We start from the raw sequence: 57,671 nt of genomic DNA on the forward strand, positions 1-57,671 counted from the left end.
TATGACAAGGTGCAGAATTATACCGACCTGCCGGAAATCACACTGGCTCAAATCAAGCATTTCTTCGAGCATTACAAGGATCTGGAGCCCGGCAAATGGGTGAAGATCGGCGATTGGGGCGATGTCAATGTGGCCAAGAAGCTGATTGTCGAATCGATCGAGCGCGCCAAGAAAGAAGCGTAATTTGCCTACGAGGCCATTATCGCTTCCAGCGTTCCAATCAAATCCTCCGGGTCGCCATCGATCCGGAGGATTTTTTGTCTTGATGTATCTCCTGATATCAGGCTGACGGCGGATTTGGCCACGCCGAGGCGCTTGGCCAGAAGGGCGATCAATGCCTTGTTGGCACGGCCCTTTTCCGGCACGTCGCTGACCCGCACTTTTAAGTGGGCTTCGCCATTCGCATTGACGTCTACGCCATCAATGCCGTCACGCCCGCCATTCGGCGTCAGCCGGACGGCAAGGCGAATGTGATCATCGAAACGCCGATAGCAATGGCTCACAGCAGCATGGGGGCAATCGTGTTCCACATCAGTGAGCGGATGAAGAAGATGATCAGCAGCAGGATGATCGGCGAAATGTCGATGCCGCCAAGATTGGGCATGATACGGCGGATGGGACGTAGCGCCGGTTCGGTGACGTTGAACAGAAACAGGCCGATCTGGTTGACGAAGCGGTTGCTGGAATTGATCACGTTAAAGGCATAGAGCCACGAGAAGATCGCGCTGGCGATCAGGATCCAGGTATAAAGATTGAGGGCGAGATCAATCGTCTGCAACAGGGCAAGCATGTCTGTCTCCATTTGTCAGTTGACAGACATGTAGACATTGAGGCCGAAACGGGCAAGTGTCGCCTTGCCAGCTATCGCCATTCATGTTTAACGCAAGTTATGCCGACAATGCCGGACCCATCCGGCCAGGAAAATAGCTGATGTCCATTTCCCAGTCCGAAGATCGTTTCGCCGCCTTTCGCCATTCCGCCTATACGAAATTCTTCTTCGCACGCTTCCTGGCCGCCTTTGCCATGCAGATTGTCAGCGTGGCGGTGGGTTGGCAGATGTATGAGGTCACCGGCAATGCGCTCTATCTCGGGCTGATCGGGCTGGTGCAGTTTCTTCCAGCGCTGTTGCTGGTGCTTGTGACGGGGACGGTCGCGGACCATTTCAATCGACGGATGATCGTCGCAATTTGTTTGGGTGTGAGCGCGGCCTGTGTCGCCCTGTTGTTGGTTATGACGATCAACAGCGCTTTTGCGCCCCTTCCCGTTTTGATCATTATGACGATTTTCGGCATTGAGCGGGCTTTTATGGGCCCCGCAGTGCAATCCCTGGCGGCCAATATGGTGCCTGAAAAGGACCTCGCCAATTCCTTTGCCTGGAATGCATCTTCTTGGCAGATAGCGTCCATCCTGGGGCCGGTCGCAGGCGGTTTGCTTTATGGGTTTGGGGCGAATGTTGCTTATGGCGTGTCACTTGCGTTCATGGCAGCAGGTCTGGTGTTTATTATATTGGTGCCAAAGTCTGCGAAAAAAACGTCCAATGAGCCAAAGACCCTGACGTATCTGCTGGCTGGATTTAAGTTCATCCGCCATGAGAAAGTGGTTTTGGGGGCAATTTCACTGGATCTTTTCGCAGTCCTGTTGGGCGGTGCTCTCGCCCTGATGCCGATCTATGCATCTGACATCCTGACCATGGGACCTCTCGGGCTTGGAATTTTGCGCTCTGCTCCCGGTATCGGTGGAATCTTGATGGCAACTTTCCTCGCGACCTTTCCTATTCGCCACAAGGCTGGGCTGCTGATGTTCGTCGGAGTGGCGATTTTCGGCATTGCAACGATTGTTTTCGGTGTTTCCAAAGTCTGGTGGATTTCAGCCATCGCCCTTGCCGTGCTTGGCGCAGGCGACATGATCTCGGTTTATGTGCGCGAAACGCTGCTGGCGCTCTGGACGCCGGATCAGGTGCGTGGCCGGGTCAATGCCGTCAATTCGGTGTTCATCGGCGCCTCCAACGAGCTGGGAGAGTTCCGGGCCGGGACCATGGCGCATCTGATTGGGCCGGTCGGAGCGGTGGTTGTCGGCGGCGTTGGAACGCTTGCCGTCTCGATCATCTGGGCGCTGACCTTCCCGAAGCTGCGCACCATCGACACGCTGGAAGCCCCGGACAAAACCTGATTACGATCAGGCTGGTTCTTTATCAGTCTTTTGACGCTGATTGGCGGACTGAGCTTCCTCGGCAAAGACCAGATCAAGAAAATCCGACAGCCAGGCTTTGAGCGGGGCATCAAACAGCATGCGTCCTTCCAGATGGTCGCGGCCAGCCTGGGCATTGGGCATGGAAAAGCGTGAGGCGCCATGCACCACCCAGCGCTGCATCATCGCGCGCGTTAGTTCTGCATGAAATTGGATGCCGAAGGCTTTTTCGCCGTAGCGGATTGCCTGGTTGGGATAGATGTCGCCGGTGGCCAGCAACGTTGCGCCATGCGGCAGGTCGAAACCTTCGCGGTGAAAATGATAGACCATTTTCGGCCATTTCATCAGCAAGCGGCCATGGGTGGTCGGCTGGATCGGATACCAGCCGATCTCGACCAGTTCCCGGTCATGACCCCTGACCTTGGCGCCCAGATGCCGGGCCAGCATTTGCGCACCAAGACAAATGCCGAGATAGGGCCGGTTCTCCTTCAGCGGCACGGATAGCCAGTCGATCTCGTCATGCACGAAACGATCAGGATCATTGGCACTCATCGGCCCGCCGAACACCACCGCGCCGCTGTGACCGCTCAGCGTGTCGGGTAGCGGATCACCGAGCACCGGGCGGCGGATGTCGAGGGGGAAGCCTTTTTCCACCAGCAATTGGCCGACACGACCGGCGCTGGATCGCTCCTGATGCAGGACGACCAAGACCGGGCGGTGTGATGGCCGTATTCGTGCCGGATCATCAAGCATCGGCATCTCCGGCGACTGCTTCATCTCCGGCCTGGCCATCCGTATTTTGCCCGGCCCGCTCCGCCGCCTTTTGCCGGGCGAGAATTCGATCCCGGTCCGAGACGCCAAGCAGGTCGGCGACCCGCCAAAGGATATGATCTTCCATCTCGTTGCGCATGCCATCGGCATACACGATGTCCCAGAGCACGCTGACCAGTTCCAGCCGCTGGTTTTCATTGAGACGGCGCTTCAATTCCGAGGTGAAGCGGTAATAGTCCACCGCTTCACTTTCCGCCTGCTGGCCAGCCTCCAGCAAGGCGTCGATCTTGCTGCGGTCCAGATCGTAATGGTCCTTGATGCTCTTTTTCAGGCTCTTCCGTTCGGCGGCGCTAATGGTTCCGTCGGCTTCCATCACCTGGAAACACAGGGCAACGATCAGCACCCTTGTGTCGTTGCCGTCGAATTCATTGTCCTGTTCGCCAGCGATAAAGCTTTGGAAAAAAGTATTGAGGCGCTCCAGCATGAATGGTCCTTAAAACAGGTTGAGCCGGGTTTTCTCGTCCGAACTACGGCTGGCATCGCGCACGCCCGGATCATCCGGTGGGCCGCCGAAGAATGGCTCCGGCTCGTGGCTTTTCGGCGTAGGCTTTGGCGATGCGGTCGGTTGGCTGGATGAGGGAGCGAAGGCCTCAGGTTGTTCCGGCAGCGTGTCGATCTTGCGTGCCGGAATGGAGGATGCGTGTTTCTCGCCCTGTCCAAGCGGCGGCAATTCGGCCAAGGCGGCGGCACCGCTGATCACTGTGCCGTCTTCGACCGGCCCGGAGAGCTGGGCATAGGGGATCTTCCATTCGAAGGCATCCAGCCTGCCGCTGACGGGCGAATAGGGCAGCCATTTTTCCGAGACCTGGCCATCGGCCACCCAGGAGGGATCGCGCGGTGCCTTCAGCGCTTGCGCCATCCAGTAGCGGATGCGGGCCTGGTCGCCGGTTTCGGCATCCTCGATATCGGCCAGCAGCAGGAAAACCCGTTCACTGGCCTGCATACGGGCTGCCGCTTCAGCCTTGGCGCGTGCCTTGCTGAAGTCCCGCGCCTCAAGTGCCATTTCCGCAACCACCAGCAGCGAATAGACATTGTTGGGCTTGACCTGTTCCAGCCGCTCGGCCCGCTTCAAGCGGTCAACCGCGCCGTCACCACCCCGTGCCCGCACATACAGGCTTGCGATGTCTGGATGGGGAGCAAGCTTCCAGGCGGTTTCCAGCACCGAGCCCGCCTTGCGCAGATTATCCTCCCGCAGCAGGGCGCGGGCGGCGGTTACGGAGGCAGGCACGAGATCCTTGGCGAGTTTCAGCGCATTCATGGCATTGTCGCGGGCCGCTGCCGGATCGCCGTCCAGCTGGTCCATGGCTTTTGCGGTCAGCAGCACGGCTTTCAGCCGGTCGGCTTCCGCCCGGGCAAGCACGCCTGCGACGCGCTGCTGGTCGAGAAGATGAATGGCCTCGTTCCAGGCGCTGGTCTGGCAGCGATATTCCAAAGCAGCCTTGGCGGCCCAGGGCAGATAAGGCGCATCCTCGGCAGCCTTTTCGGCATATTGCCGCGCAGCCTCGTGGGCACCGAGCCGCGTTGCCTCCACATAGAGACCGCGCAGGCCAAGCTCACGAGTTTCGGGATCCGCGACCATCTGCTCGTAGATCCGCCGTGCATCGTCATGCTTGCCCTCGATCAGGGCGGCTTGGGCCTCCAGCACCATGATCAGCGGTTCCTGATCGGCCCGCACCAGGCCACGGGCGCGGGCGCTCATCCGCCGGGCCAGTGCGGCATTGCCAGCGCCTGCGGCGATCAGGCCGGTCGAGATTGCCTGATAGCCTCTGTCACGCTTGCGGGCGCGGAAATAGCGGCGCATCGAATGCGGTGAGGTCCAGAGCGTACGCACCAGCCACCAGCCAATCATCACCACCGCAACGATGGCAACGATCATGGTGGCCGCTGCCGTCAGGCTCATTTCGATCAGCTGGCCCTGCCAGACAATCTGCAACTCACCCGGACGATCGGCAAGCCAGGAAAAACCGAAGCCAAGCGCCAGGACGATCAGGATATAGACGATGATACGGATCATGATGCTTATCCTTGCCGTCCGGCGACGGCACGGGCCAGCGCGTCGGAAACCTGGTTTTCAACGGTAATACGGGCGTCAAGCGCCTTCTTGAACTCGGCAGAGACGTTGCGTCCTGCCTCCGGCAGGCTGTCCCATTCGGCTGCCGCACCCTTCAGGTCGCCATTACGGATCTTGTCTTCAATACGGGCGACGATGGCCGAGGCGCTGTCACCTTCGACATTGCCAACTGGCCGGACCTTGACGACAGACATGGCGCTGGCCCAGAGACGTTCGCCGATATTGGCGCTTTCCGCAGGCGCATTGATGGTCGAGAGGATTTTGTCAGCAACCGGCCCGAATTGCCGTTGCAGCTCGATACGGGAGGTGACGCCCGTGGTCGCATAGGGCTCCAGAGCGGCAATGGCGGTGTCTTCCGGTGCGATGCTGCCAAGCGTGCGCAACTCGGCCAGGAACGGCCCGCCCCGGTCTGCGGCGGTCTTCAAAGCCGAGGCGGCAATGGCGCGGGCGACTTCGATGTCGTCACGGGGCTTGTTGATCTTGGTTTCGATGGCGCTCACCTTGTCGGAGACTTCCGTCTGGTTTTCGGTGAGCTTTTCCACCCGCCCGGCAAGATCCGATTTCAGCTGGTCGATTGCCTGGTTGGCGCTGGCAAGCTTTGCCTGCAAGTCGCTGACGGCTGCGGGATCCACGGCGGTTTGCTGCTGGCCTGCTTCCAGCTGTGCCAGCCGATTTTCGAGACCGGAAAGATCTGCCGGGACCGCACCATTGGCGCTGCCTGCCTTGAGACTCTCGACCTCGGCGGCAAGGGTTGCGACCTGTTTACTGACCGCACTCTCGTCCTTTGCTGAACCGGTCGAGGGGATCACGCCAGCATAGTCCAGGGCGCCCGCGCCGACCAACGCAATCAATCCGCCAACAATGCCTGCGGCCACGAAACCTGACATAGTGGGAGAGGAGGCGCGTGGGGGTGGCGCGAATGCCTCGCCCTCAGCGGATGCTTCCATCAGCGGTGGTTCCGGCTCGTCCGGCGGGGGTGGCGAAAAGGCCGAGGTCTCACCGCCAAAATGGGCGTCCTCAGGTTTGCCCGGCCAGACCTTTGCTCCGTCGGCGTTGATATCCTCCCGCCTCAGGTCCTCGGCCTGCGAGATCGGCGCGCTTTCCGGCTCTGCCACGGGATCGACAGGATTTTCCTTGGGTTGGTCTACCTTGTCCAGCGATTGCTCGTGATCGGGCGATTGCGTGTGATCCGAGCTGACGGCCTGTTCCTCCGGTTTGTCACCCGCCACCAGCGGTTTGCCGATTTCAGGCGCTTGAACAGGCGTTGCCGTCAGGTCGATGGTCACCGGCTCTTCGGTCGTTTTGGAACGGCGTGGGGGTTTTCCGGAAACCATGGCAACCTCGTTTTCAATGGGTGTGGAATGAAATTAGTCAGGGATCGTCTGGAAGGAAAGGGGCTTGCCCGCATTTGCCGCATGCCTTGTGGTTTTACAGGAGAGAAAGCAGATCGTCCTCACGAGGCTGAGGGGCAATGGATACCCTGTTCCTGAACGGTTTTGCCACGTTTTCGGCAATGTCGGCGCTTAGGCAGAAAATGTGTGCGGATGCGAAAAGAGCGGCGGCTTTACCGGACAGAGGCAGGGCAAAAAAACGTCTGGCGGTCTCGGCGGAATACAGCAGCACAGCGTCCACCGCCTTTTGCTCGAGCCGGGCAAAGATGTCGTCCTCATGATAAGTCAGTCCCTGCATAGTGTAGGCGTCCACAATGCGAAAGGGAATGGAGGACTGGCGCAACCCGTGTTCCAGGCTCTGCTTGCGGGGCTGCCCGGCCAGATAAAGCAGGGGATTTGCCCAGTCCATCGGGGCGGCGGCAATCTGTTCAGCCAAGGCGGCGCCATCGCCTCGGGCGCTCAGAACCTTGCGAAAACCAAGCGCTCGTGCGGTACTGGCGCTCGCCTCGCCCACGGCAAACAGCGGGGTTTTGAAATGGGGCCGAAGCGCCTCGCCATGAGGTGCAAGGCTTTTGATCGCCTCGCTGCTGGTGACTGCCAGGGCTGCATGCGGTTGGGAAAGGGCAGACAGTGTATCATCGACGTGGTGTATGGCGTGGGCCAGCGGCAGAACCACGGGTTCGTGACCCAGGGTGCGGAGACGGTCTGCCGTTTTCCGGCTTGCGGTCTCGGTCCGGGTCAGCAGAACGCGCATGGTGTCAGGTCCATCCCTCGAAAAAGCCGGGTCCGGCCTTGTCTCTTACCTTTTCGCCCGCCGACCAGCCGAGCGCAAGCCCATCGGCACAGCGGCCCTCGGCCTCGACTGAATGCGAGACCTGACCATCCGGCGTCAGGATCGTGCCGGTCAGACGGATCATTTCGCCATCCGATATCGCATAGCCGGCAATAGGCGTGCGGCAGGAGCCGTCGAGCGCGGCCAGAAAGGCACGCTCACAGGAAACCGCGTCAAAAGTCGGGCGATGATTGATCGGAGCCAGAAGATCCTGGATGCGCCGGTCATCGACCCGTGCCTCAATGCAGATCGCCCCTTGGGCCGGTGCAGGCGGAAAGCTTTCGAGGTCGAGATATTGGGTAATCACGGTTTCTTTGTCGAGCCGCTTCAGACCGGCCACGGCCAGCAGCGTGGCATCCACCTCGCCTGCGGCCAGCTTGCGAAGCCGGGTTTCTACGGCGCCGCGATAGGTAATGACCTTGAGGTCGGGCCGAAGCCTGCGAATCAGTGCCTGACGCCGCAGCGAGGCCGAGCCGATCACCGCGCCCTCGGCAAGCTCCAGCAGCTTCGGTGCCGTGCGGCCAATAAAGGCATCACGCATATCTTCGCGTGGCAGATAGGCGGAAATCTCCAATCCATCGGGAAGGGCGGTTGGCATGTCCTTGGAGGAATGCACGGCAAAATCCAGCCCGCCGGACAGCAATTGCTGTTCCAGCTCCAGGGTGAACAGGCCTTTGCCGCCGATTTCCGCCAAAGACCGGTCGGTAATGCGGTCGCCGGTGGTCGAGAGGACAACGATCTCGAACATATCAGGCGAAAGGCCGTGGGCCTCGGCTAGACGCTCGCGGGTTTCATGGGCCTGGGCCAGTGCTAAAGGGCTGCCGCGTGTGCCGATGCGGAAAGGTTTCGTTTGCATCCGAAGTCATCCATTGTTACCGGAGGTTCTCGTAACCATGTTTGCTCTTCCTCGCAATCAATCAAATCGACGCAACTCAGCCTCCATGACAGGTCCTTTGAAGATTCTCGGCATCGAAACCAGCTGCGATGAAACCGCAGCCGCTATCGTTCTGCGCCATGACGATGGGCGCGGCGAAATCGTGTCCGATGTGGTGTTGAGCCAGCTGGACGAGCACAGCGTCTATGGTGGCGTCGTGCCGGAAATCGCTGCCCGCGCCCATGTCGAGGCGCTGGATACGCTGGTGGAAGAGGCCCTGGCCAAGGCCGATATGCGGTTGAGCGATATCGATGCTGTCGCCGCCACCGCCGGACCTGGCCTGATCGGCGGGTTGATCGTCGGGCTGATGACCGGCAAGGCGATTGCCCGGGCGGCGGGAAAGCCGCTTTTCGCCATCAATCATCTGGAAGGCCATGCGCTGACGGCGCGGCTGACGGACAATGTCGCCTTTCCCTATCTGATGCTGCTGGTTTCCGGCGGTCATACCCAGCTGGTTCTGGTGCGCGGTGTCGGCGATTACCAGCGCTGGGGCACCACCATCGACGATGCGCTGGGTGAGGCGTTTGACAAGACTGCCAAGCTGCTTGGCCTGCCCTATCCGGGCGGTCCGGCGGTGGAGCGTGCTGCTCTTCATGGCAACGAAAAACGCTTCAATTTTCCACGACCGCTTGTGGGTGAGGCGCGGCTGGATTTTTCCTTTTCCGGACTGAAGACCTCGGTGCGGCAGGCAGCGCAGGCGGCAGCGCCGGTTAGCGAAGCCGATATCGCCGATATCTGCGCTTCTTTCCAGCGCGCCATCGCCCGCACCATGGACGACCGGATCGGCCGGGGGCTGGAGCGGTTCAATACGGAATATCCGGGTCTTGAGGCCAAGCCAGCTCTGGTGGTGGCTGGCGGTGTCGCCGCCAATCAGGCCTTGCGTAGTGCCTTGCAGGCGCTGTGCGATCGGCATGGGTTTCGCTTCATCGCCCCGCCGCATCATCTTTGCACAGACAATGCGGCGATGATCGCCTGGGCCGGACTGGAGCGGCTGGCCCATGGCTTCCCGGCTGATGATCTGTCGGTCTCGCCACGCGCCCGCTGGCCGCTGGACGCCAATGCGGCAACCTTGCTCGGCTCCGGCAAGCGAGGCGCAAAAGCATGAGTGGACAGCATCACATTGCGGTCATCGGTGCCGGAGCCTTCGGCACGGCGCTGGCGGCTGTCATGGCGTTGGAAGGTCGCTCTAAGGTGACCTTGTTGGGCCGTGATCCCTCCTTGATGGCCGATCTCAGGATCGATGGCATGCATGATGCGGCTCTGCCGGGTGTCGCCTTGCCTTTCGGGCTGGAATTCGCCTTCGAGCCGGATGTGCTGGCCGATGCCGATATCGTGTTGTTTGCCATGCCCTCGCAGGCGCAGGCCGATGCCGCATCGACCTATGGTCCCTATCTTTCCGCCGAGGCCGTTGTGGTGACCTGCGCCAAGGGCATCGACCGGGCAAGTTCTCGACTGCTGACCGAGCTTTTGGAAGAAAAATTGCCGCATCATCCCGTCGCGGTTCTGTCGGGACCAGGCTTTGCCATGGACATCGCCCGTGGCCTGCCGACGGCGATGGCGCTGGCGGCAGCCAATCTTGACATGGCCGAGGAACTTGCCCGCACGCTGTCCACCCGGACATTCCGGCTTTATGCCGCCGACGACCGGATTGGCGTGCAGCTGGGCGGGGCGTTGAAGAATGTGCTGGCGATAGCCTGCGGCATCGTCGAGGGCCGGGGACTGGGTGAATCAGCCCGTGCGGCGTTGATTTCGCGCGGTCTTGCCGAAATGTCACGGCTGGTCGTCGCCATCGGTGGCAAGGCGGATACGGTGCGCGGCCTGTCGGGCCTTGGCGATCTGGTGTTGACGGCCACCAGCCATCAATCCCGCAACCTGCGCTATGGTATCGCGCTTGCCAAGGGTGAGCAAAGCCAGCTTGGCAGCGGTGGTCTGGTCGAGGGTGCCTTTGCGGCTGCCGTCGCGGCCCGCCTTGCCGAACACCACGGCATCGCCATGCCGATTACCCACGCCATTGCGGCCATCATCGATGGTGTGCTGGATATCGACCGGGCGGTGGATGCGCTGATGACCCGCCCCATTACCACGGAATAATTTTTGAGGAGACGAGCCATGCTGTTTGCCGTGATTTGCGCCGATAAACCCAACCATCTTGATCTTCGAATGGCCACCCGCCCGCCGCATGTCGAGTGGCTGAACGGCTTGAATGCCGAGGGCGTGTTGAAAATCGGCGGGCCGTTCCTGGATGGCGATGGCAAGCCCTGCGGTTCGATGTTGCTGATCAAGGCGGACGATCTCGCCGCCGCCAAGGAAATCGTGGCGCAGGACCCTTATGCCAAGGCTGGCCTGTTCGAAAGCGTTGACATCAAGCCCTATAACTGGGTCTTCAACAATCCCGAGGCATGAGACGCATGGCTTTCTGGCTTTATAAATCCGAGCCCTTCAAATGGTCCTGGGCCATGCAGAAGGATGCGGGCGAGGCGGGTACCGAATGGACCGGGGTGCGCAACTATCTGGCCCGCAACAATATGCGGGCGATGCAGATCGGCGACAAGGGGCTGTTCTACCACTCCAATGAGGGGTTGGAAGTGGTCGGTATTACCGAGGTTTGCGCGCTCTCTCATCCTGATTCGACCGCTGAAGGCGATGCCCGTTGGGACTGCGTCGATATCCGCGCCGTGCGGGATATGCCAAAACCGGTGACCCTGAAGGACGTCAAGGCCAATCCGAAGCTGGCGCAGATGGCGCTGGTGACCTCGATGCGGCTTTCGGTACAGCCGGTGACCGAGGAGGAATATTTCGAGATCTGCCGGATGGGCGGGCTTGAAAACCCGCCGGTTTGAGCGTTTCCGCTGTGAAGATCGATCCCCGGCGCTTCATTCTCGACAATACCGATCTCATCGCTCCGCCGCATGTGCCGGAAATCCGGCTGCATCTGGCCAGCGAAGTGCATGATCTCTGGCTGAAAACCGAGGACGATCTGGCGGAAATTGGCCTGCCACCGCCGTTCTGGGCCTTTGCCTGGGCCGGTGGCCAGGGCTTGGCGCGTCATATCCTCGACAATCCGCTGCTTGTGGCGGGCAAGCGGGTGGTGGATTTCGCCAGTGGTTCCGGTTTGGTTGCCATTGCCGCCGCCAAGGCTGGTGCGGTTTCGGTGCTGTGCGTGGACATCGATCCGTTCGTGGATGCGGCAATAGCCCTGAATGCAGCGGAAAACGGGGTGGAACTCGGTTTTTGCGGCAAGGATCTGATCGGTCAGACGTTGGATGCAGACCTGCTGCTTGCTGGCGACGTTTTCTACGACAAGAGCTTTGCCGATCGCCTGGTACCCTGGTTTTCAACGCTATGCGGGCAGGGTACCGATATCCTGGTCGGCGATCCCGGTCGAAGCTATTGCCCGACTGATCGGATGCAGGCCTTGGCGACCTATCAGGTTCCGGTCACGCGGATGCTTGAAGACAGCGAGGTGAAGAAAACCACCGTCTGGAGATTTTGCTGATGGGTCCGCATCGGTCAGGGGCGTATGATGCAAACGCCTGCTTCATAGGTGCAGGGTGAGGCTTCCAGCTGCGCTTTGACGTCGATGATCTTGGCCTTTGGTGCCAAAGGGGTGGTGTTTTGGCCGCTCCTGTCGTAGCGCCAGGCAGAAACACCAAAAGTATAGGTGCCGCCGGGGGTGCCGATCCCTGTGATCGATCCCGCCGCTGAACCGGCATGCGACCTTCTCTGCTGGCCATGATAAGCGGAACCATCATTTGCGCCGCCCGCATAAGCGGCTTGGGCCAGCAAACAACCGCAGGCCAAGGCCAGGACGGGTGCTTTGATACGGGTGATTTTACCAGTGGCAGGCAAGGTTTTTTCTCCGGTCCCCATCAAAACGTGGTTAATAAGAGATTAATTCGAGCCGTGGGAAAATCAAGTCATTCCAGCTATCTGGTCGATTTTCTTAATAACTGCTGTTTATTGTCGCGCCGTACGTCTTTGGTTGGAGAGGCGCGTGATCAGGGACTTGCCAATCGATTAAATTGAAAGCCAGTTTCAAATCCGCCTTGTCCTGCATCAATCGGAGGATTAAAGGTCCAATTTGACGCACTGCACTCCATCAAGGAGCGCCCTATATCCCTTCCATTCCAAAGGTGGAATGCACTTGAACGCCGTGAGGACGAGATGGCGAACGTGACAAAACAACGGCCTTTGTCGCCGCATCTGCAAATCTACAAGCTTGTTCCGACAATGTTGATGTCCATCGTGCATCGCATTACCGGCGGAGCCTTGTATTTTGGGACCGCGCTGGTTGCCTGGTGGCTGATCGCCGCCTCGACGGGAGCGGATTATTACGACTGGGTCTCCTGGTTCATGGGGACGTTCATCGGCAAGATCATTCTGTTCGGCTTCAGCTGGGCGCTGATCCACCACATGCTGGGTGGCATGCGCCATTTCGCATGGGACCTGGGCTATGGTCTGGAGAAACACTTCAACACCAAGCTCGCCAAGGCGACAGCCGTTGCATCCGTCGTCCTGACCGTTCTGGTCTGGGTCGTCGCGTTCATCATCCGCTGAGGGATTTTAATCATGGATATGCGTACACCGCTCGGTAAAGTTCGCGGTCTCGGCTCCGCAAAGGACGGCACGGAGCACTTCTGGCGCCAGCGCCTGACGGCCATCGCCAACGTGCCGCTCATGCTATTCTTCATCATTTTCATGCTGACCCATGCCGGCGCACCCTATGCCGATGTCGTGTCCGCTTTGTCGAACCCTCTCGTGGCTGTTATCATGGGACTGGTCGTGCTTTCCGGCCTGATCCACATGAAGATCGGCATGCAGGAAATCATCGCCGACTATATTCATAACGAAGTTATGAAGATGGGGCTGATGATGCTCAACACATTTTTCGTGGTCATCACGGGTGCGCTCTGTCTTTTCGCCATCCTCAAGATCGCGTTTGTAGGATAATTCATCATGGCAGCGACAAGTTCTTCTTCCAAGGCCGGCCCAACCATCAATGGCCGCAGTTATACCTATGTCGATCACGCTTATGACGTGGTCGTTGTCGGCGCCGGTGGCGCTGGCCTGCGCGCCACGCTCGGCATGGCCGAGCAGGGGTTCAAGACCGCCTGTATCACCAAGGTTTTCCCGACCCGCTCCCACACGGTTGCAGCCCAGGGCGGCATTGCTGCTTCGCTCAACAACATGACGCCGGATTGCTGGCAGTGGCATCTTTACGATACCGTCAAAGGCTCGGACTGGCTGGGCGACGTGGACGCCATGCAATATCTGGCCATGGAAGCGCCAAAGGCGGTCTATGAGCTTGAACATTACGGCGTGCCCTTTTCGCGTAACGAGGAAGGCAAAATCTATCAGCGTCCGTTCGGTGGCCATATGCAGAATTACGGCGAAGGTCCGCCGGTACAGCGCACCTGTGCTGCCGCCGACCGGACCGGCCACGCCATTCTGCATACGCTTTACGGTCAATCCCTGAAGCATAATGCCGAATTCTTCATCGAATATTTCGCCCTCGACCTGATCATGGCCGAGGATGGCCGTTGCACCGGCGTCGTGGCCTGGAACCTCGATGACGGCACGATCCATCGCTTCTCCGCCAAGATGGTGGTGCTGGCGACCGGCGGTTATGGTCGCGCTTATTTCTCGGCAACGTCGGCTCATACCTGCACCGGCGATGGCGGCGGCATGATTGCCCGCGCCGGTCTGCCGCTTCAGGACATGGAATTCGTTCAGTTCCACCCGACCGGTATTTACGGTGCTGGCTGTCTGATCACCGAAGGCGCGCGCGGCGAAGGCGGCTATCTGGTCAATTCCGAGGGTGAGCGTTTCATGGAGCGCTATGCCCCATCGGCGAAGGATCTTGCCTCGCGTGACGTGGTTTCGCGCTGCATGACCCTGGAAATCCGCGAGGGCCGCGGCGTTGGCAAGAACAAGGATCATATCTACCTGCATCTCGACCATCTCGATCCGGCCGTTCTGCATGAGCGCCTGCCGGGCATTTCCGAGAGCGCCAAGATTTTTGCCGGCGTCGATGTGACCCGCGAACCGATCCCGGTTCTGCCGACCGTTCACTACAATATGGGTGGCATTCCGACCAATTACTGGGGCGAAGTGCTGAACGCCGATGCTGAAAATCCCGAGCGGATCGCACCGGGCCTGATGGCTGTCGGTGAAGCCGGTTGCGCTTCGGTGCATGGCGCCAATCGTCTTGGCTCCAACTCCCTGATCGACCTCGTGGTGTTTGGCCGTGCTGCGGCCATCCGTGCGGCGGAAGTGATCGATCGGGTCTCGCCGATCCCTGCACTGAACGTCGCTGCCTGCGATAAGATCATGGAGCGGTTTGACGCCATCCGCCATTCCAGCGGCTCGACGCCAACAGCCGTGCTGCGCGACAAGATGCAGCGCGCCATGCAGGAAGACGCTGCCGTGTTCCGTACCCAGGAAGCGCTGGAAAGCGGCTGCCGTCGTATCTCGGAGATCTGGAAGGAAATGCCAGACATCAAGGTGACGGACCGGTCGCTGGTGTGGAATTCCGATCTGGTGGAAACCCTGGAACTGCACAATCTGATGGCCAATGCCATTACCACGGTTTATGGCGCAGAAGCACGCAAGGAAAGCCGTGGTTCGCATGCCCGCGAGGATTTTGTCGACGGTCCTTATGGTGGTCGCGACGACGTCAACTGGCGCAAGCACACACTGGCCTGGGTCAATGAGGCAGGCGATGTGAAGCTGGATTACCGTCCTGTACACACCGAGCTTCTGGCGGATGGGATCGATCCCAAGAAGATCGAGCCCAAGGCCCGCGTTTACTGATGTGAGGATATCGACATGGTTGAACTGACGCTTCCCAAGAATTCTCAGATCAAGCCGGGCAAGGTCTGGCCAAAGCCTTCAGGTGCCAAGAACCTGCGGGAATACCAGATCTATCGCTGGAGCCCCGATGACGACAAAAATCCAAGCCTCGACACCTATTATGTCGATATGGACGATTGCGGTCCGATGGTTCTCGACGGTCTTCTCTATATCAAGAACAAGATCGATCCGACACTGACGTTCCGCCGGTCCTGTCGTGAGGGCATTTGCGGCTCCTGCGCGATGAATATCGATGGCACCAACACGCTGGCCTGCACCAAGGGGACCGACGAGGTGAAAGGGACCGTGAAGGTCTATCCTCTGCCGCATATGCCTGTGGTCAAGGATCTGGTTCCCGACCTGACCAACTTCTATGCCCAGCACCGCTCTATCGAGCCCTGGCTGAAAACGGTGTCTCCGACGCCGGTTAAGGAATGGAAGCAGAGCCATGACGACCGGCAGAAGCTGGACGGCCTTTATGAGTGCATTCTGTGCGCTTGCTGCTCGACTTCTTGCCCGAGCTATTGGTGGAATGGTGATCGCTATCTCGGCCCCGCCGTGCTGCTACAAGCCTATCGCTGGTTGATCGACAGCCGTGATGAGGCCAAGGGCGAGCGTCTGGATAATCTGGAAGATCCCTTCCGGCTCTATCGCTGCCATACGATCATGAATTGCGCGCAAGTCTGTCCAAAGGGCCTCAATCCGGCCAAGGCGATTGCCGAAATCAAGAAAATGATGGTCGAGCGCCGCGTTTGACGCAGGTTGCCCGACGAGGTCAAGCCAAGGCGAAGATGCTCAGGCATCCTCGCCTTGAAGGCATTCCAAATATCTCAAATGCATTGCTTGCTTGAGATATTTGCAAAAGAAACAGGATGATCCATCTTCAATGTCTCATCATGTGAGTGGCGCGGGCGGGCTGCTGTCGCGGTTGCGACAGGCTCTGGCGGCGCTATTGGCTGCATCTCACGTGGTTTTGTAATGAAAATATCGATCTTCTGGACGCAAACGCGCTATTTGCTTGCCATTGAAGAGGCTTCTGCCTTGATTTCAAACCAGCTTTGGCGCTAGTTTCCGGGCGTTTGGTGCATGATAGCTGCCGCCGAAAGGCGAAAGCTGACGATGATGAAGCAACCGGGAGTGTTAGGATGAAACTGAAATTTGCGGCGACGGGTTTGATGGTCGTGCTTTCTCTTGCCGGGTGTCAGCGTACGTCAAGCGATTACGGTTCCTCGTCACTGCCGCCTTTGCAGGCACAGCCGGTGCCTCAAGTCCAGTCGGGGCAATTGCCGCCTCCAGGTGCGAGCCAGTTTCCGGTCGCTCCCACGTCTAACCAGAGCGCTGCCTTGACACCGAACGCGCCGCCGCCGGGTAGCTCGCTCGATTTCACCAAGGAACAGATGGTTGGCAATTGGCGTGTGGCCAATGGCCAGTCCAGCTGCGACATGTTCCTGACCCTCACCAATCTGGGTGGTGGATCGCGCGGCGGTACGCGCGGTTGCGTCGGCCCGCTGACGACGATGGGCGCCTGGGACGTCGCCAACAAGCAGTTGATGCTGAAGGATCGCGACGGCAATGTGATCGGCACACTCTACAAGACAGCAGACAATCGCTTCAACGGCTCCACCAGCGCTGGTCAGCCTGTCAGCCTCAGCCGGTAAGGGTGGGCTGAGCCACCCTTCATTCTGATGCCTGCCCTTTGATGCGATAGGGGGCGGGCCTATATCCCCCGCGGAGTTCGACATGCAGCCTGTGCCCGATTATGCCCTCAGCGTCAGCGAGGATCTGAAGGCGCGGACCCTGTCGGGGGAACTGATGGCCGACCCCGCCCAGATGGCGGTTGCCGCCCGGCTTGATCGTATCCTTCTCCAATTGAAAGAACGCAAGCCAGCGAAGAAGTCCTCGGCGCTTGGCTGGATCTTTGCGCGGCATCGAGCGCCCCAAACCAAAATCATGGGGCTTTATGTGCATGGCAGCGTCGGGCGTGGCAAAACCATGCTGATGGACCTGTTCTTTCGCATGGCGCCCGTGGAAAAGAAGCGGCGGGCGCATTTTCATGAATTCATGGCCGATGTGCATAATCGCATTCACATCCATCGGCAGAAACTCAAAAATGGCGAGACAAAACAGGCCGATCCCGTGCCGCCGGTTGCGGAGCAACTGGCTACTGAGGCCGGGCTTTTGTGCTTCGATGAATTCACCGTTACCGATATTGCCGATGCAATGATCCTGTCGCGGTTGTTTACCGAGCTTTTCGCTCGCGGCTGCATTCTGGTGGCGACCTCCAATGTCGAGCCGGACAATCTTTATCCGGATGGGTTGAACCGGGGTCTGTTTGTGCCGTTCATTGGCTTGCTCAAGCAATATGTCGAGATCCTCTCGCTCGATTCGCCGACCGATTACCGGCTGGAAAAGGCCGACCAGCTGCCGATCTATCTCTCTCCGGCAGATGCTGTAGCGGATCGGGAAATGGACCGTGCCTGGAAAATGATGACCGCAGGCCGCCTGGAAAAGCCGCTGGATATCGAAATGAAGGGCAGGCTTTTGCCGGTGAAGCGGGCCGTTGGAAAAATGGCCCGCTTCACGTTTGCCGAGCTGTGCGAGCAGCCGCTGGGTGCGTCCGATTATTTGGCGCTTGCCAACCGGTTTCATACAATCTTCGTCGATCATATTCCCTATCTCGGGCCTGAAAAACGCAATCAGACAAAGCGCTTCATCATCCTGATCGACGCACTCTATGACCATCATGTGCGGGTGCATGCCAGCGCTGCGGCTGAGCCCGAAGCCTTGTTGACGGCGAGAAAGGGAACCGAAGGGTTCGAATTCGACCGGACAGCATCGCGGCTGTTTGAGATGCGTAGCCGTGAATATCTTGAAGCGCATGCAGGCCGCATTGCGGAAATGTGAAGAATTGATGACTTAATATCTTACCTTTACGTAAGAATTTTATAGTCTAAACGATTGAAAAATATGCTCTCATAAATATCGGTTGCGCTTTTTTCCAGGTCGCGCTATGCGAATGGCCCAAAGGCCGGTCACTCTATTGGAGGGCCGACTTGGTTTTGGATCTAAAAGGAAGCACTTCAATGGCGCGCAACAAGATCGCACTTATTGGTTCTGGAATGATCGGTGGTACGCTGGCCCATCTGGCTGGCTTGAAGGAACTGGGCGACATCGTCCTGTTCGATATTGCCGATGGCGTACCGCAGGGTAAGGGTCTCGACATTGCGCAGTCGTCGCCCGTTGAAGGCTTCAATGCCAAGCTGACCGGTTCGAGCGACTACGCCGCCATCGAAGGTGCGGATGTCTGCATCGTCACCGCTGGTGTGCCGCGCAAGCCCGGCATGAGCCGCGACGACCTGCTCGGCATCAACCTCAAGGTCATGGAACAGGTTGGCGCTGGCATCAAGAAATATGCCCCCAACGCCTTCGTGATCTGCATCACCAATCCGCTTGATGCCATGGTCTGGGCGTTGCAGAAGTTCTCCGGCCTTCCGGCCAACAAGGTTGTCGGCATGGCTGGCGTGCTCGACAGCTCGCGCTTCCGCCTGTTCCTGGCTGAAGAATTCAATGTTTCGGTTCAGGACGTCACGGCTTTCGTGCTTGGCGGCCATGGCGACACAATGGTGCCGCTGGCTCGTTACTCCACGGTCGGTGGCATTCCGCTGACCGATCTGGTCAAGATGGGATGGGTCACCGCTGAACGCCTGGAAGAGATCATCCAGCGTACCCGTGATGGCGGCGCCGAAATCGTCGGCCTGTTGAAGACCGGTTCCGCTTTCTACGCCCCGGCTGCCTCGGCGATCGAAATGGCCGAATCCTACCTCAAGGACAAGAAGCGCGTTCTGCCTTGCGCTGCACACCTGACCGGTCAGTACGGCGTCAAGGATATGTATGTCGGCGTGCCCACGGTGATCGGTGCTGGCGGGGTCGAACGCGTCATCGAGATCGAACTGAACAAGGACGAAGAAGCGGCTTTCCAGAAGTCGGTCGGCGCTGTCGCCGGTCTCTGCGAAGCCTGCATCAATATCGCTCCGGCTCTCAAGTAATCGCCTTTGGCGGCTGCGCCTTCATCTGCGGATGATGGCGCAGCCGCGCATGGTTTTAACGCAGTTCTGAGCCGGGCGGCATGGCCGCTGGTTCTGGAATTGCTCCGAACACAGGACCAGACGATGAATATTCATGAATATCAGGCCAAGGCTCTGCTGAAGAGCTTTGGTGCTCCGGTTGCCGAAGGTGTGGCAATCTTTTCCGCTGATGAAGCCGAAGCCGCCGCAAAGCAGCTTCCTGGCCCGCTTTATGTCGTCAAGAGCCAGATTCACGCTGGTGGTCGCGGCAAGGGCAAGTTTAAAGAACTCGGCCAGGATGCCAAGGGCGGCGTTCGCCTGGCGTTCTCGATCGACGAAGTGAAGTCGCATGTTGCTGAAATGCTCGGCAACACGCTGGTGACCAACCAGACCGGCCCTGCTGGCAAGCAGGTGAACCGCCTGTACATCGAAGACGGTGCAGACATCGAACGCGAACTTTATCTGTCGCTGCTCGTAGACCGCGCTGTTGGTCAGGTTGCTTTCGTGGTTTCCACCGAAGGCGGCATGGACATTGAAACGGTTGCCCACGACACCCCGGAAAAGATCATCAGCGTTGCGATTGATCCAGAAGCTGGTGTAACGGCTGCCAATCTCGAAGCCCTGACTGCGGCTCTGAAGCTCGAAGGCGAAGCCAAGGCTGACGCTGAAAAGCTGTTCCCGATCCTCTACAAGGCCTTTGTCGAAAAGGACATGGCGCTTCTGGAAGTGAACCCGCTGATCGTCATGAAGAACGGCCGTATGCGCGTTCTCGATGCGAAGATGTCTTTCGACGGCAACGCTCTGTTCCGCCACGAAGACGTTGTAGCGCTTCGCGACAAGACGGAAGAAGACGCCAAGGAAATCGAAGCCTCCAAGTATGATCTGGCCTATGTTGCTCTCGACGGCAATATCGGATGCATGGTCAACGGTGCAGGTCTTGCCATGGCAACCATGGACATCATCAAGCTCTACGGTGCTGAGCCGGCAAACTTCCTCGACGTTGGTGGCGGCGCGACCAAGGAAAAGGTCACGGCAGCCTTCAAGATCATCACGGCTGATCCGGCTGTGAAGGGCATTCTGGTCAACATCTTCGGCGGCATCATGAAGTGTGATGTGATTGCCGAAGGCGTTCTGGCTGCCGTCAAGGACGTCGGCCTCACCGTTCCACTCGTTGTTCGCCTCGAAGGCACCAATGTCGAGCTGGGCAAGAAAATCATCAACGAATCCGGTCTCAACGTCATTTCGGCGGATGATCTGGACGATGCTGCGCAGAAGATCGTCGCAGCCGTGAAGGCAGCGTGATCTGATGGCTGATACATCCAAGACCGTGAAGCGCCAGCCTTTTGGCCCGAATGAGACAGATATCAATCTGTGCTACTTCGTCTGCTTCGACAGTGAGCTTCCAACCGATGGCGACGTCGCCGAACGCTGGGTGCATTTCAACGACAATGACGATGCGCTCGCCTATTTCGCTGACAAGTCCAAGGATGCGAGCCTCTTTGTCTGGAAGGGCGAGCTTGCCATTGCCAAGGGCGACGGCCAGTTCGATTGGTTCTTTACCCAATGGTCCAAGAGCCTTGAGAAGCAGCTGACGCAGAAGCCAGCCAAGGGCATGGGCTATCGCTTTTCCAATGACGCCTTTGAGGCATTTGAACCCCTCGAATTCGAGGAAGAGGAAGCCGAGTAATGTCGATTCTGATCAATAAAGACACCAAGGTTCTCGTACAGGGCCTGACCGGCAAGACCGGCACTTTCCATACCGAACAGGCGCTTGCCTATTATGGCACCAAGATGGTCGGCGGTATTCATCCTTCCAAGGGTGGCAGCAACTGGACCGGCTCCAAGGGCGAAACCCTGCCGATCTTCGCATCTGTTGCCGAAGGCAAGGACGTGACGGGTGCAAATGCATCGGTAATCTACGTTCCGCCAGCCGGCGCTGCTGCTGCGATCATCGAAGCCATCGAAGCTGAAATTCCGCTGATCGTCTGCATCACGGAAGGTATTCCGGTCGCCGACATGGTCAAGGTCAAGGCTCGCCTCGACAAGTCCAAGTCGCGCCTGATCGGCCCCAACTGCCCAGGCGTGATGACGCCGGAAGAATGCAAGATCGGCATTATGCCGGGCTCGATCTTCCGCAAGGGGTCTGTTGGCGTGTTGTCGCGTTCCGGCACTTTGACCTATGAGGCTGTGTTCCAGACCTCGAATGAAGGCCTTGGCCAGACTTCGGCTGTCGGTATCGGCGGCGACCCGGTCAAGGGCACCGAGTTCATCGACATCCTGGAAATGTACCTCGCTGACGAAGCCACCAAGTCGATCATCATGATCGGTGAAATCGGTGGTTCGGCTGAAGAAGAGGCTGCACAGTTCCTCAAGGACGAAGCCAAGAAGGGCCGCAAGAAGCCGATGGTTGGCTTCATCGCCGGTCGTACGGCTCCTCCCGGTCGCACCATGGGTCACGCAGGCGCTGTGATCTCCGGCGGCAAGGGCGGCGCGGAAGACAAGATCGAAGCCATGGAATCGGCTGGCATTCGGGTTTCGCCCTCGCCAGCCCGCCTTGGCAAGACGCTGGTTGAAGTTCTCAAGGGCTGAGACCACATAGAGATGAGCGGGTAGACGTCTTTATGGCGTCTGCCCGTGCAAGCATTTCAAGTCCAGCCGAGCGCAAGCCTTGACTGGCAGATATTCGACAAGCCGAATATTCGGTCGAATAGTTCGGTGATGACCTCAAGTCGGGAGGCGGGCACGAGGCCCGCAAAAAACCATGGCAAGGCAAGAAGCCAACGAGCAGTTTCAGATCACCTCGTTCCTGGACGGATCGAATGCGATCTATATCGAGCAGCTTTATGCGCGTTACGAAGACGATCCGAATTCGGTATCGCCTGAGTGGCAATCCTTCTTCAAGGCGCTGGGCGATAATCCAAGCGACGTGAAAAAGGCAGCCAAGGGAGCCTCCTGGCAGCGGAGCAATTGGCCGCTGACACCCCGCACCGATCTGGTTTCGGCGCTTGATGGGAATTGGGGTCTGGTCGAGAAGGCCATTGAAACCAAGGTCAAGGGCAAGGCAGAAGCCGCAGCCGCAACCACGGGCAAACCGGTTTCTGAAACCGATGTGTTGCAGGCGACCCGTGATAGCGTGCGCGCCATCATGATGATCCGCGCTTATCGCATGCGCGGTCATTTGCACGCCAAGCTCGACCCGCTCGGCATTGCTACTGCGGTTGAAGATTACAACGAGCTGTCGCCATCGTCCTACGGCTTTACTGATGCAGATTTTGATCGCAAGATCTTCATCGATAACGTTCTGGGGCTGGAATATGCCACCGTGCGTGAGATGATCGAAATTCTTGAGCGTACCTATTGCTCGACGCTCGGTTTCGAATTCATGCACATTTCCAATCCGGAAGAAAAATCCTGGATTCAGGAGCGCATCGAAGGCCCCGATAAAGGTGTAGATTTTACCGTAGAGGGCAAGAAAGCCATTCTGCAAAAGCTGGTTGAGGCTGAAGGCTTCGAGCAGTTCATCGATGTGAAGTACAAGGGCACCAAGCGCTTTGGTCTGGATGGCGGCGAATCGCTGATCCCGGCGCTGGAGCAGATCATCAAGCGCGGCGGTCAGGAAGGTCTCGAAGAGGTTGTGCTCGGCATGGCGCATCGCGGCCGTCTGAACGTGCTGACCAATGTGATGCACAAGCCGCATCGCGCCGTGTTCCACGAGTTCAAGGGTGGTTCGTTCAAGCCTGATGAAGTCGAAGGCTCCGGCGACGTGAAGTACCATCTGGGTGCCTCGTCCGACCGCGAATTCGATGGCAACAAGGTTCACTTGTCGCTGACGGCCAACCCGTCACATCTGGAAATCGTTAACCCCGTGGTGATGGGTAAGGCCCGTGCCAAGCAGGACCAGCTTGCCAAAGTCTGGGAAGGTGACGTGATTCCGCTGAAGGAACGCGCCAAGGTTCTGCCGCTGCTGCTGCATGGTGACGCTGCCTTTGCGGGTCAGGGCGTTGTGGCTGAAATTCTCGGCCTGTCTGGTCTGCGCGGTCACCGCGTGGCTGGCACGATGCATGTGATCATCAATAACCAGATCGGCTTTACCACCAATCCGGGCTTCTCGCGCTCGTCGCCTTATCCATCGGATGTGGCCAAGATGATCGAAGCGCCGATCTTCCATGTGAATGGTGACGATCCGGAAGCTGTGGTCTATGCCGCCAAGGTGGCCACTGAATTCCGCATGAAGTTCCACAAGCCTGTGGTTGTGGACATGTTCTGCTACCGTCGCTTTGGCCATAATGAAGGTGATGAGCCTTCGTTCACCCAGCCAAAGATGTACAAGGAAATCCGCTCCCATAAGACGGTTGTTCAGGTCTATGGTGATCGTCTGATTGCTGAAGGCGTGATTACCGAAGGCGATCTTGAAAAGATGAAGGCCGATTGGCGCGCCAATCTTGAGCAGGAATTCGAGGCCGGCCAGTCCTACAAGCCCAACAAGGCTGACTGGTTGGATGGCGTCTGGTCCGGTCTTCGCGCCGCCGACAATGCCGATGAGCAGCGTCGCGGCAAGACAGCCATGCCGATGAAGTCCCTGAAGGAGATTGGTCGCAAGCTGTCAACAATTCCTGATGGGTTCAAGGCGCATCGCACCATCCAGCGCTTCATGGAAAACCGTGCGCAGATGATCGAGACCGGCGAGGGCATCGATTGGGCGATGGCCGAGGCCCTGGCCTTTGGTTCGCTGGTTGTCGAAGGCCACAAGATCCGCCTGTCTGGCCAGGATTGCGAGCGCGGCACATTCAGCCAGCGTCATTCGGTGCTTTATGATCAGGAAAGCGAAGATCGCTATATTCCGCTGGCCAACCTGGCGCCTAACCAGGCCCGCTACGAAGTCATCAATTCGATGCTGTCGGAAGAGGCTGTGCTTGGTTTTGAATACGGCTATTCGCTGGCCCGCCCGAATGCGCTGACCCTGTGGGAAGCCCAGTTCGGTGACTTCGCCAACGGCGCCCAGGTGGTGTTCGACCAGTTCATCTCGTCGGGTGAACGCAAGTGGCTTCGCATGTCCGGCCTCGTCTGCCTTCTGCCGCATGGCTATGAAGGTCAGGGACCGGAACACTCTTCGGCTCGTCTGGAGCGCTGGCTGCAAATGTGCGCCGAAGACAATATGCAGGTGGCCAACGTCACGACGCCGAGCAATTACTACCATATCCTGCGCCGTCAGGTGAAACGCGACTTCCGTAAGCCGCTGATCCTGATGACGCCGAAGTCGCTGCTGCGCCACAAGCGGGCACAGTCTACCCTGGCGGAAATGGCAGGCGAAAGCTCGTTCCATCGCCTGCTGTGGGATGATGCCGAGATCATCAAGGACGGTCCGATCAAGCTCCAGAAGGATGCCAAGATCCGCCGCGTGGTGATGTGTAGCGGCAAAGTTTATTATGACCTGCTGGAAGAGCGCGAAAAGCGTGGCATCGACGATGTCTACTTGCTGCGTATCGAACAGCTCTATCCGTTCCCGGCCAAGGCGCTGATCAATGAGCTCAGCCGCTTCCGCAATGCGGAAATGGTCTGGTGCCAGGAAGAGCCGAAGAACATGGGGGCCTGGTCCTTCATCGATCCTTACCTGGAATGGGTGCTGGCTCATATCGACGCCAAGTATCAGCGCGTGCGCTATACCGGCCGTCCGGCTGCCGCCTCTCCGGCAACAGGCCTGATGTCCAAGCATCTCGCCCAGTTGCAAGCCTTCCTGGAGGACGCACTCGGCGGCTGATGCTGCCGGGTCCACCCTTTCGCTCGAAATCCATATCGATCAACGGAATTTATCATCATGGCCACTGAAATCCGCGTCCCCACTCTGGGTGAATCCGTCAGCGAAGCCACCGTCGGCACCTGGTTCAAGAAAGTCGGCGATGTCGTCAAGGCGGACGAGCCGCTCGTGGAACTGGAAACCGACAAGGTAACGGTTGAAGTCCCTTGTCCTGCATCGGGCGTTTTGACCGAAATCGTCGCCCAGAACGGTGAAACGGTTGGTCTCGGCGCTCTGCTCGGCCAGATCGCCGAAGGCGCATCGGCTGGTGCGGCCGCGCCTGCTCCTGCTGCTGCCCCGGCGCCTGCTGCTACACCTGCCCAGGCGGCCCCTGCCGCGCCGGCTGCGGGTTCTGCCATGCCAGCAGCGCCTGCCGCAGCCAAGATGCTGGCTGAAAACAATATCTCCGCCGATCAGGTGGATGGCTCCGGCAAGCGTGGCCAGGTGCTGAAGGGTGACGTGATCGCTGCCGTCGCCAAGGGCGCTTCGGCACCGGCGGCTGCTCCGGCCCCGGTTGCAGCGCCGCGTCCGGTGTCCTCCGCCGACGATGCATCCCGCGAAGAGCGCGTCAAGATGACCCGTCTGCGCCAGACCATCGCCAAGCGCTTGAAGGATGCCCAGAACACGGCTGCCATGCTGACCACCTATAACGAGGTGGACATGTCGGCGGTGATGAGCCTGCGCAACAAATACAAGGACATTTTTGAAAAGAAGCATGGCGTCAAGCTGGGCTTCATGGGCTTCTTCACCAAGGCCGTCACCCACGCCTTGAAGGAACTGCCTGCCGTCAACGCTGAGATCGACGGCACCGATATCATCTACAAGAACTACTGCCATGTCGGCATGGCCGTCGGCACCGACAAGGGCCTGGTCGTTCCTGTGATCCGCGATGCTGACCAGATGTCGATTTCGGAAGTCGAAAAGGATCTCGGTCGTCTTGCCAAGGCTGCCCGCGATGGTTCGCTGTCAATGGCTGACATGCAAGGCGGCACGTTCACCATCACCAATGGCGGTGTCTACGGTTCGCTAATGTCTTCGCCGATCCTCAATGCGCCGCAGTCCGGTATCTTGGGCATGCACAAGATCCAGGATCGTCCGGTTGTTGTTGGTGGTCAGATCGTCATCCGCCCGATGATGTACCTGGCGCTATCCTATGACCACCGGATTGTTGACGGCAAGGAAGCCGTAACCTTCCTCGTGCGCGTCAAGGAAAGCCTGGAAGATCCGGAACGTTTGGTTCTCGACCTCTAATACACAAAATGAGATCGTCTTGCGCTGCCAATAGGTGGCGGAAGATGTCAGATCACAAAATGCGATGCGGCATTCCATCGGGAATGGTGTGAACCAAAAAGTGGAGCATGAACATGCAACCGACTTTTCTTGCCGCTTCGCCTTTTTTGCCGCTGATTGGTATCAGTGTGCTTCTGTTGATCGTCCACATCATGCTGCAAGGCATGACGGCGACAAAGGAACTCGGGACAAACTGGAATGCCGGTCCGAGAGATGATGACAGGAAACCGACCGGTCAGCTCGCGGGCCGTGCGGCGCGGTCCTCCACGAATTTCAGGGAGACCTATCCCGGGTTCATTGCCCTTGCATTCGGCCTCATTCTGGCTGGTGATCCACATGGGTTCGGCCTGATCGGTGCATGGGTCTGGCTGGTGTGTCGGATTATCTACATTCCGCTTTATCTGGCGGGAATTCCCTATATCCGGTCGCTGGTATGGGTGGGCTCGATGGCAGGTCTGGTGGCGATGCTGTTGGTCCTGTTGTTTTAAGCGGCTGCTTATGGCGCGGAGTGAGGAAAGTCGATGCATCCCTATCTGTTTGAACTCGCATCCCTGATGGCTATTTTCGCCTTCGCTATCGTCTCTCCCGGTGCTGATCTGGCTATGGTCATGCGCCAATCCCTGGTACATGGACGGCGTGAGGCGATCATCACCAGTTTCGGTGTTGGTTCGTCGCTGATGTTTCATGTGACCTACACCATTCTCGGCCTTGGCCTGATCATCTCCCAGTCGATCTACCTGTTCAATATCGTCAAATGGTGTGGTGTCGCCTATCTGCTTTACATTGGTGTGAAGTCATTGCGGGCGGGTAAATCCGATATGACCGCGCAGCCGACTGTGGAGGCGGGCGATCAAAAACGCCAGTCGATCTCCAAGTCGTTCTTTCTCGGTTTTGCAGCCAATGCTCTCAATCCGAAACCGGTGTTTTTCTTCCTGTCGATCTTCTCCACGGTGGTCAGCGTTCATACGCCGATCGCGGTTAAGTTCGGCTATGGCCTCGTGATGGCGACCTGCCTGATCACCTGGTTTGTCGGCGTCAGTATTTTCATGACGACGCCGAAAATGCGTGCGGCCTTTTCACGCGCCAGCCAATGGATCGACCGCATCAGCGGTGCAGTCTTCATTGTGCTTGGTTTGAAGCTTGCGACGGAAAAGGCCAGTTAATGTGAGCGCTTTGCGCTTGTCTCATGCGGGCCTTGGCCCTGTCTGTTCGTGATTTTGCCGGTACCCACAATGATGGGCGGCATAACGTTTGATGTGAAGGAATGATTGAATGGCATATGATCTTGTTGTCATCGGTAGCGGCCCCGGCGGTTATGTCTGCGCGATCAAGGCTGCCCAGCTTGGAATGAAGGTGGCGGTTGTCGAGAAGCGTGCCACCTATGGCGGCACCTGCCTCAATATCGGCTGCATTCCATCGAAAGCCCTGCTGCATGCGTCCGAAATGTTCCACCATGCCGCCCATGGCATGGCTGAGCTGGGTGTGGATGTCAGCGCGCCGGTCCTGAACCTGCCGAAGATGATGGCGCACAAGGATGCGACCGTGAAAGCCAATGTCGAAGGCGTGTCCTTCCTGTTCAAGAAGAACAAGATCGACGGCGTCATCGGCACCGGCAAGATCGTGGCTGCCGGCAAGGTCTCCGTCACCAATGACAAGGGTGAAGAACAGATCCTCGAAACCAAGAACATCGTCATAGCCACCGGCTCGGATGTGGCTGGCATTCCCGGCGTTGCCGTTGATATCGACGAAAAGATCATCGTCTCTTCCACCGGCGGCATTGCGCTGGACAAGGTGCCGGGCAAGATGATCGTGGTTGGCGGCGGCGTGATTGGCCTTGAGCTTGGCTCGGTCTGGGCGCGTCTGGGTGCCAAGGTCACGGTGGTCGAATATCTCGACACTATTCTCGGCGGCATGGACGGCGAAGTCTCCAAGCAGTTCCAGCGAATGCTGGTCAAGCAGGGCATGGAATTCAATCTCGGCGCCAAGGTGACCGCCGTTGAAAAGACCGGTTCCGGTGCCAAGGTTACGTTCGAACCTGCCAAGGGCGGCGAAGCCACCGTGCTGGAAGCCGATGTCGTGCTGATCGCCACGGGCCGCAAGCCTTACACCACAGGCCTTGGGCTGGAAGACGTTGGTGTTGCCCTCGACAACCGTGGCCGCGTCGAAATCGACAATCACTTCCAGACCAATGTTGCCGGCATTTACGCCATTGGTGACGTGGTCAAGGGTCCAATGCTGGCGCATAAGGCTGAAGATGAAGGTGTCGCGCTTGCGGAAATCCTCTCCGGCCAGCACGGCCATGTGAATTATGATGTCATTCCGGGCGTGGTTTACACCCAGCCGGAAGTTGCCTCCGTCGGCAAGACGGAAGAAGAACTGAAGGCCGCAGGCGTCGCCTACAAGATCGGCAAGTTCCCCTTCACCGCCAATGGCCGCGCCCGCGCCATGCTGGCGACGGACGGTTTCGTTAAGGTCCTTGCCGATAAGGAAAGCGACCGGGTGCTTGGCGTTCACATCATCGGCCTTGGGGCTGGTGAAATGATCCATGAAGCGGCTGTGCTGATGGAATTCGGCGGCTCTTCGGAAGATCTTGGCCGCACCTGCCATGCGCATCCCACCATGTCGGAAGCCGTGAAGGAAGCAGCATTGGCCACCTTCGCCAAGCCGATTCACATGTGATCTGCGCTCTTTTTTAGAGCATCGGACCGAAAGTTAAGAACCGGTTCTCGGATAAATCCGATGCTCTAAAAGAAGAGAGAACTCGCAGTTATTATCGTTTTGCAATCTTGAGAGCTGTGGCTTGATGTTCAAGCCACAGCTTTTCTAATTTGCTTTATTGCAGGGCCGTCAGGGTGAAGCCCTGAGCGCGCAGCAATTCCACCAGCCCTTTTTCGCCCGGCAGATGTAAGGCGCCGACAGCCATGAAGACCTTGCCTTGACTGATAAGCGGACCAGCGCGCTGTGCCATGACTTTGTTGCGGTCGATCACTAGCCGCTGATCGAAATCAGCTTGGCCATCTGCCTTATCTGTTTCATCGTTCGGGGACACTATTTTCAGCATAGGCATGATTTCCCCGACGTCGCCCTTCAAATAAAGGGAGATCATGGTTTCATTGACGTCATTGATCTTGTCACCAAGCTCGACGGCCTCGATCAGCGATTGTAAATGAAAAGCCATCGGCAGGTCGTTCATCGCGGCCAATTGTTCAGCATAGGTTTCCAATCCGACCACCTGCTTGCCGGCCTTGGCGGCATTTTCGGCAATCTGCTTGTCGAGGAAGGACTGTCCCTCGGCTTTGCGGGCCTTTTCGCAGGCCGGAAGTGCGACGAAAGCCGCGAGAATCCAGGGTTTCATTCTGTTGACGGCGGTGAGTGACAGACCTCGTTCTTTCAGTCCGGCTTCGAGCATTGCCGTCTGCTCAGGTGTCAGGCGGCTGGTAATCGTCGTGCCATCGGTAAACATCGACAATTCCGGCTTTGCCAGAAGCGCGAGGGCGGCTTTCTTGTCGTCGAGGACCTCGTCGGATTCAACGATAATGGTATCGGCTGCCGCTGCGGCGTCTGGTGCGCCTTTCGGCATTGTCAGCACGCGCGGGTCGGTAACATGCATGGTGCCAAGCAGGAAGGACGGCGCAATGCCGGGCTTTTCGATCTTCCAGAAAATCGAATGGCCATTCGGAACCTTGGCCGCTTCGGCCTGCAGCGCTTGATAGGCTTTCGGGTCCTTTTGCTGCAAATCCTGCAGGAGATCGCGTCCGGTGCAGGAAAGGTCCTCGGCCTTGGCGAAGCTCGATGACACGATAGCCGCAATCAGCAACGTCAGGAACAGCAGTGGCAAGACCATGATGATGGCCAAGGCCCGGTCAATCCAGCGGGGGGCAGCCCAGCGGGAAACGCTTGTGTTTATCGCTGACATATTCTTGGCTTTAAACATCCTGCCTGCTTTCTGAAGGTCCATCTGGGCGTGTCTGACCGGCGACGCCGGTTCCCTTTTCAAGGACCCTATTTCCCAATTTTAAACATTTGGTATCACGCGCGGGGATGCGCGCGGTCATACACATCCAGTAGCCTTGCCGAATCCACGCCGGTATAGATCTGGGTGGTGGAAAGGCTGGCATGGCCAAGCAATTCCTGAATGGTGCGCAGGTCGCCGCCGCCGCTCAGCAGATGCGTGGCAAAGGAATGGCGCAATGCATGTGGCGTTGCGGTATCCGGCAGGCCGAGTGCCGAGCGTAACCGCTGCATTTCCCGCTGGATGATGCCTTGCTGCAATTTCCCGCCGCGCGCGCCGCGAAACAGCGGCTCTCCGGCTGGGAGGTGATAGGGGCAGAGGCTTTGATAGGATTCAACCGCTTGCCGCACAATGGGCAAGAGCGGCACGAGCCGGGTCTTGTTGCCCTTGCCGGTCACCCGCAGTGTTGTCGTCGTGGCGACGATATCGGCGGGTGTCAGGTCCAGCGCCTCGGAAATGCGCAGGCCGCAGCCATAGAGCAAAGCAAAAACCGCGGCGTCCCGCGCCGCGATCCAAGGCTCCTCGTTCAATTGTGTTTCCGCGGCCACCACCGTCAAAGCCTGGGAGGCACTGAGCGGCTTCGGTAGCGATTTCGGTTGCTTGGGTGAGCGGATGGCTCCGGCACCGGCGGCATTAACCAGGCCTTTGCGTTCCAGATAGCGCAAGAGCGACCGGACACCGGCAAGATGACGACCGAGCGAGCGAGCGCCAGCACCTTCCTTGCGGCGTGACGACAAAAATGCGCGCAGGTCGGAAGGCCGTAACGCCTTGATGTCATCGATTGACGGAGGACCGCCGAAATAACCGGTCAGAAATCCCAGAAACTGACGGGTATCGCGTTCATAGGCGGTCAGCGTATGATCGGCGAGCCGCCTTTGTCCAGACAGGCTCGCAAGCCAATTCTGGCGTTCCGCCAGCAGGTCGGGGGCGGCAATCAACAGCAGTTCTGTCACGGCAGGGCCTTCGTGATTGATAGTCTCATATAATGTGTCTGTCTTGGTCTTAAACAGTCCAGGAATCACACACCAAAGCCATCCTGCCGGAGAGCCATTAGGGAAGGATTAACCGACGCGCCCAGGTCACCGGACTGATGCGACGCATGCCAAGGTGTGCATTGAAAATACCAAATATACTCTTAGTTTATATTGGTTTAGCAATCGTCAAAATCGATTCTATACTTTGGTTTTATACCCTCGATATTGAGGGGATATTTTGAATATATTAATGGTCGGAATATCTAAATATCAGCCAATCTGATGATCTTGTGGGAAGATCTCGACTGGCGAAAGAAACCAACATGCAGTTTAAGTCCATACAAATGAAAATTGCCGTGCTTGCAGGTCTTTGCGTCCTGTCGGCCACGGCTGGCCTGGTTGGCTATGGCATTGTCTCCGCCGGGCAGACAAGAGATTTTGTCGGCGATAACGTCACCAAGCTCACCGAAGCCAAAACCCGGGAAGCCCTGTCCACGCTCGCTTCCACCCAGTCCGGCATCATCCGATCATCGCTGGATGGGGCTTTCGATGCAGCACGGAATCTGGCACGCAGTTTTGAGGTTATTGCAGGCGACAAGGTCAATGGTACGGCGGTGGAGCTGAGGCGCGGGCAGCTTAACGCCATGTTGCTGAACCTACTCAAGGATAATCCACGTTTCAACGGCACCTATAGCGCCTGGGAACCGAACGCACTCGATGGCAATGACGGCCAGTTCCGCGACCGACGCGATCTGGGGTCCGATGCGACAGGGCGCTTCCTGCCCTATTGGACCCGGGATGCGGCGGGCAAGATCGCCATTCAACCGCTTGTCGAATATGACAGTGCGGAATTGCATCCGAACGGAGTGATGAAGGGCGGCTGGTATATCGGTCCGCAGCAGGGCGGGGGCGAGAGCATTCTCGATCCATTGCCCTATATCGTTCAGGGCAAGAACGTGTTTCTTGCCACCATGTCTGTGCCAATCATGATTGATGGCAAGTTTCGCGGTGTCGCTGGGGCCGATTTCGATCTCGGCTTTGTGCAGAAGCTGGCAGAGGATGTGCGCGCCTCACTCTATGGCGGCAAGGCAGGCGTTAAGATCGTGAGTTACAAGGGGTTGGTGGTCGCCGATAGCGAGCATCCCGACACAATCGGGCAGCGTTTTGACAAGACGACACCGGCGCTCTCCGGCCTTCTACCGATGATCCAGGGTGGCAAGGCCGACGTTCTTGCCGATGCCGATCAATTTCAGGCATTTTCCCCAATCGCCATTGGGCGTACCAAGACACCATGGTCGGTGATCGTGTCCGTACCCAGGCCGGTGGCGATGGCCGAGGCAATCAGCCTGGACCAGGCTCTGACCCAGCGCGGCGGCAGTGATATCATCTTCCAGGCTATCGTCGCCCTGATCATTGCGGCCGGCGGTATCGGCGCCATGTGGTTCGTGGCGCTTAGCATTGCCAAGCCCATCCGAGCCATGACGGCCAGCATGGGCCAGCTTGCCGGTGGCGAGACGGATATCACCATTCCTGGCGCGGGCAGGGCCGATGAAATCGGTGCTATGGCCGATGCGGTCGGCGTGTTCCGTGACAATGCAGTCGCTAACCGCCAGTTGGAGCAGGATGCGGCGGCCAGCCGCCAGACAACGGAAACCGAACGTCGCCGCACCGCCGAAATTGACAGGTTGCGGGCTGAAGCGATGGCCCAGGCCACGTCCGGCCTTGCCGATGGCCTCAAGCATCTTGCCAATGCCGATCTGACGTTCCGGCTGGACCAGCCCTTCGCGCCTGAATTCGAAAGCCTGCGGGCCGATTTCAACGCGGCCATCACCCAGTTGCGCGAGGCGATGATCGCCGTGACCCAGGCCTCGCAATCGATTGACAATGGCTCACTGGAAATCAGCGGTAGTTCCGATGAACTGTCCAAGCGCACGGAACAGCAGGCGGCATCGCTGGAAGAGACGGCGGCGGCCCTCGACCAGATCACCGCCAATGTCGGCAATTCTTCCAAGCGTGCCGAAGAAGCAAGAACAGTCGCCGTCGAGGCCAATAGCAGTGCGACCAGCTCGGGCCGTGTTGTGGCGGATGCGGTCAATGCCATGCAGCGGATCGAACAATCGTCCAACCAGATCGCCAATATTATCGGGGTGATCGATGAGATTGCTTTCCAGACCAATCTTCTGGCGCTGAACGCCGGCGTGGAAGCGGCACGCGCGGGCGAGGCTGGCAAGGGTTTTGCCGTCGTCGCTCAGGAAGTCCGCGAGCTTGCCCAGCGCTCCGCCCAGGCGGCCCGCGAAATCAAGGAACTGATCCGCAATTCGACGGTCGAAGTGGACAGAGGCGTGGAACTGGTGCGTAATACCGGCGAATCACTAAAGACCATTGTGGATTATATCGTGACGATCAACCGGCATATGGATGCCATTGCTCTGTCCGCGCGCGAACAGTCTGTCGGGCTGTCCGAAGTCAACACCGCCGTCAACCAGATGGACCAGGTCACCCAGAAAAATGCCGCCATGGTCGAGGAAACCAATGCAGCGAGTGCGGCGCTGGCCTCCGAGGCAACGGTTCTGCTTGATCTGGTCCGGCGGTTTAATCTTCATCCCGCCAATGGAGCCACCGGTTCCCAGCAGCCGACCGGCTTGCGGCGGGTGGGGTGAGCACCCTACTGCCCGCATCCATCCCAGTGTCGGGTGCGGGCGATCACGGCGTAAATTTCCGGTTCCATTTTGTTCTGTTCGGGGGCATGGTCCGGCGCAATGAGCACCGAATCGTCAGATCTGTTTGGTCCGCGCGCCAAGGCCGGTCCTGCCCGCCGCGCCGTCCCCGTCCTGGTGCCCTTGCCGGCGCCGGGGCCTTACAGTTACGCCGTTCCCGATGAGATGATGCTGACGCCGGGCGCCATCGTGCAGGTGCCGCTTGGGCCGCGCAAAGTGGTCGGCGTTGTCTGGGATGGCGAGGGTGACGGGGCCAAGGTCGATCCCGCCAAATTGCGCAGTATCGAAAAGCTGTTCGATTGCCCTCCGCTGGACGTGGGCATGCGCCGGTTCATCGACTGGGTGGCGGCCTATACTCTTTCTCCGCCCGGATTGGTGGCTCGCATGGCCTTGCGTGCGCCTGCCGCTTTCGATCCGGACCCGATGATCGAAGGCTTGCGCTACAGCGGTCATGCCCCGGAAAAACTGACCCCGGCCCGCAGGAAAGTGCTGGAATTGGCTGAGGACGGGCTTTCCTGGACCAAGAGCGGGCTTGCTCATGCGGCAGGGGTCTCGACCTCGGTTGTTGACGGCATGGCAAAGCTCGGCCTGTTTGAAACCGTATTTCTGCCGCCTCCGCCCTTGGTGGCGCTGCCCGATCCGGATTACGCTGCCCATCGTCTCTCCGGTCCGCAGCTGGGCGCAGCTGAGGTGCTGGTGGAGAGTGTTCGGGATGGCGGGTTTTCGGTGGCGCTGATCGATGGCGTCACAGGGTCCGGCAAAACGGAAGTCTATTTCGAAGCGATTGCCGAAACTCTGCGCCAGGGCCGCCAGGTGCTGATCCTTCTACCGGAAATCGCTCTGACCACCGCTTTTCTGGAGCGGTTTCAGGACCGTTTTGGTGCCAAGCCCGGCGAATGGCATTCCGACCTTGCCACCCGGACGCGGGAAAAAGTCTGGCGCCAAACGGCGACAGGCGATATTCGGGTAGTGGCCGGTGCGCGCTCGGCGCTGTTCCTGCCCTTTGCCGATCTGGGGCTGATCATTGTCGATGAGGAGCATGATCCGGCCTTCAAGCAGGAAGACAGGGTGTTCTACAATGCCAGGGACATGGCGGTGGTGCGGGCGCGGATTGCCAGCATTCCTGCCGTGCTGGTCTCGGCCACGCCGTCGGTCGAAAGTCAGGTCAACAGTTATAGCGGTCGATACAAGCGCATTCACCTGCCGACCCGTTTTGCCGATGCGGCCATGCCGGATCTGCATCTTGTCGATATGCGCCGCCATCCGCCGGAACGGGGCGGATTTCTTTCGCCTCTCATGCTGCGGGCCATCGGCAAGACGGTGGAAAAGCAGCAACAGGCACTGTTGTTTCTCAATCGGCGGGGCTATGCGCCGCTGACGCTCTGCCGGGTCTGTGGCCATCGTTTCCAATGCCCGCAATGTTCCAGTTGGCTGGTGGAACACCGGTTTCGCGGCCAGATTCAATGCCATCAATGCGGTTATGCCGAGCCGACGCCCAATGCCTGCCCCGAATGCGGGACGCTGGACCATCTCGTTGCCTGCGGGCCGGGCGTGGAGCGGATTGCCGAGGAGGTGGAGCGGCACTTCCCAGACGCTCGCACGCTGGTCTTGTCGTCGGATCTCGGCGGCGTCAAACGGCTCAGGCTGGAACTGGAAGCCATTGCCAAGGGCGAGGCGGATATCGTCATCGGCACGCAATTGGTGGCCAAGGGGCATAATTTCCCGCTGATGACGCTTGTCGGCATCGTCGATGCCGATATCGGCCTGGCCAATGGTGATCCACGCGCCGCCGAGCGCACCTTTCAACTGTTGAGCCAGGTGACGGGGCGGGCGGGGCGTACCGGTTTGAAGAGTCATGGCCTTTTGCAGACTTATCAGCCGCAGCATCCGGTGATGCAAGCCATTGTTTCCGGCGATGCCGATGCCTTTTACGAGCGGGAAATTACCGAGCGGGAGCGGGCGGTGCTGCCGCCTTACGGACGGCTTGTCTCGATCATCGTGTCGGCGGACAACAGGGCGGATGCCGAAACCCATGCCCGGCAATTGCGCCAGGCCGCCCCTGCTGTCGGCGGCATCGCCATTCTGGGGCCTGCCGAGGCACCGCTGGCGCTGATCCGTGGCCGCCATCGTTTCCGATTGCTCATTCATGGCCGCAAAGCCAGCGACATGCAGGCTTTTGTCGCTGCGATGCTGAGCAATGGCCCGAAAGAGCGTCGCTCCATCCAGGTGCAAGTGGATGTCGATCCGCAGAGCTTTCTTTGATGCCGGGGAATACGACGAATGATTTCCAATAATCCCTCGTATAACGGGCATTCAGCGCTTGAGGTGACGACAGCCAGATATTGCGCCTGGATTTGCCTGTGGCATAAGAGCGCAAATACGATTCATCCTCCTGCTTTGCGCCGCATCCAGGCCTGAGACAGGGACGATCACAGAGGACCACCAGAGGCTGCCATGGAATTCTATTTTCCGACCGAAACCGGCGAGCAACTGGCCTTTGCCAGCGCCGCGCTTTTTGCCCTTCTGGGCCTGTTCATCATGTTTGCCCCGGGCATCACCCTTCGGGGCCTCGGCTTGAGCGGGCGGGAGGGCCGCCGGGAAGGGTTGGCCGCGCTGCGCCTGGGTGGCGGCATGATGACCGGCCTTGGCGCAAGCGCCGTGATGCTGGCCCAGCCGATGCTTTATCTGGCCTATGGGATCACTCTGGGGGTCGGGCTGTTTGGTTTGATTTTGTCGATCCTGTCGGACCATGGGGGAGCTCGCGGAGCGACCTGGCGCAATTTTCACCTTATAATTGCCGTCACTGTTTTAGGCATTTTGCCTTTCATCTACGTCTTTGGCCTGGTGTGACGCGATTTCGCGCAATCCGCCTCATTAATTTGACGGTGAAGATCACAAAATCGTCAAAAGCGGGTTGCCCTCCTCGTTTATTCCGTTAATACCCGTGTTGCGAGTCCGGGGATCGTATGCTAGACGGACCGCAAATTTGGACGATACAAGCTGCACTGCTTGTGAAGTCCGGGGGAAAACTTAAACGATATCAAACTGGTGTTGCGCCAGCCGGCGCATGCGACAGTTTTGAGTAACATTCAGGGAATTTTGTGCCCGTGGCAGACACATCCCAGCCTATGTCCGGTCAGCCGGTTTCCGCAGTTGCAGAGCGCTATGCGTCGTCGCTTTTCGAGCTGGCGCGCGAGGCGGGTTCTGTGGATGCGGTGGCTGGCGATCTCAATCGTTTCCAGGCGATGATCGACGAGAGTGTTGATCTGCAGCGGCTGGTGACCAGCCCGGCCTTCACCAGCGAGCAGCAGGCTGCTGCCATCGCAGCGTTGTGTGACAAGGCTGAAATTGGCGGCCTCGTCGGCAATTTCCTGAAGCTCGTTACAGCCAATCGTCGCCTGTTTGCCGTTCCCGGCATGATCGCAGCCTTCCGCATGATCGCGGCGCGCCACCGTGGCGAACTGGCTGCTGATGTGATCTCTGCTCATGCGCTGACCCCGGCGCAGGAAACCGAACTGAAGGAGGCGCTGAAGAGCGCGACCGGAAAGACCGTTACGATGTTCGTGACTGTCGATCCGTCTCTCCTGGGTGGTCTGATCGTCAAGATCGGCTCCCGTCAGATAGACACGTCTCTTCGCACCAAACTTTCCACCCTTAAGCTTGCACTGAAAGAGGTTGGCTGATGGATATCCGCGCCGCGGAAATTTCCGCAATTCTGAAAAATCAAATCAAGAACTTTGGCCAGGACGCTGAAGTTTCCGAAGTCGGCCAGGTTCTGTCCGTGGGTGACGGTATTGCCCGCGTCTACGGTCTGGACAATGTCCAGGCCGGTGAAATGGTCGAGTTTCCCGGTGGTATCCGGGGCATGGCGCTGAACCTCGAAGCTGACAATGTCGGCGTGGTTATCTTCGGCTCCGACCGCGACATCAAGGAAGGCGACACCGTTAAGCGGACCGGCGCCATCGTTGAAGTTCCCGTTGGTCCTGAACTGCTGGGTCGTGTTGTTGACGCTCTCGGCAATCCGATTGACGGCAAAGGTCCGATAAACTCGGCAATTCGTTCGCGCGTTGACGTCAAGGCTCCTGGCATTATTCCGCGCAAGGGCGTTCATGAGCCGATGTCGACAGGCATCAAGGCCATCGATGCTCTGATCCCGGTTGGCCGCGGCCAGCGCGAGTTGGTCATTGGCGACCGTCAGACCGGCAAGACCGCCATCATTCTCGACACCTTCCTCAATCAGAAGCCTGCACATGATGCTGGTGGCGATGACAAGATGTTCTGCGTTTACGTGGCTATCGGCCAGAAGCGCTCCACCGTTGCCCAGTTCGTCAAGGTTCTCGAAGAGCGTGGCGCTCTGAAATACTCCATCATCATTGCTGCGACGGCTTCTGATCCTGCTCCCATGCAGTATCTTGCTCCGTTCGCTGGCTGCACGATGGGCGAATATTTCCGCGACAAGGGCCAGCACGCCCTGATCGCTTACGATGACTTGTCCAAGCAGGCTGTTGCTTACCGTCAGATGTCGCTGTTGCTGCGTCGTCCTCCGGGTCGCGAAGCTTATCCTGGTGACGTTTTCTATCTGCATTCGCGTCTGCTTGAGCGTGCTGCCAAGCTCTCCGACGAGCGTGGCGCTGGTTCGCTTACCGCGCTGCCGGTGATTGAAACCCAGGGCAACGACGTGTCGGCATTCATTCCGACCAACGTGATCTCGATCACCGATGGCCAGATCTTCCTTGAAACCGACCTGTTCTATCAAGGCATTCGTCCGGCTGTGAACGTTGGTTTGTCGGTTTCGCGCGTTGGTTCTGCTGCTCAGATCAAGGCCATGAAGCAGGTTGCTGGCTCGATCAAGGGTGAGCTTGCCCAGTATCGTGAAATGGCCGCCTTCGCCCAGTTCGGTTCAGACCTTGATGCTGCCACGCAGCGCTTGCTGAACCGTGGTGCGCGCCTTACCGAACTTTTGAAGCAGCCGCAGTTCTCCCCGTTGAAGGTGGAAGAGCAGGTTGTTGTGATTTTCGCGGGTGTCAACGGATATCTCGATAAGCTTGCCGTCAGTGATGTCGGTCGATTTGAGCATGGCGTGCTTTCCTATCTCCGGACAGAAGGCAAGGACATCCTCGATGCAATCCGCACGGAGAAGGCTATCAGCGATGACGTCAAGGGCAAGCTCAAGGCTGCTCTCGATACGTTCGCAAAGTCTTTCGCCTAAATCGGACTCGAGCCAAGGACGGATTAACGGATGCCTTCACTAAAGGATCTGAAAAACCGGATCGCCTCCGTCAAGGCGACGCAGAAAATTACCAAAGCGATGAAAATGGTCGCTGCGGCTAAGTTGCGTCGTGCGCAGGAGGCGGCGGAGGCCGCCCGGCCATATTCTCAGCGCATGGGCGCCGTTCTCACCAATATCGCTCAGGCGGTTGGCAGTGATGATGGCGTGTCCACGCTGATGACGGGCACCGGCAAGGACGATGTGCATCTGCTCGTGGTCTGCACGGCCGAGCGTGGTCTTTGCGGCGGTTTCAATTCACAGATCTCGCGTTTTGCGCGTGATCATGTGCGCAGCTTGCTGGCAGCGGGCAAGACCGTGAAGATCTATTGCGTCGGCAAGAAGGGCTATGACAGTCTGCGTCGGGAATTCGGTGCATTGATCGTTGAGCGGACTGAGTTTCGCGAGGTCAAGCGCGTTGCGTTTGAAAATGCGGATACGGTTGCCCGCAAGGTGATCTCCATGTTCGACAAGGGCGAATTTGACGTCTGCACCTTGTTCTATTCGGAATTCAAGTCGGTTATAAGCCAGATCCCAACAGCCCGGCAGTTGATTCCAGCGGCTGTAGGCGATGCTCCGGCAGCTTCCAGCAGCGCTGCCGCGGTCTATGATTACGAACCGGACGCGGCTTCGATCTTGTCCGACCTGATCCCGCGCAACATTGCGGTGCAGATTTTCCGTGCGCTTCTTGAAAATGCCGCCGGTGAAATGGGCGCCAAAATGAGCGCTATGGACAATGCCACGCGCAACGCCGGTGAGATGATCAACAAGTTGACGCTGAGTTACAATCGCCAGCGGCAGGCCAAGATCACCACCGAACTCATCGAAATCATTGCAGGCGCCGAAGCGCTCTGAGCTTGAACAAAAGAGGGTATGAATATGGCTAGGGCAGCGACCCAGACATCTCCCGCAGCGGGCAAGGTGACCCAGGTCATCGGCGCCGTCGTCGATGTGAAATTCGACGGCGTCTTGCCGCCGATCCTGAATGCGTTGGAAACAGAAAACGGCGGCCAACGCCTGATTCTGGAAGTGGCGCAGCATCTCGGTGAAAATGTGGTGCGGACCATTGCCATGGACTCGACCGAAGGTCTGGTGCGTGGTCAACCGGTTTCCGATACCGGCGCTCCGATCTCCGTGCCTGTCGGTGACGAAACGCTCGGACGTATTCTGAACGTCATTGGGGAACCGGTGGACGAACTTGGGCCGGTGACGACGACTGCTCGTCGCGCGATTCACCAGCCTGCTCCTGAATATGTTGAGCAATCGACTGAATCTCAGATCCTGGTAACCGGCATCAAGGTTGTTGACCTTCTCGCTCCTTACGCCAAGGGCGGTAAGATCGGCCTGTTCGGCGGCGCGGGCGTTGGCAAGACCGTTTTGATCATGGAATTGATCAACAACGTTGCCAAGGCACACGGCGGCTACTCGGTGTTTGCTGGCGTGGGTGAACGTACCCGCGAAGGCAATGACTTGTACCACGAAATGATCGAATCCAAGGTGAACGTTGACCCGCATGAAAACGGTGGCTCTGCTGCTGGTTCCAAGTGCGCCCTCGTTTACGGCCAGATGAACGAGCCTCCGGGTGCGCGTGCGCGCGTAGCCTTGACCGGTCTGACCATCGCTGAAGACTTCCGCGACAAGGGCCAGGACGTTCTGTTCTTCGTGGACAACATTTTCCGCTTCACGCAGGCTGGGTCTGAAGTGTCGGCTCTTCTGGGTCGTATTCCTTCGGCTGTTGGTTATCAGCCAACACTGGCAACCGACATGGGTGCCCTTCAGGAACGCATCACCACCACGAACAAGGGCTCGATTACCTCTGTTCAGGCCATTTACGTTCCTGCCGACGACTTGACCGACCCGGCTCCGGCAACGTCTTTTGCCCACTTGGACGCAACGACGGTTCTGAACCGCTCGATCGCTGAAAAGGGTATTTATCCGGCTGTTGACCCGCTCGACTCCACCTCGCGTATGCTCGACCCGATGGTTGTCGGTGAAGAGCATTACGAAGTGGCTCGTAAGGTTCAGTCGACTCTTCAGCGCTACAAGTCTCTTCAGGACATCATCGCCATCCTTGGGATGGACGAACTATCTGAAGACGACAAGATTGCGGTTGCCCGCGCCCGTAAGATCGAGCGATTCCTGTCGCAGCCCTTCCACGTTGCTGAAATCTTCACCGGTTCGCCAGGCAAGCTGGTGTCGCTGGAAGACACAATCAAGGGCTTCAAGGGCCTGGTCAATGGCGACTACGACCATATGCCGGAAGCCGCCTTCTACATGGTCGGCTCAATGGACGAAGCCATCGAAAAGGCAAAGAAGTTGGCAGCTGTTGCTGCCTGATCCATGGATCGAAGAACGCACGGTTTATGACCGTGCGTTCAGTTTCCAGCGTTAGAAAGTAAAAAGCCATGGCTGACAATTTCAATTTCGAATTCGTTTCCCCCGAGCGGTTGCTGATCTCGGAAAAGGTAAGCGAGGTTGTCATTCCAGCGACCGAAGGTGAGATGACCGTCATGGCCCACCATGCGCCGACGATGACGGTGATCAAGCCAGGTGTCGTAACGGTGAAGTTTGCTTCCGGAAAAACCGGCAAATATGTCATTTTCGGTGGCTTTGCCGATATCACACCGGAAAGGCTGACTCTGTTGGCGGAAAGTGCCGTACCGGTCGATGAGCTGAGCCGTGATACGCTGATGAAGCGGATCGAATTGGCCAAAGCAGAGCTAGACGATACGGAAAATCACGAACACCGGACCAAGCTCGAGCAGTTCTTGAACGCAATGACGCATCTTAACGGCGTCCTGGTTCCAGCCTGATTAATGGCTTCTTCATTTTTCGGTTTTCAAGGCGGCCCTCGTGGCCGCTTTTTTTGTGGTAACATCTAAAACGTGCTCGATTTCATCAAACACCCTTAAAATACTGTAATCCCTTAAGTTTACCGCATAATTTTTTCGTTCAATCCGGTTGAATGTGGGAAAATTTGCGGAAGCAGCCGATGATTTTCAAAATGCTTTCAGTCGTACGGTTTCAATGTGTACTCTTCCCGTATTCAGATTAAAATAAAACACATCGAAAGCTTCACTTTCCGCCATTCAGGGTTGGACAAGGTGAGCCTGTGTTTTGGGTACTGGTGTTTGAGCGTTGTTTTCTAGCTTCTCTTTACCGCTCGCTGCACAGCGTAATTGCTGATTCCAAATGGTGCCAATGCTCTCGAAAGCAGGCCGACGACCTTCCTATCCCAAATGATTGCGCTACCATTATTTTTTATGTCCGAAGGGGTCATTCTATCACAAAAATGGCCGGAAGCCGCGGTTGACACTCGCCTCACGTAACGTCACTGTCCGCGCTTACTCAGAAGTCATACTCTTCTCAATTGATTTAGACGTGAAGTAAAGCGGTGCAGGTGACGATCGCAGTAGACCTTCATAGGCATGGTGGTGTGGGGAAAACATAACGACGTCTCTCATCGCATTTCGTGCATTTTTGGCCGTTTTGAAATTATGTTATAGTCAATAACAATGTCTTTGGACCCTCTGGGATTGAAGAAATTTCGAAGCAGATCGCCATGCGGAGATGCACGATGTGGCGTGAATACGGGGTCAGTAACGCGGGTAGTTTCGCGGTCAGGAGTGGGGACATGAAGGTCGGCATAGTGGGAGCGGGCATGGTGGGCAGTGCATCGGCCTATGCATTAACAATGCTTGGCATCGCCTCGGAAATCGTGCTGGTTGATTATAATACGGATCTGGCCCAAGCCCAGGCCGAGGATATATCCCATGCCGTGCCATTCGTTTCAGCAACCCTTGTACGAGCCGGACATTATGATGATTTCGCTGGAGCGGGCGTGATTATCATCTCGGCAGGTGTCAGCCAGAAACCGGGTGAAACCCGGCTCGAATTGCTTGGCCGCAATGCGGAAGTATTCCGGCAGGTCGTGGACCAGGTTCTCGCAGCAGCACCGAACGCAATTTTGCTGATCGCTTCCAATCCTGTCGATATCATGACCGATATCGCGACCCGGCTGTCGGGCCTTGCACCGCAAAGAGTGATCGGCTCCGGCACCATACTCGATACCGCACGGTTTCGCAGCCTGCTCGGGCGATATCTGGAGATTTCGCCGCAATCCGTCCATGCCTATGTTCTGGGCGAGCATGGCGATAGCGAAGTGTTGGCCTGGTCGAATGCAATGGTTGGCGCCGTGCCATTGATGTCTTTTGCCGAACAGGCGGGCAAGCCGGTGACAGACACGGTTCGCAGCGAGATCGACGCCGGTGTGCGCCACGCCGCCGACAAGATTATTAAAGGAAAAGGTGCCACCTATTACGGCATCGGTGCCGGTCTGGCACGGATCGTCAAAGCAATTGCCAGCGACCAGCGTGATGTGCTTTCCGTTTCCAGCGTCACAGCGGAGCTGGCTGGTGTCACCGATGTTGCGGCATCTGTGCCACGCGTGATTGGCTCGAGCGGAATTCTGATGGATCTTGTGCCTGATCTTGATGAAACAGAGCGGATTGCCTTGGGCAAGAGCGCAAGGATGCTGAAGGATCTCGCGCTGTCTGTGCCATGTTGAGCAGTTTTTGTCCGTCGCTGATCCGCTTCCCTTCATCCGGTGTTCAGCAGTCCGTAGACATTGTCATTCGATGGAACCTATGATCGCTTCTTCAACAGACGCCGAAATGCCGGCGAGCCAATTGGCCAACTTCATGCAGAAAGCAGCAGGCGCCGCTGCTCTTCTGAAGGCCCTGTCCCATGAAAACCGGCTGTTGATCCTGTGTATTCTCAGCGAAGGGGAAAAGACGGTTGGCGAGCTGGAAGCGCTTCTGCAATTGCAGCAGGCGATTGTTTCACAGCAACTGGCGCGGTTGCGGATGGACAATCTGGTGGAAAGTCGGCGGTCCGGGCGCCAGATTTATTATTCGATCACCAATCCGGCGGTAAAGGAACTGGTATCGGTGCTGTACCAGATGTATTGTTCACCTGCGGGCGATGAGACGACATTCGACCTGCGTGATTGATGCGCATGGGACTGCCGACAAAGGACGTGCTTCGGCCTTTCCGATGATTGAAGGCTCGGGCGACAGGCGGTGCAGCGATGATCGATAAGCTGGAATTTTTCATTGCTCTTGCCCGTGCCCAGCATTTTGGTCGTGCTGCGGAAGAATGCGGCATTTCCCAGCCCACGCTGTCAGCGGCGATCCGCCAGCTTGAAGATCAGCTGGGAGTCATCCTGGTGCAGCGCGGGTCCCGGTTTCAAGGCCTGACGCCCGAGGGGCAGCGGGTGCTGGAATGGGCGCGGCGGATTGTCGGCGATGCTCGTACCATGCGCGAGGAAATGCGGGCGGCGCGCAATGGTCTGGCTGGACATATTCGCCTGGCGGTGATCCCGACGGCGCTGGCGATGGTGCAGAGGCTGACAGAGCCATTTCAGGCGCATCACCCTGCTGTGACGTTCCAGGTGGTGTCGCGCAATTCTCTCCAGGTCCTCAGTCTTCTGGAAAATCTCGAGATTGATGCAGGTATCACCTATCTCGACAATGAACCGCTTGGCCGGGTGACGTCTGTGCCACTCTATGCCGAGCGTTATCACCTGATCGCGGCGACCGGCACGCCGCTGGCCGACCGGGAAAGTGTGACCTGGCAAGAGGTTTCTGATCTTCGGCTTTGCCTATTGACGCCCGATATGCAGAACCGGCGCATCATCAATCAGCATTTCACCGAGGCGGGGGTAGTGCCTCGGCCGACGCTGGAATCGAACTCGATGATTGTATTATTTTCTCATATTCGGACCGGGCAATGGTCGTCGATCATGCCACGTAACGTCGCGGAATCCTTCGGTTTTCCGGAGGAAATTCGCATGGTGCCGATTGTCGAGCCACAGGCCCAGCATCTGGTTGGGCTGGTTGCAACCCATCGTGAACCCTATACGCCGCTGGTTTCGGCGTTATTGCATGAGGCGCGCCGCCTCGCAGCCGCACAAGTCTTTGATAGGTTTTTTCTATCGCGTAACGATACAGCGGTATTGACCTGAGTGACGGGCTGGATTCATTCTCGCAAAATGGTTGAGTGTACCGTCTTGCCGCGCGACACACGCCGTCGTTGCTGGCTGCTGAGGAGGAAGCGATGAATATGCATGTGGTGGCGGAAGCCGATATGGCCAGGGTGGAGGCGATCATCAATGGCCTCAAGCATCTTGAAGGCCCCCTTCTGCCGATCCTGCATGAAATTCAACGCGAATTCGGATGCGTGCCTGATAGCGCCAAACCGGTGATTGCCCGTGCCTTGAATCTGTCGCGGGCCGAAGTGCACGGGGTCGTCAGTTTCTACCATGATTTTCGCGATCATCCCTCCGGTCGCCATGTCCTGAAACTCTGTCGGGCCGAGGCTTGCCAATCCTTGGGTGGCGAGCCTCTTGGCGAAACGATCAAGGCCCGGCTCGGCATTGACTGGCATGAAACCACAGCTGATGGCGCGGTGACGCTGGAGCCGGTCTTCTGTCTCGGGCTCTGTGCCTGCGCGCCCGCCGCCATGCTGGATGGGGAATTGCATGGCCGCTTGGACGAGCACTGTCTTGACGATCTACTGATGGAGGCCCGTCGATGAGCGAGCCGATGAGCATCACCGTTTTCGTTCCTCGAGATGCCGCTGCTCTGGCGGTCGGGGCCGATAAGGTTGCCGCCACTATCAAGCGGGAAGCTGCGGCACGCCATGTCGATGTAACGGTCATTCGCAATGGGTCGCGCGGCATGCTTTGGCTGGAAACCCTGGTCGAAGTGCGCACGGACCACGGCCGGATTGCCTATGGTCCCGTCAAGCCTTCCGATGTCGCTGGGCTGTTCGATGCCGGTTTTTTGACCGGGGCTGCCCATCCGCTCTGCCACGGCCTGACCAGCGATATTCCGTTCCTGAAGAACCAGACGCGGCTGACCTTTTCCCGCTGCGGCATTACCGATCCGCTGTCGCTGGAGGATTATCGGCATTACAAGGGCCTGACCGGTCTCGCCAAAGCGATTGCCATGCCGCCCGCCGACATTGTCGCCCAGGTGACCGAAAGCGGCCTTCGCGGTCGCGGCGGGGCGGGCTTTCCGACCGGTATCAAATGGAAAACCGTTGCTGACGCCAAAGCGGATCAGAAGTACATCGTTTGCAATGCCGATGAGGGCGATAGCGGCACCTTTGCCGACCGGATGATCATGGAGGGTGATCCCTTCGTGTTGATCGAAGGCATGGCGATTGCCGGGATCGCGGTTGGTGCCACCAAGGGCTATGTCTATACCCGCTCGGAATATCCGCATGCCATCGCCGTGATGCGTGAAGCCATCGAGCTTGCCCGCAAGCAAGGCATTCTGGGAGCATCCGTGTTAGGTTCTGCTTACGCTTTCGACATGGAGGTCCGGGAAGGGGCTGGCGCCTATGTCTGTGGTGAGGAAACCTCGCTGCTCAACAGCCTGGAAGGCAAGCGCGGTGTGGTGCGGGCCAAGCCGCCGCTTCCGGCGCTGGAGGGACTGTTCGGTAAGCCGACCGTTGTCAACAATGTCATGTCGCTGGCCTCCGTTCCTGTTATCATGGACCGCGGCGCGCAATTCTACCGCGATTATGGCGTTGGCCGGTCGCATGGCACCATCCCGATTCAGATTGCTGGCAATGTCAAACATGGTGGCCTCTACGAGACGGCCTTTGGCCTGACGCTGGGCGAGATCATCAACGATATCGGCGGCGGCACCTTGACGGGCCGCCCGGTGAAGGCGGTGCAAGTGGGCGGCCCGCTGGGGGCTTATTTTCCGCCCTCGCTGTTCGATACGGTGTTCGACTATGAAGCCTTTACTGCGGCTGGCGGCTTGATCGGTCATGCCGGGATCGTTGTCTTCGATGACAGCGCCGATATGCTGAAACAGGCGCGGTTTGCCATGGAATTCTGCGCGATCGAAAGTTGCGGCAAGTGTACGCCCTGTCGGATTGGCTCGACACGCGGCGTCGAAACCGTGGACCGGATCGCCAAAGGCATAGAGCCGGAAAAGAACAAGGTGCTGCTGGAAGATCTCTGCAACACTATGAAATTCGGATCGCTTTGCGCGCTTGGCGGCTTTACGCCCTATCCTGTCATGAGCGCGATGACCCATTTCCCGCAGGATTTTGCGCCTGCCCCCCTGGTTGAAGCGGCGGAGTAAACCCATGTCTCTGATCCATGAAATTGATTACGGCACCCCGGCTTCCTCATCCACCGAAACTGTGACACTGACCATTGATGGCCGCGAGGTAACGGTGGCGGCAGGCACGTCGATCATGCGGGCCTCAATGGAGGCGGGCATTCAGGTGCCGAAGCTGTGCGCCACCGACATGGTGGATGCCTTCGGCTCCTGTCGGCTCTGTCTGGTGGAGGTCGAGGGCCGCAATGGCACCCCGGCCTCCTGCACCACGCCCTGTGCGCCGGGTATTGTCGTTCACACCCAGACGGAGCGGCTTAAAGCCATCCGTAAGGGCGTGATGGAGCTTTATATCTCCGACCATCCGCTGGACTGCCTGACCTGTGCCGCCAATGGCGATTGCGAATTGCAGGATATGGCCGGTGCGGTTGGTCTGCGGGATGTGCGCTACGGCTATGAGGGCGACAATCACGTCAAGACCCGGGCCGGTGATGGGTTGAATGCCCGCTATATGCCGAAGGACCAAAGCAATCCCTATTTCACTTATGATCCCTCAAAATGCATCGTCTGTTCGCGGTGCGTGCGGGCCTGCGAGGAGGTGCAAGGTACGTTTGCGCTGACCATTGAAGGTCGTGGTTTCGACAGCCGGGTGTCGCCCGGTGCCCATGAGGCGTTTCTGGAATCGGAATGCGTGTCCTGTGGGGCCTGCGTGCAGGCCTGTCCGACTGCGACGCTGACGGAAAAATCCGTCATCGCCATTGGTCAGCCGGAGCATTCGCTGGTGACGACTTGCGCCTATTGCGGCGTCGGCTGTTCCTTCAAGGCCGAAATGCGGGGCGAAGAACTGGTGCGCATGGTGCCGTGGAAAGACGGCAAGGCCAATCGCGGCCATTCCTGCGTCAAGGGCCGGTTTGCCTATGGCTATGCCAGCCACAAGGATCGCATCCTCAACCCGATGGTGCGTGAGAAAATTACCGATCCCTGGCGAGAAGTGAGCTGGGAGGAGGCTTTTGCCCATGTGGCCTCCGAGTTCAAGCGGTTGCAATATCAATATGGCCGCGATTCCATCGGCGGCATTACCTCCTCGCGCTGCACCAATGAAGAAACCTATCTGGTGCAGAAGCTGATCCGGGCTGGCTTTGGCAATAACAATGTCGATACCTGTGCCCGCGTCTGCCATTCGCCGACTGGTTATGGTCTTGGCCAAGCCTTCGGGACGTCGGCGGGTACGCAGGATTTCGACAGTGTCGAGCATTCCGATGTGGTGCTCGTGATCGGTGCCAACCCGACCGATGGCCATCCGGTGTTCGGGTCGCGGCTGAAAAAGCGGTTGCGCAAGGGCGCGAAGCTGATCGTTATCGATCCGCGCCGCATCGATCTGGTCAAGACGCCGCATGTTGAGGCGGCTTTCCATCTACCGCTGAAGCCCGGCACCAATGTTGCCGTGCTGACGGCGCTGGCGCATGTGATCGTCACCGAAGGTCTGGCCAACGAAGCCTTTATCCGCGAGCGCTGCGACTGGTCAGAATTTGAGGATTGGGCGGCTTTTGTGGCCGAACCCCAGCATAGCCCGGAAGCAATTGAGGCGTTTACAGGCGTTCCTGCTGCCGATTTGCGTGGTGCTGCAAGGCTTTATGCCACAGGCGGCAATGGGGCGATCTATTACGGGTTGGGCGTAACAGAGCATAGTCAGGGCTCGACCACTGTCATGGCGATTGCCAATCTGGCCATGGCGACCGGCAATATCGGCCGTCCGGGTGTCGGGGTGAACCCGCTGCGGGGGCAGAACAATGTGCAGGGGTCCTGCGATATGGGGTCTTTCCCCCATGAGCTGCCGGGCTATCGGCATATTTCCGACGATGCCACCCGCGAGACCTTCGAGAAACTCTGGGGTGTGACGCTGAACAACGAGCCGGGCCTGCGCATTCCCAATATGCTGGATGCGGCGGTAGAAGGCACGTTCAAGGGGCTTTACGTCCAGGGCGAGGATATCTTGCAATCCGACCCGGATACCAAGCATGTCTCGGCAGGCTTGGCGGCGATGGAATGTGTTGTTGTCCACGATCTGTTTTTGAATGAAACCGCCAATTACGCCCATGTCTTCCTGCCGGGTTCGACCTTCCTGGAAAAGGACGGCACGTTTACCAATGCCGAGCGGCGCATCAACCGGGTGCGCAAGGTGATGAGCCCGAAAAATGGTTATAGCGACTGGGAAGTGACCCAGAAAATGGCGCAGGCCATGGGCCTAGGCTGGAATTACAGCCATCCGTCCGAGATCATGGCGGAAATCGCTGCGACCACACCCAGCTTTGCCGGTGTCTCCTATGAAATGCTGGAGGAGAAAGGCTCGGTGCAATGGCCGTGCAATGAAAAGCACCCAGACGGTTCGCCGATCATGCATGTCGATGGCTTCGTGCGCGGCAAGGGTAAGTTTATCCGCACCGAATATGTGGCGACGGACGAGCGCACCGGCCCGCGCTTCCCGCTGCTGCTGACCACCGGGCGCATTCTGTCGCAGTATAATGTCGGCGCGCAGACGCGCCGCACCGAAAACACCGTGTGGCATGGGGAAGACCGGCTGGAAATCCATCCGCATGATGCCGAACAGCGCGGTATCAAGGAAGGTGACTGGATCAAGCTGGCCAGCCGTTCCGGCGATACGACGCTGCGGGCGTTGATCACCGACCGCGTCGCGCCGGGCGTGGTCTATACCACCTTCCATCACCCCGATACGCAGGCCAATGTCATCACCACGGATTATTCCGATTGGGCGACCAATTGCCCGGAATATAAGGTGACGGCAGTGCAGGTTTCGCCCTCGAACGGGCCGACGGAATGGCAGCGGGACTATGATGAACTGTCGCGCCAGTCCCGACGGATTTCCGGAAAGCTGGAAGCGGCGGAATAGAATGGTGGTCAGGGAGGATAATGGGAAGGAGGGTTTTGCCGTCATGACGGAGATGAAAACCACCTGTCTCGTGCCGCAGGTGCAGCATCGCCAGGGGATGACCAAGGAGGCCCACCGGATCGTGCCGGAGGAAGTGCCGGTCGCCTTTTCCTATGGCGGCTCTACCCATGCAGTGATGATGGCGACGCCCGCCGATCTCGAGGATTTTGCACTGGGCTTTTCGCTGGCCGAGGGCATTATTACCCGTCTGGATGAGGTTCTCGATATTGAACCGGTCGAGGCAGGAAGTGGCATCGATGTGCAGGTGACGCTGCTCGACACGACAGGGGAAGCCCTGACGACTCGCCGCCGTCGCATGGCGGGGCCGGTTGGCTGTGGTCTCTGCGGGATTGAGTCAATTGAACAGGCCAGCCGGGATGTTCCGATCGTCACCGGCGGAGTGGCGCTGACACCGGCGGATATCCGTGAGGCTGTCGATGCGCTCAGCCGGGCGCAGGCGCTCAACCGGCAAACCCATGCGGTGCATGGGGCTGGTTTCTTCATTCCCGGCGAAGGCCTGTTGGCGATCCGGGAAGATGTGGGGCGTCACAATGCGCTTGATAAATTGGTCGGTGCGGTGTTGAAGGCCGGACGCCGGGGCGAAGATGGGGTGGTGGTCGTCACCAGCCGGTTGTCGGTGGAGATGGTGCAGAAGGCGGCCATGCTGGGTGCGCCGATTCTATTGGCGATTTCCGCGCCAACCGCTCTTGCCATCCGCACCGCGCAGGCGGCGGGCATGACCCTGATCGGCATTGCCCGTGGCGATGATTTTGAAGTGTTTACCCGTCCTGACCGCATAATATCCGGGGTTTCCGCCGATGTCGCATGACCATATTGCTGAAAAACTGATCCGCATGGCAAATCAGATCGCCCAGTTCTTCAGCACGCAGCCGGAGCATGAGCGGGTGCAAGGTGTGGCGACCCATATCAACAAGTTCTGGGAACCGCGCATGCGCCGTCAGTTTTTCGATATGATTGATGCAGGTCGGGACGGATTTGACCCGCTGGTGATCGAGGCCGCGAAACTCATCAAACGTCCGGTGGATAATAGTGCCGAGGCCTTTGGCATGGCGGGGCAGGGGACAGTCTGAGTGCCGTTCGAGTGGACAAAGACCTCGGATGCTGCGCCAAATATTGTAAAGATTTGAACAGGTTGATTAGGGCCATATCTGGCCTTTCGACAGACGCGCTATGTGTGACGACGGCGGTTGCGCTGTCCGCTACAGATAGTGATGGGAATAGACAAGCCAACCAGTGCCGTGATGCATTCACTTTGTTCATGCCATAATGCGCTGGTTTTTTGTTTGAGCAACGACTTCTCCAAATGCGGCTGGGGCCTCCATTTGGATAGAAGCACGAGGAGGGATATTTATGGCAGTTACGAATGCGCCGGGGACAGCGCTGTCATCATCGGCCGGTTTGCTTGATCGGGAACGGATCATCGCCAAACCGGGTTTCAATCGTTGGTTGGTGCCGCCTGCAGCACTTGCTATTCATCTGTGCATCGGCATGGCCTATGGTTTTAGCGTGTTCTGGCTGCCGCTTAGCAAGGCATTGGGCGCCGCTGCACCTGCAAGCTGCGCTGGTCTGTCGCTTGTCGGCGCGCTGTTCACCACCGAGTGCAATTGGCGCGTTGCCGACCTCGGCTGGATCTACACATTGTTCTTCGTGCTGCTCGGCTGTTCCGCAGCGCTTTGGGGTGGGTGGCTGGAGCGGGTTGGCCCGCGCCGTGCCGGTTTCGTTTCGGCCTGCTGCTGGTGCGGCGGCATTCTGGTCGCGGCGCTGGGCGTTTTCACCCATCAACTGTGGCTGATGTGGATCGGCGCGGGCGTGATCGGCGGCATCGGGCTTGGCCTCGGCTATATTTCTCCGGTTTCGACGCTGATCAAATGGTTTCCCGACCGGCGCGGCATGGCGACCGGCATGGCAATCATGGGTTTCGGCGGCGGGGCGATGATCGGTGCGCCGCTCGCCAATCTGCTGATGGGCGTGTTCCGGTCCGATGCCGGGCCGGGCGTCTGGCAGACGTTCGTGGTCATGGCCGCTATCTATTTTGTCTTCATGATGGGCGGCGCTTTCGGTTACCGCATTCCGCCAGCAGGCTGGCGTCCAGAAGGTTGGACCCCGCCTGTTGCCAAGAGCAGCATGATTACCCATCGCCACGTGCATCTGCGCGATGCCCACAAAACCCCGCAATTCTGGCTGATCTGGGCTGTGCTCTGCCTGAATGTTTCGGCGGGTATCGGGGTGATCGGCATGGCCTCGCCGATGCTTCAGGAAATTTTCGCCGGCTCGCTGATCGGCCTGCCGGACCTGACATTCTCGCAACTGGATACCGCGCAAAAGGCGCAGATCGCCGCCATCGCTGCCGGATTTACCGGATTGTTGTCGCTGTTCAACATTGGCGGGCGGTTTTTCTGGGCGTCGATGTCGGACAAGATCGGGCGCAAGAACACGTATTACTGCTTTTTCCTGCTCGGCATTCTGCTGTATGCGCTGGCACCGACTTTGGCGGGCCTGGGCTCCAAGGCGCTGTTCGTTCTGGCCTTTGGCGTCATTCTGTCGATGTATGGCGGCGGTTTTGCCACTATTCCGGCCTATCTCGCCGATATCTTCGGAACGCAATTCGTTGGCGCCATTCATGGCCGGTTGCTGACCGCCTGGGCGACGGCGGGCATCGTTGGCCCTGTCGTGGTCAATTATATCCGCGAAGCCCAGATTGCTGCCGGGATTTCCCCCGGTCCCGCACTTTACACCGGCACGATGTATATCCTGGCTGGGATGTTGGCGCTCGGCCTTGTCGCCAATGCCTTGATCCGTCCATTGCCGGAGAAATGGTTCATGTCGGATGACGAGGTTGCCGCCCTTCAGGCGAAGACCGCTGCCGCCAGTGCTGGCCCGACCGGCTCGTTCGGCATTGGCAAGGGCGGTTTCGACGCCAAGGCGGCGCTCGCCTGGGCCGTTGTCGGCATTCCCTTGCTCTGGGGCGTCTGGGTTACTCTGCGCAGCACGCTTGTGCTGTTTGGCTGACCGATCTGGCAATGCCGTCCTGCTTAAGAGCAGGGCGGCATTTTCGATCCAACCTGGTATGGACAAAAAGCACCGTAACAAAAAAGCGGCCCGGTGAGGCCGCTTTCTATACTGTCTTTTTTGAATGATCAGGCGGCCAGGTCTTCCAGGTCGCTGCCTTTGAACATCTTGGAAAGGTTCAGGAAGCAGATCATGCCGTTTTCATTGGCGATGATGCCTTCGGAAAACGTCTTGTCGAAAGAGGCCGAAACTTCAGGCACCGGCTGAACCTGGCTGGATGGAATGGTCAGGATGTCGGACACCCGGTCCACCAGCATGCCGATGACCATATTGTGCACTTCAGCGACGACAATGGCGGAGCGCTCATTGGCAACCGTGCTCTTCATGCCGAGCTTGTAGGCAAGATCGATGATCGGAATGACCGAACCGCGCAGGTTCATCACGCCGATCACATCGGCCGGTGCATGCGGAATGGGCGTGGACGGCGCCCAACCGCGGATTTCCCGGATTGTGGTGGTCTTGACGCAGAACTCCTGATCATGCAGGCGAAACGCGATGATTTCGAGGTTTTCACCGCCGAAGCTGGTAGGGGTAATAGGTGTTGCCATGATATCCGTCCCGCCTGTCTTTCGCCCTCCGCTCCCTGTAACCAGGTTACCCGCCGGGGCTGTATTGCGATCATTAGTCCGATGTTGGTCCATGCGATGCGTAGCGATTGCCGCTAAGCCGCATATTTGTCATGGCTCATCCTAGCGGAAGAATGTTTCTCAAATCTAAATTGTTCGAGCAGGTTGCGCAGGTTTTCGGTTTGTTGGGCAAGGCCATGGCTCGCCGCCGAGCTTTCTTCCACCATGGCGGCATTCTGCTGGGTATTCTGGTCCATGGTGTTGACGGCCTTGTTGATTTCCGCAAGGCCTGTTGCCTGTTCCCGAGACGCTTCGACAATGGCGCCGATATTACGGTTGACCTCCTGTACTTCCACCAGGATCGTCGTCAGCGCCTTGCCGGTTTCACCCACTAGCGACACGCCGGTTTCGACCTGGCTGGTCGAGGTGGTGATCAGAAGTTTGATTTCCTTGGCGGCCTTGGCAGAGCGTTGCGCCAGTTCGCGTACTTCCTGGGCAACGACGGCAAAACCCTTGCCGGCCTCGCCCGCGCGGGCGGCTTCAACTCCGGCATTCAGCGCCAGAAGGTTGGTCTGGAAGGCGATATCATCAATCACGCCGATGATGTTTGAAATCTCATTGGAGGAGTGTTCAATCTGGCCCATGGCGTCAATGGCGTTGCGAACCACCTGGCTGGAGGCTTCGGCCTGGGCCTTGGTGCGAGCAACGAGATTGGCGGCTTCGGCGGCCCGTTTTGCGCTGTCGGTGACCGTCTGGGTTACTTCCTCAAGGGCTGCGGCGGTTTCCTCTACAGAGGCAGCCTGCTGCTCGGTGCGGCGGGAAAGATCGTCAGAAGCGGATTTGATCTGGTTGGTTCCAGCGGCGATTGCATTGGCGTTCATGGCCACGGTTCGCATCGCGGTTGTCAGTTTTTCCATGGCATTGTTCAGGTCCATCCGGATTTGGTCGAGGCCTGACACAAAAGGCCGCTCCAGCGACACTGTCAGGTCGCCATCCGAAAGAGCCTGCAAAGCGTGTCCGATTTCCTGCACACACCGCACCCGGTCAGTGACATCGGTGGCGAATTTCACCACCTTGATCACCTTGCCGTCGGCATCGAAGATCGGGTTATAGGAGGCTTGAATCCATGCCACTTTACCGCCCTTGCCGATGCGCTTGAACTCTTCTGCGATGAACTCGCCATTGCTGAGTTTTTCCCAGAACAGTTTATAGTCTCGGCTCGCGGTATAGGAGGGTTCGCAGAACATCGAATGATGCTTGCCCTGGATTTCCGCCAAGCTATATCCCAGCACGCTCAGGAAGTTTTCGTTGGCAGAAAGAATCTCTCCGGTCTTGGTAAATTCAATGACTGCCTGAGCGCGTGAGATCGCGGCCATCTTGCCTCGGTCTTCAAGGGTCTGCAACTGCGCGGCGGTGACATCGGTTGCGATCTTTACCACCTTGTAGGGCTTGCCCCTGGTATTGCAGACAGGATTGTAGGAGCCGTTGATCCAGACCTCCTGACCTGCCTTATTGATCCGCTTGAAGGTGGCCGTTTCGGATTGTCCGCCTGACAGCTTTTGCCAGAAGGCCTTATATTGCGCAGAGGACACATAGGAAGGATCACAAAACAGCGCGTGCTTGCGCCCTTTGAGCTCTTCAGGCCGATATCCCATCAACCGACAGAACACATCGTTGGCGGTGATAATCGTGCCTTCGAGATCGAACTCAATGACGGCCTGAGATTTTGCAAGCGCCGACAGAATGTTTTCTGCATCTGAACCGAAACCCAGCATCGTTCTTCCTCTGTGTCCTGTAGCACGCGTATCCTGTTGGGGCATTCCCTGATGACGCCGTGGTGCTTGTAGTCGTGGTGTTTGTATTTCTCGAACCATACCAAAGGCTTGAAGATGTGAATCGCATCCTCACCTTGGGAAATTGAACGTTGAAGACGAACGTCACTTTCAATGACTGTTCGTATAATTCTTCAGTGAGATCGATTTTTTAGATCCAGGAGCCTATGCATAAAGCCAACTGTGTTGGCTCGTGCGACGTCAAGTGCGGAGCGCATTCTCACATCCTTTGTTGTGTGATCAACGACCTTGCCTTAAGCCCTATAGTCATACAGGTATTTTGTTAAGAAATAGCTATTCAAGCATCCTTTGAAATGTATCGATAGCTCCCGTCTTTCCAAGGACGTTAAGGACACCGGAGGTCGGGGCTTATCAAGCTGAATTCTACCGACAATCCGCTGTACAATTCCTTAAATCCTCGCCGGATTTAAAGAGAAAAGGATTCGGAGCATGAAAAAATATTGAGTTGGGATTTATGCGGGTGATAAAGCGCTGGTGATGCACGGTTTTTTTTTCATAATTCCTTGATCTCAGCTTGATTTAAGAAATTACGCAGGAAATTTAAGGTGTTATGCATCATAGACTTATAAATTACGAGGCTGTAGAGCGAGTGGATCGCGCCTTGACACCTGTCGCAGACGTTGAGTGTCTAACAAACTCTAGTATTCTTTCTCATAGAACACACCGCCGCCGCTCGATCCACTGGCGCCAGCTTCGCCTTTCAGCTTGAAGCCACGGCCGACATCCAGGTTGATCACGGCCTTGCTGCCGGTGCTGCCCTGCTGGAATTCGAGATAGGTTTTGTCGTTCAGATATTTTCCGGCGCTGAACTGGGTATTGCCCTTGGAATCGGTGCTGATGTCGAGATCATCGACGCCAACGGCGCTGCGAAGACTGTTGAACAACGATGTCGAATTGCCACCGCCCAACTGACCGACGGCATCCGCCAATTGAGCAATTTGCAGCGGCGACAGTTTCGCCATTGACTGGCCGAAAATAAGCTGGGCCAGAACCTCGTCCTGCGGCAGGGCGGGGGCGGATGAAAAGCTGATATCCGGGTCGGTCGCCACGCCGGATACCTTGGCTGTCAGCGTCGTGCTGCCTGATGTGCTGGTAGCCTCGAAGTCAACGACTGGGATAAGGCCACCGCTAAAGGTAATTTTGCCTGAGCTGAAATCCAGCCGCTTGGTGAGAATGACCATCCGGCCCCGACGCATGGTGAAGCCACCCGAGACTTGCGGTGCTGCGATACTGCCCTTGATGGTCACGGTGCCGTTCAGTTCGGCGTCGATTCCGCGTCCGCGCACGAAGATTTGCGAGGGAGCCGCGATTTGCAGATCGAGCAGAATCGGGGAGCTACTGCCATCCCCCGTTTTCTCTGGATTGAGAATTGCCGTTTGGCGGCGCACGTCGGCCGGAGCGTTCTTGTGCTTGATGTCGAGCTGGGCAATCGATCCCGGCAGCCGGGACGGAATGGTGATCGAGGTCTTGTCCAGTGTCAGCTTGCCGGACAGGGTCGGTCCATCCATCAAGGGGCCTTTCAACCCCATGCTGCCGTTGACGGTCGCGGTAACCAAGGTACCATCGATGTAGATGGCGTTCTCGAGCTTGATTGTCAGGTCGCTGGGTAATCCCTGACCTTTCAGGTCGATCGTGCCGGTCGCCGACACCCTGCCTCCGGCGGAAATCCTGCCGGTTGCGGAGTTTAACCGGGCCTGATCGCCGGTCAAGGCAATGTCCACGGCCAATTGCTCAAGAGCGATATTGTGTTTCACATCAATCAGCCGGGCCTTGGCCGTGCTGATGGTGCCGGATAAAGCCGGGGAGGACAGGGTGCCGCCAATGCGAATATCGCCATTGGCATTGCCTTCCGCCGTCAATCC

General features: G+C 58.1%; 53 protein-coding genes (2 of these 53 cut by a window edge). 39 read left to right on the plus strand and 14 right to left on the minus strand.

The features are described 5' to 3' along the window. Positions 1-183, plus strand: partial view of an inorganic diphosphatase gene (gene ppa / locus H1Y61_RS02785; protein WP_015917420.1) — the 3' end only. The gene continues 351 nt to the left of window position 1, outside the view; 183 of the gene's 534 nt are visible here — the last part of the coding sequence; the start codon falls outside the window, past its left edge; its stop codon occupies positions 181-183. A 5-nt stretch (positions 184-188) separates the two neighbouring features. Here the strand turns inward: ppa and H1Y61_RS02790 are convergent, their stop codons facing one another. After that, the gene (locus H1Y61_RS02790) at positions 189-503 is read right to left on the minus strand and encodes a DUF167 domain-containing protein (RefSeq protein ID WP_180573651.1); all 315 of its coding nucleotides are present in this window, start codon (positions 501-503) and stop codon (positions 189-191) included. After that, positions 500-790, minus strand: coding sequence for a YggT family protein (locus H1Y61_RS02795; RefSeq protein ID WP_015917418.1), 291 nt, complete (start codon positions 788-790; stop codon positions 500-502). Before H1Y61_RS02795 ends, H1Y61_RS02790 begins: the two co-directional genes overlap by 4 nt. 140 nt (positions 791-930) lie before the next feature. Here H1Y61_RS02795 and H1Y61_RS02800 point away from each other — a divergent pair, with 140 nt between their 5' ends. Then, positions 931-2,169 (plus strand): MFS transporter, encoded by a 1,239-nt coding sequence (locus H1Y61_RS02800; RefSeq protein ID WP_071205362.1) that lies wholly within the window; start codon positions 931-933, stop codon positions 2,167-2,169. A gap of 6 nt (positions 2,170-2,175) precedes the next feature. On the opposite strand, the gene H1Y61_RS02805 is transcribed toward H1Y61_RS02800, so the two are convergent. The 6 genes from H1Y61_RS02805 to hemC form a co-directional block, all read right to left on the minus strand. Further along, entirely contained in the window at positions 2,176-2,940 is a 765-nt protein-coding gene (locus tag H1Y61_RS02805) for a glutamine amidotransferase (RefSeq protein WP_180573652.1), read from the minus strand. After that, entirely contained in the window at positions 2,933-3,442 is a 510-nt protein-coding gene (locus H1Y61_RS02810; RefSeq protein WP_180573653.1) for a tellurite resistance TerB family protein, read from the minus strand. The genes H1Y61_RS02805 and H1Y61_RS02810 overlap by 8 nt, the downstream gene beginning before the upstream one ends. A gap of 9 nt (positions 3,443-3,451) precedes the next feature. Beyond that, the gene (locus H1Y61_RS02815) at positions 3,452-5,032 is read right to left on the minus strand and encodes a heme biosynthesis protein HemY (protein ID WP_180573654.1); all 1,581 of its coding nucleotides are present in this window, start codon (positions 5,030-5,032) and stop codon (positions 3,452-3,454) included. 5 nt (positions 5,033-5,037) lie between these two features. Then, positions 5,038-6,423 (minus strand): COG4223 family protein, encoded by a 1,386-nt coding sequence (locus tag H1Y61_RS02820; RefSeq protein ID WP_180573655.1) that lies wholly within the window; start codon positions 6,421-6,423, stop codon positions 5,038-5,040. A 94-nt stretch (positions 6,424-6,517) separates the two neighbouring features. Next, entirely contained in the window at positions 6,518-7,234 is a 717-nt protein-coding gene (locus tag H1Y61_RS02825) for a uroporphyrinogen-III synthase (protein WP_180573656.1), read from the minus strand. 4 nt (positions 7,235-7,238) lie between these two features. After that, complete coding sequence (gene hemC, locus H1Y61_RS02830) at positions 7,239-8,168, minus strand: hydroxymethylbilane synthase (RefSeq protein ID WP_071202980.1); 930 nt, start codon at positions 8,166-8,168, stop codon at positions 7,239-7,241. An 85-nt stretch (positions 8,169-8,253) separates the two neighbouring features. Between hemC and tsaD the strand changes: the two genes are divergently transcribed. From tsaD to H1Y61_RS02855, 5 genes are read left to right on the plus strand one after another with little or no spacing between them, the layout of a single operon-like run. Further along, a complete protein-coding gene (tsaD, locus tag H1Y61_RS02835; RefSeq protein WP_180573657.1) occupies positions 8,254-9,351 on the plus strand; it encodes a tRNA (adenosine(37)-N6)-threonylcarbamoyltransferase complex transferase subunit TsaD in 1,098 nt (365 codons plus the stop codon). Then, positions 9,348-10,337, plus strand: a complete 990-nt coding sequence (locus tag H1Y61_RS02840; protein WP_174111990.1) for an NAD(P)H-dependent glycerol-3-phosphate dehydrogenase — start codon at positions 9,348-9,350, stop codon at positions 10,335-10,337. The genes tsaD and H1Y61_RS02840 overlap by 4 nt, the downstream gene beginning before the upstream one ends. Before the next feature lie 18 nt (positions 10,338-10,355). Next, positions 10,356-10,649, plus strand: a complete 294-nt coding sequence (locus H1Y61_RS02845; RefSeq protein WP_174111989.1) for a YciI-like protein — start codon at positions 10,356-10,358, stop codon at positions 10,647-10,649. Between the two features lie 5 nt (positions 10,650-10,654). After that, positions 10,655-11,086, plus strand: coding sequence for an EVE domain-containing protein (locus tag H1Y61_RS02850; protein WP_070164311.1), 432 nt, complete (start codon positions 10,655-10,657; stop codon positions 11,084-11,086). Positions 11,087-11,097: 11 nt separating this feature from the next. Next, positions 11,098-11,742: a class I SAM-dependent methyltransferase gene (locus H1Y61_RS02855; RefSeq protein ID WP_180573658.1), complete on the plus strand. Its 645-nt coding sequence runs from the start codon at positions 11,098-11,100 to the stop codon at positions 11,740-11,742. A 14-nt stretch (positions 11,743-11,756) separates the two neighbouring features. On the opposite strand, the gene H1Y61_RS02860 is transcribed toward H1Y61_RS02855, so the two are convergent. Beyond that, on the minus strand, positions 11,757-12,095 hold the full coding sequence (locus H1Y61_RS02860; protein WP_180572327.1) for a hypothetical protein: 339 nt from the start codon (positions 12,093-12,095) through the stop codon (positions 11,757-11,759). A gap of 315 nt (positions 12,096-12,410) precedes the next feature. Between H1Y61_RS02860 and sdhC the strand changes: the two genes are divergently transcribed. The 15 genes from sdhC (at position 12,411) to lpdA (ending at position 28,925) form a co-directional block, all read left to right on the plus strand. Continuing rightward, positions 12,411-12,803, plus strand: coding sequence for a succinate dehydrogenase, cytochrome b556 subunit (gene sdhC, locus H1Y61_RS02865; RefSeq protein ID WP_015917404.1), 393 nt, complete (start codon positions 12,411-12,413; stop codon positions 12,801-12,803). Between the two features lie 12 nt (positions 12,804-12,815). Next, positions 12,816-13,196 carry a succinate dehydrogenase, hydrophobic membrane anchor protein gene (gene sdhD / locus H1Y61_RS02870; protein WP_015917403.1) on the plus strand — a complete coding sequence of 127 codons (381 nt, stop codon included), beginning with the start codon at positions 12,816-12,818 and terminating at the stop codon, positions 13,194-13,196. Between the two features lie 6 nt (positions 13,197-13,202). Then, positions 13,203-15,059 (plus strand): succinate dehydrogenase flavoprotein subunit, encoded by a 1,857-nt coding sequence (gene sdhA / locus H1Y61_RS02875; protein WP_015917402.1) that lies wholly within the window; start codon positions 13,203-13,205, stop codon positions 15,057-15,059. Positions 15,060-15,074: 15 nt separating this feature from the next. Beyond that, on the plus strand, positions 15,075-15,854 hold the full coding sequence (locus tag H1Y61_RS02880; RefSeq protein WP_015917401.1) for a succinate dehydrogenase iron-sulfur subunit: 780 nt from the start codon (positions 15,075-15,077) through the stop codon (positions 15,852-15,854). Between the two features lie 389 nt (positions 15,855-16,243). Continuing rightward, positions 16,244-16,756 carry a protease inhibitor Inh/omp19 family protein gene (locus H1Y61_RS02885; RefSeq protein ID WP_015917400.1) on the plus strand — a complete coding sequence of 171 codons (513 nt, stop codon included), beginning with the start codon at positions 16,244-16,246 and terminating at the stop codon, positions 16,754-16,756. Between the two features lie 82 nt (positions 16,757-16,838). Beyond that, on the plus strand, positions 16,839-18,002 hold the full coding sequence (zapE, locus tag H1Y61_RS02890; protein WP_174111987.1) for a cell division protein ZapE: 1,164 nt from the start codon (positions 16,839-16,841) through the stop codon (positions 18,000-18,002). Between the two features lie 179 nt (positions 18,003-18,181). Further along, a complete protein-coding gene (mdh, locus tag H1Y61_RS02895) occupies positions 18,182-19,144 on the plus strand; it encodes a malate dehydrogenase (protein WP_015917398.1) in 963 nt (320 codons plus the stop codon). Between the two features lie 123 nt (positions 19,145-19,267). Further along, positions 19,268-20,464 (plus strand): ADP-forming succinate--CoA ligase subunit beta, encoded by a 1,197-nt coding sequence (sucC, locus tag H1Y61_RS02900; RefSeq protein WP_180573659.1) that lies wholly within the window; start codon positions 19,268-19,270, stop codon positions 20,462-20,464. A gap of 4 nt (positions 20,465-20,468) precedes the next feature. Further along, a complete protein-coding gene (locus H1Y61_RS02905; protein WP_015917396.1) occupies positions 20,469-20,849 on the plus strand; it encodes a hypothetical protein in 381 nt (126 codons plus the stop codon). Beyond that, complete coding sequence (gene sucD, locus H1Y61_RS02910) at positions 20,849-21,751, plus strand: succinate--CoA ligase subunit alpha (protein ID WP_060718671.1); 903 nt, start codon at positions 20,849-20,851, stop codon at positions 21,749-21,751. The genes H1Y61_RS02905 and sucD overlap by 1 nt, the downstream gene beginning before the upstream one ends. A 172-nt stretch (positions 21,752-21,923) precedes the next feature. Beyond that, positions 21,924-24,920, plus strand: a complete 2,997-nt coding sequence (locus tag H1Y61_RS02915; protein WP_180573660.1) for a 2-oxoglutarate dehydrogenase E1 component — start codon at positions 21,924-21,926, stop codon at positions 24,918-24,920. A 57-nt stretch (positions 24,921-24,977) separates the two neighbouring features. Further along, positions 24,978-26,207, plus strand: a complete 1,230-nt coding sequence (gene odhB / locus H1Y61_RS02920; protein WP_180573661.1) for a 2-oxoglutarate dehydrogenase complex dihydrolipoyllysine-residue succinyltransferase — start codon at positions 24,978-24,980, stop codon at positions 26,205-26,207. 113 nt (positions 26,208-26,320) lie between these two features. Continuing rightward, the gene (locus H1Y61_RS02925) at positions 26,321-26,734 is read left to right on the plus strand and encodes an MAPEG family protein (RefSeq protein WP_180573662.1); all 414 of its coding nucleotides are present in this window, start codon (positions 26,321-26,323) and stop codon (positions 26,732-26,734) included. 33 nt (positions 26,735-26,767) lie between these two features. Further along, positions 26,768-27,409, plus strand: coding sequence for a LysE family translocator (locus tag H1Y61_RS02930; RefSeq protein WP_174111982.1), 642 nt, complete (start codon positions 26,768-26,770; stop codon positions 27,407-27,409). Positions 27,410-27,518: 109 nt separating this feature from the next. After that, complete coding sequence (gene lpdA, locus H1Y61_RS02935) at positions 27,519-28,925, plus strand: dihydrolipoyl dehydrogenase (RefSeq protein ID WP_180573663.1); 1,407 nt, start codon at positions 27,519-27,521, stop codon at positions 28,923-28,925. A gap of 154 nt (positions 28,926-29,079) precedes the next feature. On the opposite strand, the gene H1Y61_RS02940 is transcribed toward lpdA, so the two are convergent. Together H1Y61_RS02940 and H1Y61_RS02945 are read right to left on the minus strand one after the other, a co-directional pair. Beyond that, complete coding sequence (locus tag H1Y61_RS02940; protein WP_409363965.1) at positions 29,080-30,153, minus strand: TraB/GumN family protein; 1,074 nt, start codon at positions 30,151-30,153, stop codon at positions 29,080-29,082. A gap of 122 nt (positions 30,154-30,275) precedes the next feature. After that, complete coding sequence (locus H1Y61_RS02945; RefSeq protein WP_180573665.1) at positions 30,276-31,211, minus strand: tyrosine recombinase XerC; 936 nt, start codon at positions 31,209-31,211, stop codon at positions 30,276-30,278. Between the two features lie 344 nt (positions 31,212-31,555). Here H1Y61_RS02945 and H1Y61_RS26655 point away from each other — a divergent pair, with 344 nt between their 5' ends. From H1Y61_RS26655 to H1Y61_RS03030, 17 genes are all read left to right on the plus strand, one after another. Next, positions 31,556-33,892 (plus strand): methyl-accepting chemotaxis protein, encoded by a 2,337-nt coding sequence (locus H1Y61_RS26655; RefSeq protein WP_235680816.1) that lies wholly within the window; start codon positions 31,556-31,558, stop codon positions 33,890-33,892. Positions 33,893-33,991: 99 nt separating this feature from the next. Then, a complete protein-coding gene (locus tag H1Y61_RS02955) occupies positions 33,992-36,211 on the plus strand; it encodes a primosomal protein N' (protein ID WP_180573666.1) in 2,220 nt (739 codons plus the stop codon). A 192-nt stretch (positions 36,212-36,403) separates the two neighbouring features. Continuing rightward, a complete protein-coding gene (locus H1Y61_RS02960; RefSeq protein WP_180573667.1) occupies positions 36,404-36,799 on the plus strand; it encodes an AGROH133_08824 family phage infection protein in 396 nt (131 codons plus the stop codon). A gap of 251 nt (positions 36,800-37,050) precedes the next feature. Then, entirely contained in the window at positions 37,051-37,632 is a 582-nt protein-coding gene (locus tag H1Y61_RS02965) for a F0F1 ATP synthase subunit delta (protein ID WP_180573668.1), read from the plus strand. Further along, complete coding sequence (atpA, locus tag H1Y61_RS02970; RefSeq protein ID WP_180573669.1) at positions 37,632-39,158, plus strand: F0F1 ATP synthase subunit alpha; 1,527 nt, start codon at positions 37,632-37,634, stop codon at positions 39,156-39,158. Before H1Y61_RS02965 ends, atpA begins: the two co-directional genes overlap by 1 nt. 30 nt (positions 39,159-39,188) lie before the next feature. Further along, positions 39,189-40,070 (plus strand): F0F1 ATP synthase subunit gamma, encoded by an 882-nt coding sequence (locus H1Y61_RS02975; RefSeq protein WP_180573670.1) that lies wholly within the window; start codon positions 39,189-39,191, stop codon positions 40,068-40,070. Between the two features lie 24 nt (positions 40,071-40,094). After that, the gene (atpD, locus tag H1Y61_RS02980) at positions 40,095-41,552 is read left to right on the plus strand and encodes a F0F1 ATP synthase subunit beta (RefSeq protein ID WP_156554891.1); all 1,458 of its coding nucleotides are present in this window, start codon (positions 40,095-40,097) and stop codon (positions 41,550-41,552) included. A 68-nt stretch (positions 41,553-41,620) separates the two neighbouring features. After that, on the plus strand, positions 41,621-42,028 hold the full coding sequence (locus H1Y61_RS02985) for a F0F1 ATP synthase subunit epsilon (protein WP_015917380.1): 408 nt from the start codon (positions 41,621-41,623) through the stop codon (positions 42,026-42,028). Positions 42,029-42,849: 821 nt separating this feature from the next. Further along, positions 42,850-43,782, plus strand: a complete 933-nt coding sequence (locus H1Y61_RS02990; RefSeq protein ID WP_180573671.1) for an L-lactate dehydrogenase — start codon at positions 42,850-42,852, stop codon at positions 43,780-43,782. A gap of 133 nt (positions 43,783-43,915) precedes the next feature. After that, entirely contained in the window at positions 43,916-44,227 is a 312-nt protein-coding gene (locus tag H1Y61_RS02995) for an ArsR/SmtB family transcription factor (protein ID WP_180573672.1), read from the plus strand. A gap of 77 nt (positions 44,228-44,304) precedes the next feature. Then, entirely contained in the window at positions 44,305-45,240 is a 936-nt protein-coding gene (locus H1Y61_RS03000; RefSeq protein WP_180573673.1) for a LysR family transcriptional regulator, read from the plus strand. Between the two features lie 92 nt (positions 45,241-45,332). Further along, the gene (locus H1Y61_RS03005) at positions 45,333-45,812 is read left to right on the plus strand and encodes a formate dehydrogenase subunit gamma (RefSeq protein WP_180573674.1); all 480 of its coding nucleotides are present in this window, start codon (positions 45,333-45,335) and stop codon (positions 45,810-45,812) included. An 8-nt stretch (positions 45,813-45,820) separates the two neighbouring features. Beyond that, a complete protein-coding gene (locus H1Y61_RS03010) occupies positions 45,821-47,377 on the plus strand; it encodes a formate dehydrogenase beta subunit (protein WP_180574388.1) in 1,557 nt (518 codons plus the stop codon). Between the two features lie 4 nt (positions 47,378-47,381). Then, entirely contained in the window at positions 47,382-50,261 is a 2,880-nt protein-coding gene (fdhF, locus tag H1Y61_RS03015) for a formate dehydrogenase subunit alpha (protein ID WP_180573675.1), read from the plus strand. A 52-nt stretch (positions 50,262-50,313) separates the two neighbouring features. Further along, positions 50,314-51,129, plus strand: coding sequence for a formate dehydrogenase accessory sulfurtransferase FdhD (gene fdhD / locus H1Y61_RS03020; protein WP_409363966.1), 816 nt, complete (start codon positions 50,314-50,316; stop codon positions 51,127-51,129). Next, positions 51,119-51,391, plus strand: a complete 273-nt coding sequence (locus H1Y61_RS03025; RefSeq protein WP_180573677.1) for a formate dehydrogenase subunit delta — start codon at positions 51,119-51,121, stop codon at positions 51,389-51,391. Before fdhD ends, H1Y61_RS03025 begins: the two co-directional genes overlap by 11 nt. Positions 51,392-51,671: 280 nt before the next feature. Beyond that, complete coding sequence (locus tag H1Y61_RS03030) at positions 51,672-53,330, plus strand: OFA family MFS transporter (RefSeq protein ID WP_180573678.1); 1,659 nt, start codon at positions 51,672-51,674, stop codon at positions 53,328-53,330. A 128-nt stretch (positions 53,331-53,458) separates the two neighbouring features. Here the strand turns inward: H1Y61_RS03030 and H1Y61_RS03035 are convergent, their stop codons facing one another. From H1Y61_RS03035 to H1Y61_RS03045, 3 genes are all read right to left on the minus strand, one after another. Beyond that, complete coding sequence (locus H1Y61_RS03035) at positions 53,459-53,938, minus strand: chemotaxis protein CheW (protein WP_075615806.1); 480 nt, start codon at positions 53,936-53,938, stop codon at positions 53,459-53,461. 113 nt (positions 53,939-54,051) lie between these two features. Continuing rightward, positions 54,052-55,731: a methyl-accepting chemotaxis protein gene (locus H1Y61_RS03040; protein ID WP_235680817.1), complete on the minus strand. Its 1,680-nt coding sequence runs from the start codon at positions 55,729-55,731 to the stop codon at positions 54,052-54,054. Positions 55,732-56,447: 716 nt separating this feature from the next. Further along, positions 56,448-57,671, minus strand: the 3' end of a protein-coding gene (locus tag H1Y61_RS03045) for a translocation/assembly module TamB domain-containing protein (RefSeq protein WP_180573680.1). Its footprint extends 2,991 nt past the window's final position; the window shows 1,224 of its 4,215 coding nt (coding positions 2,992-4,215); its start codon lies beyond the right edge, outside the window; its stop codon occupies positions 56,448-56,450.

It is taken from the genome of Agrobacterium vitis, assembly GCF_013426735.1.
Classification (GTDB): Bacteria; Pseudomonadota; Alphaproteobacteria; order Rhizobiales; family Rhizobiaceae; genus Allorhizobium; species Allorhizobium vitis_D.

Coding starts and splice junctions, on each gene's coding strand:
- H1Y61_RS02795 (WP_015917418.1), bottom strand. CDS start 790: ATGCTTGCCCTGTTGCAGACGATTGATCTCGCCCTCAATCTTTATACC.
- H1Y61_RS02800 (WP_071205362.1), top strand. CDS start 931: ATGTCCATTTCCCAGTCCGAAGATCGTTTCGCCGCCTTTCGCCATTCC.
- H1Y61_RS02805 (WP_180573652.1), bottom strand. CDS start 2,940: ATGCTTGATGATCCGGCACGAATACGGCCATCACACCGCCCGGTCTTG.
- H1Y61_RS02810 (WP_180573653.1), bottom strand. CDS start 3,442: ATGCTGGAGCGCCTCAATACTTTTTTCCAAAGCTTTATCGCTGGCGAA.
- H1Y61_RS02815 (WP_180573654.1), bottom strand. CDS start 5,032: ATGATCCGTATCATCGTCTATATCCTGATCGTCCTGGCGCTTGGCTTC.
- H1Y61_RS02820 (WP_180573655.1), bottom strand. CDS start 6,423: ATGGTTTCCGGAAAACCCCCACGCCGTTCCAAAACGACCGAAGAGCCG.
- H1Y61_RS02825 (WP_180573656.1), bottom strand. CDS start 7,234: ATGCGCGTTCTGCTGACCCGGACCGAGACCGCAAGCCGGAAAACGGCA.
- hemC (WP_071202980.1), bottom strand. CDS start 8,168: ATGCAAACGAAACCTTTCCGCATCGGCACACGCGGCAGCCCTTTAGCA.
- tsaD (WP_180573657.1), top strand. CDS start 8,254: ATGACAGGTCCTTTGAAGATTCTCGGCATCGAAACCAGCTGCGATGAA.
- H1Y61_RS02840 (WP_174111990.1), top strand. CDS start 9,348: ATGAGTGGACAGCATCACATTGCGGTCATCGGTGCCGGAGCCTTCGGC.
- H1Y61_RS02845 (WP_174111989.1), top strand. CDS start 10,356: ATGCTGTTTGCCGTGATTTGCGCCGATAAACCCAACCATCTTGATCTT.
- H1Y61_RS02850 (WP_070164311.1), top strand. CDS start 10,655: ATGGCTTTCTGGCTTTATAAATCCGAGCCCTTCAAATGGTCCTGGGCC.
- sdhC (WP_015917404.1), top strand. CDS start 12,411: ATGGCGAACGTGACAAAACAACGGCCTTTGTCGCCGCATCTGCAAATC.
- sdhD (WP_015917403.1), top strand. CDS start 12,816: ATGGATATGCGTACACCGCTCGGTAAAGTTCGCGGTCTCGGCTCCGCA.
- sdhA (WP_015917402.1), top strand. CDS start 13,203: ATGGCAGCGACAAGTTCTTCTTCCAAGGCCGGCCCAACCATCAATGGC.
- H1Y61_RS02880 (WP_015917401.1), top strand. CDS start 15,075: ATGGTTGAACTGACGCTTCCCAAGAATTCTCAGATCAAGCCGGGCAAG.
- H1Y61_RS02885 (WP_015917400.1), top strand. CDS start 16,244: ATGAAACTGAAATTTGCGGCGACGGGTTTGATGGTCGTGCTTTCTCTT.
- zapE (WP_174111987.1), top strand. CDS start 16,839: ATGCAGCCTGTGCCCGATTATGCCCTCAGCGTCAGCGAGGATCTGAAG.
- mdh (WP_015917398.1), top strand. CDS start 18,182: ATGGCGCGCAACAAGATCGCACTTATTGGTTCTGGAATGATCGGTGGT.
- sucC (WP_180573659.1), top strand. CDS start 19,268: ATGAATATTCATGAATATCAGGCCAAGGCTCTGCTGAAGAGCTTTGGT.
- H1Y61_RS02905 (WP_015917396.1), top strand. CDS start 20,469: ATGGCTGATACATCCAAGACCGTGAAGCGCCAGCCTTTTGGCCCGAAT.
- sucD (WP_060718671.1), top strand. CDS start 20,849: ATGTCGATTCTGATCAATAAAGACACCAAGGTTCTCGTACAGGGCCTG.
- H1Y61_RS02915 (WP_180573660.1), top strand. CDS start 21,924: ATGGCAAGGCAAGAAGCCAACGAGCAGTTTCAGATCACCTCGTTCCTG.
- odhB (WP_180573661.1), top strand. CDS start 24,978: ATGGCCACTGAAATCCGCGTCCCCACTCTGGGTGAATCCGTCAGCGAA.
- H1Y61_RS02925 (WP_180573662.1), top strand. CDS start 26,321: ATGCAACCGACTTTTCTTGCCGCTTCGCCTTTTTTGCCGCTGATTGGT.
- H1Y61_RS02930 (WP_174111982.1), top strand. CDS start 26,768: ATGCATCCCTATCTGTTTGAACTCGCATCCCTGATGGCTATTTTCGCC.
- lpdA (WP_180573663.1), top strand. CDS start 27,519: ATGGCATATGATCTTGTTGTCATCGGTAGCGGCCCCGGCGGTTATGTC.
- H1Y61_RS26655 (WP_235680816.1), top strand. CDS start 31,556: ATGCAGTTTAAGTCCATACAAATGAAAATTGCCGTGCTTGCAGGTCTT.
- H1Y61_RS02955 (WP_180573666.1), top strand. CDS start 33,992: ATGAGCACCGAATCGTCAGATCTGTTTGGTCCGCGCGCCAAGGCCGGT.
- H1Y61_RS02960 (WP_180573667.1), top strand. CDS start 36,404: ATGGAATTCTATTTTCCGACCGAAACCGGCGAGCAACTGGCCTTTGCC.
- atpA (WP_180573669.1), top strand. CDS start 37,632: ATGGATATCCGCGCCGCGGAAATTTCCGCAATTCTGAAAAATCAAATC.
- H1Y61_RS02975 (WP_180573670.1), top strand. CDS start 39,189: ATGCCTTCACTAAAGGATCTGAAAAACCGGATCGCCTCCGTCAAGGCG.
- atpD (WP_156554891.1), top strand. CDS start 40,095: ATGGCTAGGGCAGCGACCCAGACATCTCCCGCAGCGGGCAAGGTGACC.
- H1Y61_RS02985 (WP_015917380.1), top strand. CDS start 41,621: ATGGCTGACAATTTCAATTTCGAATTCGTTTCCCCCGAGCGGTTGCTG.
- H1Y61_RS02990 (WP_180573671.1), top strand. CDS start 42,850: ATGAAGGTCGGCATAGTGGGAGCGGGCATGGTGGGCAGTGCATCGGCC.
- H1Y61_RS02995 (WP_180573672.1), top strand. CDS start 43,916: ATGCAGAAAGCAGCAGGCGCCGCTGCTCTTCTGAAGGCCCTGTCCCAT.
- H1Y61_RS03000 (WP_180573673.1), top strand. CDS start 44,305: ATGATCGATAAGCTGGAATTTTTCATTGCTCTTGCCCGTGCCCAGCAT.
- H1Y61_RS03005 (WP_180573674.1), top strand. CDS start 45,333: ATGAATATGCATGTGGTGGCGGAAGCCGATATGGCCAGGGTGGAGGCG.
- H1Y61_RS03010 (WP_180574388.1), top strand. CDS start 45,821: ATGAGCATCACCGTTTTCGTTCCTCGAGATGCCGCTGCTCTGGCGGTC.
- fdhF (WP_180573675.1), top strand. CDS start 47,382: ATGTCTCTGATCCATGAAATTGATTACGGCACCCCGGCTTCCTCATCC.
- fdhD (WP_409363966.1), top strand. CDS start 50,314: ATGAAAACCACCTGTCTCGTGCCGCAGGTGCAGCATCGCCAGGGGATG.
- H1Y61_RS03025 (WP_180573677.1), top strand. CDS start 51,119: ATGTCGCATGACCATATTGCTGAAAAACTGATCCGCATGGCAAATCAG.
- H1Y61_RS03030 (WP_180573678.1), top strand. CDS start 51,672: ATGGCAGTTACGAATGCGCCGGGGACAGCGCTGTCATCATCGGCCGGT.
- H1Y61_RS03035 (WP_075615806.1), bottom strand. CDS start 53,938: ATGGCAACACCTATTACCCCTACCAGCTTCGGCGGTGAAAACCTCGAA.
- H1Y61_RS03040 (WP_235680817.1), bottom strand. CDS start 55,731: ATGCTGGGTTTCGGTTCAGATGCAGAAAACATTCTGTCGGCGCTTGCA.